This window comes from Bacillus cereus group sp. BfR-BA-01524 (genome assembly GCF_022662595.1).
Lineage (GTDB): Bacteria > Bacillota > Bacilli > Bacillales > Bacillaceae_G > Bacillus_A > Bacillus_A thuringiensis_S.
Genome location: NZ_JAKUDW010000048.1, coordinates 1 through 40,379 on the forward strand (window position 1 = coordinate 1; position 40,379 = coordinate 40,379).

The window sequence follows — 40,379 nt, forward strand, 5'->3', positions numbered from 1 at the left end:
TATATCAACGATTTTTTCATTATATCGACGCTTCGACACAAGATATCGATTTACCGACATTCTTCGACACTCAAAACGCACAACATACCCTAGCCCCCAAGCAACTTACTGCCGAACTCTACGATTAAAAAGATAATTAATAGGATCGCGAGTATCTTTAATGCTACATATGCTACTTTAAAAACAACATAAATGAGCAAGACTATCAAAATAATTGATAAAATTTCCATATTTACTTCCTCCAAGCTTTGCTCTTCTTATCTCATTTTACTCGCCCTAGGCTGTTTATGGAACGGCATAAGATGACATATAAAAAAGAGGATACCTCACCCATCGTAAGATACCCTCTCTTTCAGCTGCTTAAACCATTCTCTTTCTAATTGTAAATATCCCATCTCACTCTTCTCGGCGCTCTTTAATTCTTGATCAGCTTTCTTCATATAAGTACGGGACGCTTCCATATTGCCCTCTACATATTTAATAATTCCTTGTGTACGGTAATATCCACTTAGGTCCATTTTTGTAATAGCCTTTGCATGTTCCTTTGCTTCTTGCAAAGAAAGACTATCCATCTGATAAAGGGCTTTATATAAAAGATACCAACTATGAAAACTACTAACGAAAAACTTATTTTCTTTCGTTACAGGTAGTTGAACAATTCGTTCTATATACGGTATCGCTCTTTCCATTCCCTCTTGATCTGCACGAGCAAAAAAGACGAGCATAAGTCTACTCATTATCTCTCTTATCCCTTTATTCTCTTTTATTTTCTCCTCACTCAATTCTACTAATCTTTCATCCCAATCTTTCGGTCTTTTATAACTAAATAACTCACTCGATATTTGAATCTCATATAAGTGATTTCTAGCTCTTTCATCATCTTTAATTAAAATAAGAAATTGCATCCCATCACTCATAAGCATTCCTTTTATCGGCACAATTGTAACCGCAAAGATTGCAAAATGGAAAAAGGAAAAATATAAAAGATATTGATAATAACTCACCATGTATATGTAACCGGAAGTAATACCAAATAGTAAACTCGTAATCGGTCCACCTAAAGTGAGCCACGCCCACTTTTTCGAAAGATTCGGTGTCTCTATAGAAGGTGGTACTAGTGTTGCAACGCCTCCAAAGTACGCCCATAATTTATTTTCTCGAATGCGTAATTTCCCCTTTTCTTTTTGAATAGTAATGGGTCCTACTGTCATAAATTTAAATGTCAAACCACCTATTACACCAAATACTACATGTCCTAGCTCATGAATGGCTAACACTAACAATGAAATTCCAACTATTGTCCATAGGTTCAAAATTACTTCTAATTTCTCAGTTCGAATTACTACGTATAAAATGGACAAAACTAACGCCGCCGTCATGGAACCAGCTGGCCTTCTTAAAATATCCACCTTTTTCTCCCCTTAATAAATCATTTTTCTCTGCATTTCGTACATGAATTTTCCGAGATGCAATATCCAAATAAATGAGATTAAACCAATTAACACAAAATCGATATCACTAGCCGCTGTATATATAACGGCCGCCCACCATACATATGCCAATATTGTATTCGTAAATTCATACGCTTTATATCCAGCCTCATGCACAATGTGCTTTAATCCTTCATCTGCGTTTTTCGTCCACATTTTCATAGATTCCATATACGTTACACCTTGTTCAGGATATAGCTTGTTATAACGATTTTTTGTTATGAGTCCGATAATTACTACAGTAGTTAAACAAAGAATAGAAACTACTAAATTCCACACCGCAAATGAAACATTTGTATCCTGCAACAATGCACGTCTACATGTAATAACTGCATATACAAACCATGCCTGCGTAACTATATCACCTACACGTAAATATATACTTATAATGCCTAATTTCCTACCTTGTACGCTCTCTTCTTCATCGCGTGCCTCTGCTAACATACGTGTATTCTTCCAAGTATAGTACATCATTAAGATTCCAAAAATAGTACATATACCTATAAATGTATTAGATGATAATTTTCTCGGTTCATCCGAGAGTAAATTTAAAGCTATATAAGACGTTAAAAAGCCACCCATCATACTTACTGCTATTTTCCCCACAGAATCAAATTGTTTTTTTCGCTTACTCTTCATCGTCCTCTTCCCCCTCTACTAACGTAAATATTTCCTCCACTGGTACATTGAAAATTTGTGCGATTTTTAACGACAATACAATAGATGGTGCATAATCCCCACGCTCAATTAAACTAATCGTTTGCCGTGATGATCCAATCACTTTTCCTAAATCCCCTTGTGATAAACGATGCTTTGCTCGCAATTCCCTCACTCGATTTTGAAGCTTCATGTCTTCCCTCTTTTTCATTTATTTAATTAAAATTGTAAATAATATCCTTATACTTGTCAATTATAATTGTCATTTTGACGTTAATAATTGACAATTATAAAGATGTATTATGTTGGAAATAACCTATATAATGAATGTGAAATATTAAACAAAGGAAGTGACATATGAATAAAATATCTACTTTTCCCTATATTCTTACTAAGCTTACAGCGACTTTCTTGTTATTATTACTTATTAGTATGCTTCTCTTAACAACTAATCAACAGACATTATATAGTTTCTTAGCTGGATTACGAGAACTACTATATGTTCCCTTCGTTCCTATTCTTGCGGCATATGCAATTTTTTGTTCTATTTGCATCGATAAATTGAAATTAAAAACACATACAAGACTGAAGACATTATGCCTTTATATTTTTTGCGGCTATTTATTTTCTCTTCCATTCCTAATATTTAAAGAAGCTAGTCTAATACAGTTCTTGTTTCTCGGATCAATTGGAGCAGTGTGTTCTCTTTTTTTCTACCTATGTACAGTTATAGCAACAAAATTTAAGTGGATACAATATGTCGTGCCAGGCATTATGCTTATTATATTTATCACAATCAACTTTATCGATTTAGAAAAGGTTGGAACATCAAAAGAACAATGGATCGAAACAAAAACAGAAAACTCTTTCGAAGCATCTTTTCAACATTTTAGCGGTGAACATAGAGTCCCAATTGAGCTAAGACGAGGTGACATATTAGAATTTACCATTGAATCACGAGCTGAAAATCCGGATGGCTACATGGAAGAAGTAAAAATGACCAGTGAGTTTCAAGAGGAAGAAAATTATTTAGCCCCAACTGGCCCTAATACATATCATTTCGCAGCAATTAAGACAGGAACTTATTACATTATAGTTAGCGGAAATCAGCTAAAAGGAAAGTTAAAAATAAATTGGAACATAAAATAAAAAAGGCAGTGCTTTTGCACTGCTTTCCTAAATTCTGACATAGAATGGATTTCATATTAGCTTGCGTTTTGTAGTAATACTCGTTTTAACTGCTTACGGAAACGAATACCTAACGTAACCGCTACAATCACAATAACTCCAAAAATGATTTTACCGATATGACCTTCTAGCACTCCAAAGATATCATGTAAGTTTCCACCTAACCAGTAACCACCGATTAAGAAGAATGATACCCAAAATAGAGCGCCTGAATAAATTGTAATGGCAAAACGACGGAATGGTAAATTAATAATTCCTGCAAAGTATCCTGTGAAATGACGTACACCAGGAATAAAGAAACCAATAAAAATTAAGAAGTACCCATACTTATCAAACCACATTCTCGTTAAGTCAATTTTTCTTTGTGTTAAAAATACGTATTTCCCATACTTTTGAATGAAAGGCATACCTAATTTATTTCCTAAAAAGTATTGAATCGTCATTCCTACACTTGTCCCAATAAAGGATAGAATAATTAAAATCGGTAAACTTAAATCACCCTTATGTGCTAAAAATCCCGCATATGCTAACGTTGGCTCTCCCGGAAACGGAAGTGCAATATATTCTAACAGCAAACCTACAAGTACAACATAGTACCCGTATTGCTGAAATAATTCATGAATCCATTCCATGTCATCTCTCCTTTCAATCACGTACAACTTCTTACTATTATTGTATAAAAAAATTGTCGAAATAACTATCACAATAGCTTACATTTTTATTACATTTTTGTAAGGGTCACACTAATGATTTCAGTTCTTTATTAAGTAGCTAAAAGCATTTTTTAAGTCGAAATAACAAAAAGACGCAATAATAATATACAAATTTTATCCATTTTTTAACACTAAAAAACCCCTCTTATTTTGTTCTCAATAAAAAACCACCACAAACTCATGCTAACTTCATATTAGCTTCATATACGTATTGTAAGATTATATCGGAATTTGTTGAAAAATTTAACTAATATATGACTAAGCATTAATTTGAATAAATATAAGTCGTTTTTCGAAATTGAAAAAAGGGTGAATACGAAATGGAAGCATATAAAATGCACGATTTTATTAATACAAATGTTGAATCTCATCAAAATGAAACCGTTTTTAATTTACACATATGTGAAACAAGTGAATTTGACGTAAGTTTAACAAAATCTACAACACTATCTTTTATCGTTTCAAAAAAGAATATTAAAATTGTCACGAAAAAATGGACTAACTCAAACCAAGAAAGCATGATTGGCAAAAGCTACATCATTCCAACGAAAGCTTTTCACTATTTCTTACCAATTATTTCTGAAAATGAAGATGAGCTAAATATTCAAGTTCAAAGTTTTGGACTACGTGGTGAGCTTTTATTAAACGAAAGATTACTTATTGATAAAAACAACAAACACAACAGCAAAATCACTACATTCTTTGAAACATTAGATGAAAATGTAAATAAAGCATTACGAGGATTACAACTTCATTGTATGTAAGACTATTACGATAGTAAAAGGAGAATAACAATGAAAAAATTATTATTAAGCGCACTATTATCATTAGGATTTTTAACTCTTCCATTCGCTAGCGCAGAGGCTGCTACAACGAAAGATCAATTAATCGTAGACACTCAGTTAAATAAAATGGATTATTATCAGGATGGAAAATTTATAAAAAGTTTTACTGTCGCTACTGGAAAAGCTGCAACGCCTACACCTAAAGGCACTTTTCAAATCGTAAATAAAATTAAAAACCGCCCTTATTATACAGGCAAAATTAAAGGCGGCGATCCACGTAATCCACTTGGTGACCGTTGGCTTGGATTAAATATGGCAGGAACTTACGGAACAACTTATGCGATTCACGGAACTAACAATAATCAAGCAATCGGCAAATGGACAACACTTGGTTGTATTCGTATGTATAATAATGATATACACTGGTTATTTGAGCGCGTTCAGCAGCAAGCTACTGTCACTGTAAAATAGCCTAAAAACAAGATTTATGTGTAGCCAAGAATTTTATGTCTTGGCTTATTTTATTTATTCATTTACAGTAGCAAAACAACTGTATTTACATATATAATAGGAATAGATTTGATTAGCTAATATCTAAACATTGATAAACGTAGATATTAAAATTATACAGTTATAATATTTTATAAATTTTATAATACATACTATAATAGAACTACTGTAATTCTGAACTATTCAGTAACACTAAACTATTCCCCTTGCTACCTTCATGATTATTTTATAGCGGGGGCTTATTATATGTATAAACAATCTGAGTCACTCGAAAAATGATGAATTCGAATATTGCAGTAAAAAGCGTTATTTAGGAGGTGTTACTATGACGCATATACTGGTGATTGAAGACAACCCAGATATACAAGAACTTATTCGTGAATTTCTAATGGCACAAAACTTTACCGTTGATGTAGTTGGTGCTGGAACAGAAGGTATTCTTCTTTTCCAAAAAAATTCATATGATCTTGTCCTCCTCGATGTAATGTTACCAGATATAGATGGCTATAGTATTTGTAAAATTATGCGAGGACAATCTGATGTACCAATCATTATGTTAACAGGCTTACATAATGAAGAAAGTGAAATTAAAGGATTTGAGTTAGGTATTGATGACTATATTACGAAACCGTTCCATTACACTGTATTTATTAAGCGTGTAGAGGCTGTATTAAGAAGGGCAGCAACGAAGGAAGCAGAAGCTGCAACTATACTACAATTCCATGAATTGATGTTAAACTCTACAGCATATGCAGCTTATGTTCATGGTAATCAAATTGAATTGACAACAAAAGAATTTGAAATTATTTATACTTTACTGCAAAATCGAGGAAAAGTATTATCAAGAAGTGATTTGTTGAATAAGGTATGGGGCTATGAACATTATGGTGATGTAAGAGTTATAGATACACATATTAAAAACTTAAGAAAAAAATTAGGAATTACTTATATTAAAACGGTGAAAGGTATTGGCTACAAAATCGAATCGTAGTAAAGACAACATCACCAAAAATATTTTCATCAAAACCTTATTATTTTGTATTCTTTTATCACTTTGTCTTTATCAAATTATTTACTTTCTAGCTTCAAACTACGATAAAGAACGTTTTGCGAAAGAAAATGGAACGCCGACTACAGAACAGGCGGATTCAGATAAGCAAAACGATCAAAGTAAAACGAATCAAGATAAAGCTGTGTCAGAAGGGAACATTTCTAATTTCCAATCTTCTATTGTAGATTATAAATCTCTTTCTACAGCTATCAATCACCTTTTGCAGCCTAGCCAAACTGCAAAAGCAAAAGAACATACACAAAACCTTTCGGGGAAAAATAGCACTTCTAATCAGCTTACAGAAGCAGAAAAGAAAGCCGCTAATAATGATGCCTTACATACACAAAATGCAGCAAGTAAAACAAATGATACAAATGATAATCCAAAGTTAGCAGATGCGTTGCAGCAGTTAGCTCCACAGGTTGGCGCGACAATGCTTGCATTATCTCTACTCGGATCTTTAATGTACGCAAAACTAATTGCTAAACCTTTTCAATATATGAGCGATGCTTTAAAAGATATTATGAATCTTGATTTCTCAGATAAAAAGCTCCTTAACAAAAATTCAGATCAAACAGATTTTAATTTGTCAGTAGCCGCTTCACAAGTACCAAATATTGTGAAGAATTTACATGAAAGCAATCAAGATTTAAGAAATGAGCTCAAGAAGGAACAACAATTAGAACAATCTCGTAAAGAATTTATGTCTATGGTATCCCATGAATTAAAAACACCAATCGCAGCCGTTATGGGACAACTAGATGGCATGATTCACGGAATTGGAGCTTATAAAGATAGAGATAAGTATTTGAAACGTTCCTACGAGATGATGCAAGACATTAACATATTAACGGAAAAAATGTCGGAATTATCCAAAATACAAAACCCTCAATTTAAACCGAATTTAGAAGTCATTTCTTTATCTAATATTATTGAGGATGTTATGAAGAAAGTAGATTACTTTGTATCTGTAAAACAATTAAATGTACAATCTAATATTAAACACGACGTACAAATTTTAGCTGATCCTAAATTTATTCAAACTGCTATCTTTAACATTATTTCAAATGCAATTCATTATACAATTGACCATCAGCACGTATATATAAAGCTTTATGAAAAACCAAACGGTTACGCATTAGAAGTATTAAATACAGGTTCACAAATTGATGAAGATAAACTTGCTCATTTATTTGAGCCTTTCTATCGCGCAAACCCTGATAAACACGGTTTAGTACAAGGTAGTGGTCTTGGATTATATATCGTGAAACAAATATTAGATAAACATCAGTTTCCTTACGGGATACAAAACACAGCTCAAGGTGTAAAATGCTCTATTGTATTCCCAAAAGCAATGTAACATTCGCTATAATTACATACCCCAAACTCATACTTCATGTGTGAGTGGCGGAATTTTGTAGAGTGTCTTACTCTGTTTCGTTCGCCCGTTATCCTTATTTGGATAGCGGGCGTTTTTTATTACTTAAAAGGAGGATTTTTCATGGATAAGTTTAAATATTCATTGCTCGTTTTATTCGGTGCTTGCAGCTACGGCATACTTTCAACTATTTTCAAACTCGGATTCCTAAGTGGATTTTCAGCACATCAACTACTAGGGGGACAATATGTCTTCGGATGGATTGGACTATTTCTACTCGTTCTTTTCTTTTCACGTCATAAAGTAACAAAAAAACAATTCTTTTCATTACTAACCGTCGGAACAACAATGAGTATGACTGGGATTTTCTACGCTATTTCTGTAGAAGAACTACCCGCATCTATCGCTGTCGTCCTACTCTTTCAGTTCACTTGGATTGGTGTCATTATCGAAGCAATTGCAAATCGAACATTTCCAAGCCGCGATAAGATCATATCTATCCTTATTTTATTTGCTGGTACATTGTTTGCAGGTGGTGTATTTGAAGGCCTCGGACAAAGTTTTTCTACGAAAGGGATTATCTTTGGACTATTAGCTGCTGTCTCTTTTTCATTCTATGTTTTTGCAAGCGGACGCGTTGCTACAGATGTTCCCCCTTATACGAAAAGCTTTCTTATGACAACAAGTGCGACTCTTATCGTATGCCTATTCTTCCCGCCGACCTTTTTAACAGATGGTGCCCTGCAAGCCGGTTTATGGAAATATGCTTTCTTCCTCGGATTATTCGGCGTTGTTGTACCTGTCATTTGTTTTTCAATCGGTGTACCAAAGGTTGGAACAGGACTCGGTACAATATTAGGTGCAGCTGAATTACCAACTGCTATTATCGCTTCTATTACACTTGTACATGAAGTCGTAACATTCATGCAGTGGATTGGGATTGTTTTTATATTGATTGGGATTTTCACTCCTCAGCTGCTTACAGCTAGAAAAGAAAGGAAACATAATCGCGTGCATAGCGCTTGAAAAAAATGCAGAATTTATCTGGAGGTATAAATGACTATTTTAAGCATCATATTTTTTGCTATTATGTGCATCTTCTTCCTAATAAGATATATGAAAGAAAAGAAATTTTACGATTTACTTCTCATTCCCGTTTGTATATATGCAGTAGCAGTGAAAACTCCTTTCGTAGAGTACTTAAACTTTAATACTACATTTAAAATAACGTATGATATTGCAGCTATTATTCTTGTAATCCTTGCTGTACTTTTCTTTTTGAAAGATAAGAAAGAGAATCATACTGCATAACAAAAGACCTTTCATTTACTTGAAAGGTCTTTTGTTATCTCTCATTTTACCGCTCCATATAACTTCTCTATCTCATGCTCAATTTGTTTTACATCAATTCGTTCAAATAATGGCTGTACGCTATCAATTCTATTCGGCAACGTATTTTGAGGTTCCCAATTTCGTTTAACAATCGACAATGTATTTCGAACTCTTTCACTTGAAAATGGTAAAAATGGTTCAAGGAGATTTGCAAAATTAGCAATAAGATAAACACAGTTATAAATCGTTTCTTCACATGAAACTGGATCATCTTCTCTTTGTTTCCATGGCTGCTTTTCATCAAAATATTTATTTGCAAAACGTACTGCATCAAATATTGTCTCTAACGCCACCTTAAATTTAGTTTGCTCAATCGCCTCTCCTACATTTTTATATAATCCTTCTACTTTATCTTTCAGCTCTATATCAATAGTCCCCTTTGGTACAGTGCCATCATAATATTTTTCAATAAACTTTAATGTGCGGTTCACGAAGTTTCCATATACTCCTAACAATTCACTATTATGACTGTAAATAAATTCACGCCATGAAAAATCAGTGTCACGATTTTCTGGTGCATTTACTGTTAAAAAGTAACGGATAGAATCTGGATTGTAACGTTCTAATATGTCAGGTACCCATACTGCCCAATTTTTACTTGTAGATAACTTTCTTTTCTCTACTGTTAAATACTCATTCGAAACGATATGACGCGGGATTGCTTCCTCTCCTATTCCAAGTAAAACCGCTGGCCAAATGATGGAGTGAAATGGAATATTATCCTTGCCGTGTACATAATATGTTTGCGCATCACTATTCCAAAACTCATGATCATCTTTTCCTGTTTCTTCAGCCCAATGTTTACTCGCTGAATAATATCCTGCCACTGCTTCTATCCATACGTAAATTTTCTTATCTTCATACCCTTTCACTGGAATTGGTACCCCGATTGGTAAATCTCTTGATACAGCCCTATCTTGTAACCCTTCCTTTACATATCTTTCCGTTAATTGAATTGCATTATCACGCCATGTTCCTTTTTCTTTTGCGATTTCTACAACTTGTTTAATTTGCTCCTGAAATGTATGCAATGCAAAATAGAAATGCTCTGTTTCCTCTACAGATGGCGTACTACCACATAACTTACATTTCTTTTCTAACAAATCAAGAGGATCTAAAATAGCAGAACAAGCATCGCATTGATCTCCTCTTGCTGCTTCATGGCAATGTGGACATATTCCTTCTACATAACGATCCGGTAAAAACTGCGTACACGTTTCACAATACGCTTGTTCCACTGTTTTTTTATAAATATAGCCCTCTTCTAATAAACATAAAAAAACTTTTTGAACAGTTTCATGATGATGCTCGCTATCGGTACGTGTATAGCAATCATACGTAAAACCGAGATCACGAAAACATCGCTGAAATTCTTCATGATACTTATTAGCAATTTCTTTCGCTGTCACACCTTCTTGTTTTGCTCTAATTGCAATAGGTGTTCCATTGCAGTCACTCCCTGAAACATACAGCACATTCTCACCTTTTGCCCTGTAATAACGCGCTAAAATATCTCCAGGTAATAAACTCGCAATATGGCCAAGGTGTAACGAACCATTTGCATACGGCCAAGCGCCTCCAATAAAAATACTCATCTTACATTCCTCCTTTAAAATATAAAAAGCCCCACCCCTATCTTAAAAAAGATAAGGGCGGGGCTGTATAAACAGTCGCGGTACCACCTTATTTCGCCAATTACTCACATAATTAGCCTTAACAAGTACGGAGCTCTATGCTCTTATACTGTGGTTTTGATAACGAGTACCAACTCTCGTCGCCGCCTACTATTATCATTTGATAAGTTCAGGACGAAGCTCAAAGGCCATTGTTCAAATGAATATTCTTGCTTCTTTTCAGCTACCGAAGCTCTCTGTAAAGAATATTTTCATTCTACTTTTCCTTTTCAACGCTTTTACGTATAACACGTATTTTACGACTAACTAACAAAAAAATCCAACTTTAAATCAAAAAAACAGGAAATCCCATCCTCCCGCCGAATACCTATACGTTCACAAAAGGAGTGATAACATTGAACCAAAAACAACTAAGCACTATAAATGAAAAAAGCTGGAATACAGCTGCTTATGAAGCTTGGACGAATCGCCATGGGGCACCGGAGGATTATGCGAAAAAAATCATGGAAGATCCCACACGCGAAGTAGCACATTATTTATCTTACATACAATCTCCAAAAGGAAAATGTATTATTAATTTACTCGGCTCAAAAGGAAATAAAGCTGTTGCTCTCGCCATTTTAGGCTCTGACGTAACAGTTGTTGATATTTCAGCGAGTAATGCAAAATATGCAAATGAACTTGCAGATGCCGCAGGCGTTTCTATTCATTACATCGTTTCTGATGTACTAAATGTAAATCTCTCAAAATCATTTGATATCGTATTGCTGGAGCTTGGTGTACTTCATTACTTTCTAGATTTAAAACCACTTTTCACAAAAATCTCTCAACTACTAAAGCCTGGTGGTATACTTATCCTTCGCGATTACCATCCAATATACACAAAGCTATTAGGAGTAGATCACCCATCATTTCGAGCAAGCGGAAATTATTTCGATGAAGAATTGATTGAAGATGATGTTGCTTACAGTATTCTTCTTACAGAAGCGCAGAAAGAGTCTTTACCGAAAACAACCATCCGTCGCTGGACGTTAGGAGAAATTATTACAACGCTCGCGGAAGAACATTTTAAAATTGAAAAACTAGTTGAAGAACATGGATCTCATCAAAGATGGGTCTTCCCTTCTACTGCACCAGAAGGAATCGAAGAACGTATCCCTGGTCTATATACAATAATTGCGACAGCATGCAAAAAAGGATCCCTTCACGGATAGGATCCTTTTTGCATGCTCACGCATATAAGTTGAGGTTGGAGATTACCATAATTCTGTAGAATAGGACACAAGATATTTCAACATTTCGTCTCTGACTTACGTCGTCAAAAAGGGGTATGACCAACATAACGAAGAGTAATGTTTTAGTTGATATTGATAATCGTTATCAACTAATTAGAAGTATACATGATGTTATTTCAAATTTCAATAGCATTTCTAATATTTATTTATGAATTTTATGATATGCAAATGTATACATTTTAAGAACTTTTTCTAATACCAATCTGCCCCCTTCCATTATCTGCTATAATTTTCATTGAACAGATTAATAACTTCATAATAATGTTTTTATTAATTTTGTTTTTAATATCTATAAATCATAATAAATAGTTCAAACGAGGGTAGGGGTAACGATGAAATATGTTAGTATTCGAAAAAAACTACTGTTCACACTCTTAAGCATTTCTTCTTTATTTAGCATTGCTCTTATTGTTATTCTTTCATTCGCCATGAATCAAGCAAGTGAAATCGAAACGTTAAAAAATGATGTATCGAAAAGAGCGACGATTTTAAAAGAACGTGGCGATTGGTTCCAAGCACAAGTTGCTGGTTTACAAGAATATTTGCTATCACATGATCAAAAAGGATTAGATAAGTTCAACCGAGAAGGGAAAAAATTAGCTGATACTAGAGAGAAAGTAACAAGTGACAAAAAGCTCCCAGAAGGAATGAAAGAAGCCATTTTAATGGGAGGAAAATGGCGTAGCATCATAGATAATGAGGTACTACCTCTTGCGCGTGAAGGAAAATGGGACGAAGCATCTAAAATTGCGTTAGCACAAACAGATTATGTAAATGATCTTTTAGGTCGTTTTAATAAATATACAAATGAAGAAAATGAGAAACGTGACGCATTAATTGCTGATGTCGAGTCTTCTTCATCACTTATTCAATATATTATTTTCTTCTCACTCATTACATGTACATTAACGTCTATTTTATTAGCATGGTGGTTCTCTGGTAAACTTATTAAACCAATTCGACAAATTGATGAGAAGTTAAAAGAATTAGCTTCTCAAGATGGAGATTTAACGGCTAGATTACACGTAACGAGTAAAGATGAAATTGGTGACATTGCAAATTCCTTTAATCAAATGCTCACTAACTTACAGCATATAATAAAACAAGTTCAACAAACATCAACAAGTGTAAAAGAAGCTTCCGAAAATGTATTTATCGAAACAACCGCTTCTATGGAAAATACCGCAAGGACCCAAGAGACTATGAATGCTCTTGAACACAATATTCGTTCACAAGTGTCTAGCATTGAAGAAAGTTCAACCGCAATGGATGACATGGCAACGAGTGTTCAGCGTATCGCTGAGTCCGCCTCTTCTGTTACTAGTTTAGCTGTCACAACTTCAGAAAAAGCAGATGATGGGAATAAAGTCATTGAGAAATCTATTACACAAATGCATACAATTAACGAAGCCGTTAACGCTACATCACAAGTAGTTGAGCGACTCATTACACATACAAATCATATCGATACTGCACTTCAATCTATTTCGAATATCGCCGAGCAAACAAATTTACTCGCTTTAAATGCTTCTATTGAAGCAGCTCGTGCTGGTGAACACGGCAAAGGATTCGCTGTTGTTGCCGATGAAGTTAGAAAACTTGCTGAACAATCTCAACTAGCCGCAACTGACATTAACCATTTACTTCATCAAATTCAAGCCGATACAAAAATAGCAAATGACATGATGACACAAGGTCAAGCAGAGGCTTCTGAAGGAATTACGGTTATTCGTACCGCCGGATCTTCATTCTCAGAAATTGTTAACCACATTAACAAAGTCTCTACGCAAATGCAAGAAATGTCTGCAACTGCTGAAGAGATGGCTGCAAGCTCTGAAGAAATGAACGCAGCTTTAAATAATATCGCTTCTATTTCAAACGAAGTTGCTGCAGAAACATCACAAACAGCACATTCGGCTGGTGATCAAGTAAACAAAATGAGTATCGTGGCTAACAAATCATCTGAAATGAAAACAATCGTACAAGAACTTGAAGTTCTCGTTTCTCATTTCAAAACAAACGCTTAAAGTGAAAATGACACGAGCTCAAAGGTATAGGAAAGCAAGTTTTACAGTCTCTCTTTTTTCACTTTAAAATATCTCTTTCTATCTCTCATTCCGTCTGCTATAATTCCTAAAGGAAATAAGAAAGCTTTATTCCAACTGGAGTAAAGCTTTCTTTCAATTTTTTACATTTATTAATTCTAATACTAAGATTTCACAAAGGAGGCTTTTTATTATATGAATTTTGTAAGTATCAGAAAAAAACTTATGTTCATGATGGGAACGATTTGCGCTTTATTCGGTATCGCCTTAGCATTTATTTTATTTTTTGCTATTGACCAATCTCGTAAAGCTGAAACATTACAAAAAGAAATTTCTCCACTGGCAACAGAATTAAAAGAGCGTGGAGACGCCTATCAAGTACAGCTCTCTGCTTTAAGAGGTTATTTACTACAACATGATCAAGTCGAATTAGACAAGTTTAATGAGATGAGTAAACGTCTTGAGGATTCAAAAGATAAACTTCTTTCTAATCCAAATGCTTCTTCGTCCGTGAAAAGCACAATGGAATTAGGGTCTACTTGGAGAAAGTTCATTGAAGAAAAAGTATTCACTCTTGCAAAAGAGCAAAAATGGGAAGAAGCTTTACAAGTAGCTTCTTCAGAAAATGGCTCTGTTTATAAAGTAATTGGTGATTTCACAAATTACAGTAATGAGCAAGCTAAATTGCGTGATCAATCTATTGAAAAAATTGATCAATCTTCACTAGGAATTGAATATGCAGTCTTTCTATCACTTGTTATTTGTATCGTCGTTGCAATTATTCTTGCATGGTGGTTCTCTGGTAAACTTGTGAAACCAATTCAACAAATTGACACGAAACTAAAAGAATTAGCCTCTCAAGAAGGTGACTTAACGGCACGTCTACAAGTAAATAGCAACGATGAAATCGGTGCTATCGCAGCATCATTTAATAAAATGTTAGAAAACCTACAACATATCATTAATCGTGTTCAAAAAACATCAGTGGAAGTACAAACCGCTTCTGAAAATATGCTAGAAAAAACGAATACATCACGCGAGGCGACAATAAGAGTCCAAAGCTCGATGTCCAACTTAAATGCAAGTATTCAATCACAAACTTCTAGTATGGAAGAAAGTTCAACTGCAATGGATGATATGGCAGTAAGTGTTCAGCGTATTGCTGAATCTGCTTCATCTGTAGCGGAACTTGCTGTTGCCACATCTGAACATGCTAGCGATGGAAGTACCGTTATCCAAAAATCTGTTTCACAAATGACAACAATACACGAAGCTGTAAATGCTACGTCAGAAGTGGTTGAACGTCTAATCACTCATACGAAATATATTGATACTGCTGTACAATCTATTTCTAATATCGCTGAGCAAACAAACTTACTTGCTTTAAATGCTTCTATTGAGGCAGCTCGTGCTGGCGAGCAAGGAAAAGGTTTTGCTGTCGTAGCTGACGAAGTTCGAAAACTTGCTGAACAATCTAAAACAGCTGCAACAGACATTAATCAATTACTACATCAAATTCAAAATGATACAGAAACTGCTAGCTCTATGATGTCTCAAGGCCGTTCTGAAGCATTTGAAGGCATTAATGTTATTCGTGAAGCTGGTACTTCTTTCTCAACAATTGTAGAACAAGTAAATAAAGTATCTACTCAAATGCAAGATATATCAGCAACTGCTGAAGAGATGGCTGCAAGTGCTGAAGAAATGAACGCTTCACTTAATAACATCGCTTCTATCTCGACTGAAGTATCCAGCGAAACCGCCGCAACAGCACAATCTGCTGAACAGAAAGTTATCGTTATGAATGAAATGACAGTAACTGCTGGAAAAATGAAACAAACAGTTGCAGAGTTAGATCAACTCGTATCTCATTTTAAAACAGAATAGCTTTTCAAAAAATATCCCCCTTTCAAAGAGGGATATTTTTTTGAGCTCATTTCCTGCACATTATGCTCATTTCCGTTATAATGAGAATCGATATCATTAAATTGTAGGAGGGGCTGCTTATGTCACAAGAAGCATTTGAAAATAAATTATTTACCAATTTAGAAGCTGTTATTGACCCTGAACTAGGTGTTGATATCGTTAATCTTGGATTAGTGTATGATGTTACAGCAGATGAAAATAATAATGCTGTCATTACGATGACTATGACTTCTATCGGTTGTCCAATGGCTGGGCAAATCGTATCAGACGTTAAAAAAGTATTATCAACGAACGTACCTGAAGTTAATGAAATAGAAGTAAATGTCGTTTGGAACCCACCGTGGTCGAAAGAACGTATGTCACGTATGGCGAAAATCGCATTAGGTATTCGCGACTAGCGGGATAAAGAAAAAAAACCTGACACTTTAGTCAGGTTTTTTCTCTTATTATTTTACGCCTACTGCATCATAAGCTTTCGTTACAGCTTGTACAGCTTTAGAGTTTTTACCATATAAATCTTCAGCTGACTGAAGAGCAGCTTGACGCATCATTTTGAAGTCAGAGTTTGCAGTTAAATATTTCGTAAGAGCGCGGTAGTAAATTTTTTCTGTCGCTTCACGGCCCACTCCAGTTACTTTCACGCCGTAATGATCTCCGCCTTCAGATACTAAATAAGCAGCTTTATTATTAATACTACTGTTAATATGAACGCCGCCATTATCAGCTGTTCCAGTATAACGTTTATTATAGTGATCTGGGTAACCTTCACCTGGTTTTAATGGGTTTGGAATAGACGCTGGATCTTTTAATGAACGAAGTGCATCGCCTGGTTTACCAGGTGTATAAATGTCAGCACCTAAATCCCAGCTCTTCTTCTCAACCATAACACCCATAATATCAGATAACGATTCATTTAACGCCCCTGACTCATTTTTATAAACAAGGTTTGCTGTATGTTCAGTTACAGCATGCGTTAATTCGTGACCGATAACATCAAGTCCAGCAGATAATGGAATGAATGTTTTTCCATCGCCATCACCATACATCATTTGTACACCATTCCAAGCCGCGTTATTCCAGCTCTCCCCTACGTGAACAGTAGAAATAAGCTTCGCACCTTTATCATCGAAAGAGTTACGATTAAATGTCTTTTTGTAGTAATCATATACTTTTCCTGCATTTACATGCGCATCAACTGCAGCTTTATCCTCGAAGAACTTAGATTTACTTTCAACTTCTTCTCCTGTATATCCAAGAATTTGTGAGAATAAATTAAACCAGTTCTCGTCCATATTCTCTGCATCAAATGTATGGATACCTTGTCCTCGTTTACCATCAAACAAGTTGAATTGTCCTGTTTTCGTATCTTGAGCAATTTCAAATGATTGTCTAGCTCCTAATACTCCGTAACCAAATCCAGTAATGTTATCTACAGCGTTATATTTCTCAATAACATTTCCACTCGTTGCATCAACAAAATAATGCCAATACCCTGGAGCTGGTTTTGAAATCGATGCCTTAACTAAGTATGCAAGGTAGTAATTACCGTCCTTTTCATATACAAATAAATCTTTTTTCACACCGTCATAACTCTTTACTTTACCAATTTCTTTCTCAATATCTGCCTTTGCAATTGTTTCTGCTTGTTCCGCAGTAATACTTGCAGCTGCAGGAATATTTTTATCATCTAAATTCGGAATAACTTGTCCGAAGAATGCTTTTACATTATTTTCTTTATCAAGTGTAACAGTTTGATCAGAACCGTACACAGGAATGTTATTATGTTTCTCAACTAGCTTCACATGTGTCGTATCAGATTCAGCGTCTTTTTCTTCCCCAACGATATTAAAATGCTTTTCAATATTTCCTGCTAATTTAAACATATCTTTCTTACTCTCTAAGTATTGAAAGACCGTCTCTTTTTTATCTAGTCCTTCCGGTGCTTTCCATTCTTCACCTATGTATGCAGGTGTTTTAAATTCTTGATGATATTGAATTTTTTGTTCTTCCGCTTTCGTTGTCGTTGCCCCAAACGCTCCAAATCCCCCGGCGATAACAGTTAACGCTAATGCTGATGAAATGACTTGCTTTTTCACTATAACATTCCCCATTCCCATAAAGATTTTTGACACTTTTATAAAATTCTGATTTTTTCAGCCGATACCTCCACCGAAAATTTGAGAAACATTTTTCAGACAATTCCAATCAAAAAAGAGGACACCCTATTGGATATCCTCTTTTTTACATATTTTATTGTTTTTTCAATTCAATTGCTAAATAATGAGATTGCTCTTTTGCTTCAATATGAATATCTTCTTCTACCGCTTCTGCTGCATCACGCATAACAAGATTTTCACCATTGATTACACTGCTTCCTTCAATTTGTACAAGGTACAATTGACGGCCTTCTTTCACTGGAAAATGAATTTCTTTTCTAGCCTCTAATGATAAGGAGTATAAATTCGCATCTTGGTGAATTTGAATTGGTGCATTTCCTTCTACTGAAGATACCATATGAAACCATTCATTTTCGCGCTTGCTCCAATCAAATTTAAACTCACCATAGTTTGGTTTATGATCCGCACGGTCTGGTAAAATCCAAATTTGTAATAAACGCAGCGTTTCATCGCCTAAATTATGCTCGCTATGAAATACACCCGTGCCAGCACTCATATATTGAACATGTCCACGCTCAATCGTTCCGCGATTTCCCATGCTGTCTTCGTGTGTTAAAGCACCATCTACAACGTAAGAAATAATCTCCATATCACGGTGCGGATGCATATCAAAACCAGTTTGTGCTGCTACTAGATCATCATTAATAACACGTAACGCTCCGAAGTTCATGTTATTTGGGTTATAGTAATTAGCAAAAGAAAAATGAAAATGTGTATTTAACCAGCCATGATTTGCTCTGCCCATATTTTTATGATCAACTTTTCTAAACATATCCTTCACCTCATACTATCTCGAATTCGAGATTTATTTTAAAATTTCTTCTTACTGTAACTTTTTTAGTAATGTTAATAATTGCTTTTGTTCCTCTATATTTAAATTATGAAACTTCTCTGCTTGGAACGTTTCTTGAGGTGGGACGATTTCCTCATATAAAGCTCTTCCCTTTTCTGTTAAAGAAATATATTTCGTAGTACCCTCTTGTTCACGCGAAATCCACTCAAGCTGCTCCATTTTATTTAAAAGCTGCGTTACATTTCCTTTCGTAACAAATAGCTTATTTCCAAGTTCTTGCTGCGTTAAACGATCATGTCCTCCAACTTGAGCTAACACATCAAACTGGGCGGCAGATACATTCCATTTCTTCAAATGCTGATTCGTCTCACGAATACTCTTATTATAAAAACGTGATAAACGAAACCATAATAGTAGCCCTAATCTATCTCCTGTTTTCATTTCATCACCTCGCTCGTTTTATACCATTAGTTTAGAACTAAACTTTATAAAAGTCAAATACTTATTTTTAATAAGCACAAAGAAAGCACAGCGCTATTTCTCCACTATGCTTTACATTAACTTTCTATTCTTATATTCATCCAATTTCCTCTCCGCGAACTTCCTCGCATCTTTTTCAATCCACCGCTCTTCGTACCGTTCACTTCCCACATACAATATATCTCTCTTATGCTGCATCGCATGGCGAAATTCATGCAGTAGCGTTTTGAGAACTTGTTCATACTCTTCCCACATACAAACGAAAATTAATTGCTTTTCTTTATGATAAAAACCACCTACTGGAAATAAGAACTCTTCTTCCTCTTCCCCTAATGATAGAAGCACATCGTTTGCATCACACGTATCACAAAAAATAACGGGCGTTTTACATGCTTCAATAAGAGAAAACAAATCCTCTCTCAGCTTTTTGACATCCCAAGGAAGCTCCGAATCCAACACATACCAATTCTCTACCTGTTGATATACATTTTGAAACTGGAGTTCCATTTTTCTATAATCCCCTTTCCAAGCACCCTTTTTCTATATGTATGCCACAATATGGTAAATATTAAACGTATTCTTTCATCCTTGAAAAAATACCAATAAAAAAGGAACCTATGTCGACATAGATTCCTTTTCCGTAATCACTTTTTTTTCATCACTTTTTTTAATACAAAATAACCAATTGCACAAACAATAGCAGCAAGTGCAAAGTATTTCATATATGGCCCCGCAACTTTATTAATGCTTTCCCACTCTGTTCCTAATTTAAAACCTAAATATACAAACACAATCGACCACGGAATAACAGCTAATGTAGTTAGCGTAATAAACTTAGCATGTGACATTTTCGCAATACCCGCTGGTATCGAAATAGCATGACGCACAACCGGAATAAAACGTGCAGTAAAGATAACGCCAGTTCCATAACGATTAAACCAATCTTCAGCATAATCAATATGTTTCTTCTGAATTAAAATATATTTTCCATATCGTTCAAGAACAGGTCTTCCTCCATATCGACCAATCCAATAAATGAATAGTTGTGCGATTACACCACCAATTGTACCGAACGCGACAGCGCCCCAAAATGTAATGCTTCCTGTTGATACTAAATAACCTGCATAAGACAATACGATTTCACTTGGAATAACCTCTAGCATTAATCCCAGCATAATTCCCCAATAACCAAGTCCTTCTAAAAAAACTAAAACTGAATGAATCAACTCTCCTAGCATCATTTACCTCTCTTTACTGTTTTCATTGCAAAAATAAAAGTACAAGCAGGAAATATCTTGTACTTTTATTTTTTAAAATTTAGTTAGTCTTCGTATCCCACTTAAAGATTTTATTTAAGAATTTATATACATTCTTCGACTCTTTTGTCAGAAGTGGGCCTAAAATGGATAGTATAAGCACGTATAGTGCTGAGAATGGTTTTAAGACTGACATTAAACCACCGGCGATACCGATATTAGCCATAATGATGGAGAACTCTCCTCTTGAAACGATTGTTAATCCGATATTTGTTGATGCTTTATGAGATAATCCAGCTTGTCTTCCTGCAATCATTCCCGCTACAAAGTTACCGATTATCGTAAGAAGGACAGCACCTAACGTTAACCATATCGCTCCGCCTAATGAGAACGGATCAATACTTAACCCGAAGCTGAAGAAGAAAATAGCTCCGAAAAAGTCTCTAAATGGAACAACAAGATGTTCAATTCGGTCACTATGCTCCGTCTCAGAGAAAACTAATCCTAGAAGAAGTGCTCCAATTGCTTCTGCAACGTGAATTGTTTCTGAAAAACCAGCAATGAAGAATAAAGAAGCAAATACTACAATAATAAAGATTTCATCTGAGCTAATATTGAGCAATTTATTTAATAACGGTGTAGCCTTTCTAGCTACTATAAAGAATAGAAGCATATATCCTAAAGCAATTCCAATTGAAGTAAGGGCACCTAAGAAGGAAGCATGATCCCCAAGTACTAAACCAGAAACAACTGATAAATATACAGCAAGGAATATATCTTCAAACATAATAATTCCTAAAATTAATTCGGTTTCATTATTACCAGTTCTTCTTAAGTCCACTAACACTTTAGCAACGATAGCGCTAGAAGAAATCGTAATAATACCCGCAATAATTAAGATTTCTAGTAATGGGAATCCCATTATAAATCCGTATAACAAACCAAGTGAAAAGTTAATTAAAATATAAATCGTTCCGCCAATCGCAATAGAGCGTCCAGATTTAATTAGTTTTTTCATTGAAAATTCTAATCCTAGATAGAATAGAAGGAATAGAACCCCAATCCGTCCAAGGAAGGAAATTACACTTGCACTTTCAATAAATTTGAGATCGATAACACCTATTGTCGGTGCATGCGGTCCCACTAACATTCCAAGAACGATTAGAAAAGGAATTACTGAGAATTTAAATTTCCCTGCAATTACCGCTGCAATTGCCACTAAAACTAAAGCTGTACCAACTTCAAAAATTAACGTATCCATCTAGTCAGTCCCCCCTATTTGAAAGTAATTCATTAATGATTTTTTTAATTTCTTCTCTCTCACCTGAAACTACAAGCATATCTCCTTCTTCAATTACTGTTTCTGGTCCTGGATTAAATAGCTTCTTCATGTTCTTCTTCATAACTGCGATGATCGTTACGCTATATGTTTTTCTTATTTCAAGATCGCCAATTGTTTTTCCGATTGCTGGAGCTGAATTCTCCACTTTAAACCACTCAATCGCTAAACCTTCAAAAACCATCTCAACATTTTCTAACGCCCTAGGCTTATATACCATTCCACCTAATATTGCTGCGATTTGTCTTGCCTCTGAGTCACGTAGTGAAATACTTGAGATGCTTTCTTCATGGTCTGAATCAAAATGATACATTTCTCTACGTCCATCATCATGAATGACAATTACCATCTTTTCGTTACCTTTCGTAACGATTTGAAACTTATAACCAATACCCGGAAGTTCACTTTCTCTAATATTCATTTTTAGCTCCTCCACAACTTTTTTTATTTTAATTTTCTGTTTTTCTGTCTTTTATTCATGCAATCAACTTTAGAAATTCTAACCACTCAGGATATTTGTGGTTTGGAAATCTTTTATTGTAATAATAAGTGGCCCCTAAAAAGATACTTAAAGATGTAATGATAAAAAATATATTGCTTCTCATTTTCAAACTCTCAAGGCTTACTTTCAATAAAGATTCTTCTCTCAAATTATCCCCACTTTCTCGCTTTAAATTTAGTTTTTTAAAATGTAAATAATTCTAAAAATATTATGATGTAACATAATCATAACACAAAAATGATTTAAGTAACATAACTTTTTAGAAAAATTGATTCTCGTATATTTTTTGCATATAATTTTCTTATTACGAAAAAAAGGAAGTGTATTATATGGTTGATATCTTTAGCAGATTCCTTGAGGTAACGAATAATATTTTATGGTCATATATTCTTATTGCAATGCTAATCGGCTTCGGTCTTTATTTTTCTTTTAAATTAAAATTTGTCCAAATTACTCAATTCAGTGAGATGGTCAGTTTAATTAGTAAAGGATTCAATCGAAAAGAAAAGAAGAAAGATAGCATCTCTCCATTCCAAGCATTTTGCTTAAGTGCAGCAGCACGTATCGGTATCGGGAACTTAGCCGGTGTAGCACTAGCAATTTCAATGGGTGGACCTGGCGCAATATTTTGGATGTGGTTTATCGCGATTATCGGAGCAGCTACTAGTTTTGTAGAATGTACGCTTGCGCAAATCTATAAAGTAAAAGATGGAAGCAGGTTCCGTGGTGGCCCAGCATACTACATGGAAAAAGGGTTAAACAAACGCTGGATGGGTGTCTGGTTTTCACTTCTTATTACAGTTACGTACGGATTAATTTTCAATTCAGTTCAAGCCAATACAGTAACAATAGCGTTTGAAAATGCTTTTGGTCTAGAGCGAACGATCGTAGGAGCTCTATTAGCTGTATTAGTTGCAGTTATTATTTTTGGTGGTATTAAAAGTATTTCACGTATTACCGAAATGATTGTTCCTCCAATGGCAATCGTTTATATCGGTGTGGCTGTTTTTGTTGTTATAAAAAACTTCAATATGTTACCAAGCATTTTCATGGAAATATTTAATGGTGCATTCGGATTAGATCAAGCCATCGCTGGTGGTATTGGTGCAGCAATCAAATACGGAATTCAGCGCGGTTTATTTGCGACAGAAGCAGGTATGGGTAGCTCTCCTAATGCCGCTGCAACTTCAGATGTATCTCACCCCGCTAAACAAGGATTCGTTCAAGCATTAGGTGTTTTCGTAGATACATTCTTAGTATGTACATCAACAGCATTTATCGTATTATGTTCTGGACTTTACAAAGGATCGAATTTAGAAGGTATCGAATTAACACAAAACGCATTAAGTTCACAAATCGGACCGTGGGCAAGCACTTTCTTAGCGATTATTATTTTCCTATTCGCTTTCAGTTCTCTACTAGGAAACTACTATTATGGTGAAACAAATATTGCATTCATTAAAGAAAGTAAAACATGGTTAATGATTTATCGTGTTGCAGTTGTCGGAATGGTATTCTTCGGATCAATCGCTGCTCTTAAAACAGTTTGGAGTTTAGCTGATTTATTCATGGGACTAATGGTATTCACAAACTTAATTGCCATCTCATTCCTTAGCAAATTTGCTTACGCTGCATTAGTAGACTATTTGAAGCAGAAGAAACAAGGAAAAGATCCTGTCTTCGTTGCAAACTCTATCCCTGGCTTAAAGAATACAGAGTGCTGGGATGGACAGGATGTAGAAGAAAAACAAAAAGCTGTTTAACAAATAAAAGCGGAAGCGGCTCGTTCAGAATCGCAGGACACTTCAAGCTCTCGACCTTGAAGCGCTTTTTGCTTCGAGCGAGAGAGCGAAATGACCGGAGATTCTAGTCACCGGAGCTGGATATCATTTAAAGTACAAGCGGCTCGTTTAGAACAAGAGCCATATCTCAAACAAAGGCCCTATTACTTCACCGTAATAGGGCCTTTTATTTACAACAGTTCATAATTTGTTCAAATTAATTCCAGCAAAAGGGTTGATTTATAGAGATTACTAGATTATAATAATTATAAATTAGTAATTGATATCACATAACAACTCAAAAGGAGATTGATCATAATGAACAAACAAGTAATCGAAGTATTAAACAAACAAGTAGCAAACTGGAGCGTTTTATTCACAAAACTTCACAACTTCCATTGGTACGTAAAAGGACCTCAATTCTTCACATTACACGAGAAATTCGAAGAACTTTACACAGAATCAGCTACTCACATCGATGAAATTGCAGAACGTATTTTAGCAATTGGCGGCAAACCAGTAGCAACAATGAAAGAATACTTAGAACTATCTTCTATTCAAGAAGCAGCATACGGAGAAACTGCAGAAGGGATGGTCGAAGCAATCATGAAAGACTACGAAATGATGCTAGTCGAACTGAAAAAAGGCATGGAAATCGCTCAAGACTCTGACGACGAAATGACATCTGACCTACTACTAGGCATCTACACAGAACTAGAAAAACACGCTTGGATGCTACGTGCGTTCTTGAATCAATAATAGACTTTAAAGCGGAAGCGGCTCGTTTAGAGTCGCTTTTTTATGTAATGGTCGCACTTAACGGTACACGAAATTATATCAACGATTTTTCAAACATATCGATCATAACTCGCAATATATCAACGATTTTTTCATTATATCGATCATTACCCGCAATATATCAACGATTTGACAAAGGATATCAATTTGCCGACAAATCACGACAATATCAGCGCCCCTCTCCCCTACTTTTATCAATATATTACAATCTCATCTATGTTAAAATATAGGAAACACCCTTTAGTATCATAGATCCAAAAAGCTTTTCCAAATTCATCATTTACTACTTAAATGACGGGAGTGGTTCAGTTGAAAGACTACTTAATTAGAGCATTTTTTGCGTTAATAACAGTTGGGGTTCTCTTACTTATAGCTAATATTTTCAATATACGTGTCGAGGTTAAAGACTATGCTTTCCTCGTTGTCGTAGCAATTGGTGGCGGATGGGGTGGCTGGTACCTGTATAAAAAACAAAATAAAAATAACAATAAAGGCATTCCGAAATAATATGGAATGCCTTTATTCTATATTACATAATTAAACTTAAACCAATAATAAAAGTAGTCCCCAAAAAATATTATAAAAACCCATATTCTATGGTAAATAAAAAGAATTCATTTTGAATATAGAAACAGTCCAAAATCTTGCATAACAGAGGTATAACCCATTTGCCGCAACATTGTGGCTATATTCCCACGGTGATATGCTCCGTGGGTGACGACGTGTAGTATTGTTTCAGAAACCGTCGTATCTAGGTGCCCAGCATATGGATTATCAACCTCAACCACTTTTTCATAATCTTGTTGACTACTTAAAAGTACTTTATATCGTTTAGATAATTCATAAAAACTAGTTTTCATTTCCTCAATATTTTTTGTTTCCAGCTGCTCTCTCAATTGGTCTGTGTTTACCATTGCATCACTCATGCTTTTACCAGAAATAATCTCAAACCAGGCTAAATCTGTGAGGTATATGTGAGACATTACTTTTGCCACCGAAGAAAAACCACTCTTAACTTCCTTATGGAAAATGTCTTGCGGTAGTTCTTTTAAGCGATTTAAAATAACTTCATTTGCCCATAAGTGGTAATTATACATTTTTAATACAGAACGCCCCATGCTCATCTCTCCTCCAATTTTCACTTTAATGATTAGATTATGATACATAGCTGATTAAAAATTTCCAAAGGATTACATCTATAAAATTTATTCTGATTTCGATTAAAAAAACCTCTACTAACTTCATAAAAACATTCGGTATCTTCCAAAATCTGACCCTTTAACGGAACAATTATATATCACTCAATAATTCCTTACTCACCCTTTATTTAGATGTTCTTTTTTAATTCATCAAAACATCTCTCCATCTACTTCCCCTCTTCAAACGCTTCCACATCTCACTATCAATATATTGAACCAAATTAAAAACACATGCTTTTTTAAAATAAACTTACATGTGTTTCCAAAGACATCTATAAAAAACAAAGCAATCAAAATGATAAAGGCATTCCAAAGTAATATGGAATGCCTCTTTTATTGCCTTCTGTAATAAATAATGAAATTCAGACCACTAATACAACCAATCGCAATAAACATACAAAACGATTGTGGATCTCCACCTAGATTATACTCATCAACGATAAAACCAATCATAAAAAGCGTTATCGCCGAAACACCGATACACAATATCGAAATAAACCAAAGCGAAAATTCATTAATTAGCTCTTTCTTCTGTGTTGAAACAATTAGCATAACAAGAATAGACGCTGCTAAAATACTTTTAAAAACCGGACGTAAATACACAAACTCCTCCATCTATTTCTCCTTTCCCAAAAACATTACATCTAAACATTAACATATTTAACCAAATTAAAAACACATGCCTTTTTCAATTAAAACGACATGTGTTTCCGTATTTGCTATGATAGTTGCTTCCACTTCGTTCCCAAAACAGGACGCTCATAATTTTGGATTGCATGAATTAGTTTATCTGCCGTCTCAGCTGAAACAATCAATTCTTTATTTGATGGATTCATAAATCCTTCTTCTGCTGCACGTTCAACCATTTGCAGAATTGGTCCATAAAAACCTTTTATGTTTAATAAACCAACCGGCTTATTGTGTATACCAATTTGTGACCAACATACAACTTCAAATAGTTCTTCAAACGTTCCGTATCCGCCTGGAAGCGCAATAAAAGCATCTGCAAGCTCTGCCATTTTCGCTTTACGTTCGTGCATTGTTTCTACTTCAATTAATTCTGTTAATCCTGTATGCACAATTTCTCCTCGGAATAGACCGCGCGGCATAACACCTGTTACACGTCCACCTAAACGAAGAACTTCGTTTGCTACTTCTCCCATTAATCCAACGCATGAACCACCGTATACGAGCTCATAGTCGTTCTCAACAAACATTTTACCTAACTGAATTGCCTGCTCTTTAAACTCTGGTCTCTCCCCTAAATTAGAACCTGCAAACACACAAATCTTTCTCATTCCTACACCCCGAAACTATATATTGTTATGATACAATTGACATTGTACAACATATTGAGGAGATGAGGAAGAAATGGATATCGTTGCATTCCAAAGATGGGTTGAGGAATTTTACGAAAAACGAAGCTGGTCACAGTATAATGCCTTTATTCGCTTAAATTTCTTAACTGAGGAAGTTGGGGAAGTTTCACGAGTCGTTCGCGCTATTGAAATCGGCCGTGATCGCCCTGATGAAGATGCGAAAACAGAAGAAGAGCTAAAACAAGAACTAAAAGAAGAACTTGGCGATGTACTATCTAACCTTATTATTCTTTCGCAAAAATATGATTTAGATTTACAAGACATTATGGACGCACACGTCACAAAGCTTTCGAAAAGATTCGAAGCATCTAAATGAGAATATTATCAATTATGGTATAATATTCTTGTCACAATACTAAGGGGGATTTTATGTTATCAAAAAAATTGCACGACGCATTAAATGAACAAATGAACTTTGAATTTTACTCTGCCCATGCTTATATGGCAATGGCTGCTTACTGTACAGCTGAGAGCTATGATGGATTCGCTAACTTTTTCCTTGTACAAGCTGAAGAAGAACGTTTCCACGCAATGAAGCTTTACAACTATATTAATGACCGCGGAGAGCGCGCTATTATTACTGGATTTGATAATCCGAATAACGAATACGAATCTGTATTAAACGCTTTTGAAGTCGCACTTGAGCACGAGCGTGAAGTAACGAAACGTATTTACAACTTATCTGATATCGCTTGGGATGAGCGTGAACATGCAACAATTACATTTTTAAAATGGTTCGTCGATGAGCAAGTAGAAGAAGAAGCTTCATTCGATAGCATCATCCAAAAACTAAAACGTATTACAAGCGATTCAAACGCACTGTTTATGCTAGATGCTGAATTAGAGAAACGTACATTTACGCCTCCAACTGAGTAATATTTCAATCACCTTAATACATGTATTAAGGTGATTTTTTTGTTTGCTCTCTATCTTAAAATCACCTTAAATTTCCTCATATTTGACATAGTGCCAGATATAAAATGGTATTATTTTCAATATAAAAACGAATATACGAGGAGAGGAAAAATGAATCAACGTGTAGAATCTGTTGATGCAATTCGTGGTTTCGCTTTGTTTGGCATTTTACTAGTCAATATGACATTAATTCAATTTGGGTTCTTCACCAGTGAAAAACCCACTTATCTATTTGGCGATCTTGATAAAGGTGCTAATTGGTTTATTCAATTTTTCGGCACACATAACTTTATATCCCTATTTTCTTTTCTATTTGGACTTAGCATTATTTTGTTACAAAAAAGTATTATCGCAAAAGGAAAAAAATTCTTCCCCACATACATAAGACGTATTATCATTCTTTTACTACTCGGCTACATTCATGGCACTTTTGTTTGGGAGGGAGATATTTTATTTGCATACGGAATAATCGGGATTTTTTTAATGATATTCATCAATCGAAAACCGAAAACTTTGCTCATTTGGGCGATTATTCTACTCGCACTTATTACACTTATGTCTTATCAAACTGATCCATCTACAAATATAAATGATTTCGCACCTTATACTGAAAAAGAACATAAAGTCCATCAAACTGGAAGCTATATGGATCACGTCAACTTTAGATTGACTGAAAATCCTTTTGATTACATGGGAATTGACGGTGCATTCGGATTATTTTTTATATCAGTTTTCGCAATAATTTTTATGTCTCCACTGTTCCTACTCGGAATGTATGTAGGGAAAAAAGGCTGGCTATTTGAGGTCAGTAAACATATACCTGCTGTCAAAAAAATATGGTTTGCCACCGGTCTCTTCTCTTTTACAATTAAAATCTTAGCTATGTTCGTAAAGCACCCGCTTTTAATTATGTTACAAGATGGCCTTACACCAGTAACTATGACCTTCTTTTACGGAAGCACAATCATTTTATTATTCCATTACAAAAAAGCAACCCGTCTACTAACATACATGGCGAACATGGGGAAAATGTCCGTTAGTAATTACTTAGCACAATCTATTATCGCAACAACCATTTTTTACGCATATGGATTTGGCTTATACGGGAAAATCGGATATTTCTTCGGTATTCTTTTAACCATCGGAATTTATACAATTCAATTATTCGTTAGCACCTATTGGCTCCAGAAATACCGAATGGGGCCAGTGGAATATGTGTGGAGACTGGGAACTTATTTAGAGAAACCACGTTTTAAAAGAAACTTGGATAAAGCAAGTTAAACAAAAAAAGCAATGAGCCTACGCTCATTGCTTTTCTTAATTTATTAAAGCATAACCCCAACGATAATCGCTGATAATATACTTACTAACGTTGCACCGTATACAAGTTTTAAACCGAATGATGAGACAACGTTTGCTTGTTTGCCATCAATACTCTTCGTTGCACCTGCGATAATTCCGATAGATGAGAAGTTCGCAAATGATACAAGGAAGATAGATAAAATACCTACTGTACGAGCTGATAAATCGCCAGCTACTTTTCCAAGGTCAAGCATTGCAACGAATTCGTTCGTTACTAATTTTGTTGCCATAATTTGTCCTGCTTGTAACATCTCTGATGTTGGAATACCCATTACGAATGCTAATGGTGAGAAGATATATCCTAAAATGCTTTGGAATGTGATTCCGAAAATTGAATCGAATACACCATTAATTGCTGTAATTAATGCTACGAAACCGATTAACATCGCCGCTACTGTTACAGCGATAGAGAAACCAAGCATAATATATTCGCCTAACATTTCAAAGAATGTTTGTTTCTTGTCTTCTTGTAATTCTAAAATATCGTCTTCTTCTTTTACTTCATATGGATTAATGATATGAACGATAATGAATCCACTGAATAAGTTTAATACAAGTGCTGTTACTACATATTTTGGATCAATCATTTTCATATAAGAACCGACGATTGACATCGATACTGTAGACATTGAAGATGCACAAAGTGTGTATAAACGATTTTTCGGTAATTTGCTTAGTTGATCTTTTACTGTAATGAATACTTCCCCTTGACCAACGATTGCAGCTGCTACCGCATTATATGATTCTAGTTTTCCTAAACCGTTAACTTTACTTAATAAGAAACCGACTGCACGAATGATAATCGGTAAAACTTTAATATGTTGCAGGATCCCGATTAATACTGCTAAGAAAATAATCGGTAATAATACTGTTAAGAAGAATGGTGCTTGTCCATCGTTTGCTAGACCACCAAATACGAAATTAACCCCAGCTTCCGCAAATTTTAAAATAGAACCAAATCCATCTGCGATTCCTTTTACTAATACAAATCCGACCTTTGTATTTAGTAAGAAATACGCAAGTACCAATTGAATGACAAGCATAAGTGCAATTGGTTTATATTTAATCTTCTTACGATCTGAACTGATAAGGAAACCTAGTACAAACACTACAAGTAAACCGACTAGAAACATTACTATTTTCATATGTGAATCCCCCACTTCTCCCACGAATTGTTGGTCGTATAACGTATAACGAATGACGTCTGACCATTGTTGTTAAAAAAATTTAAAACCCCTAAAACTATTCAACTGTCATCTAAAATCAGTAAGCGTTTACATAAATTACAATTTATAAAAGGTAGCTTCTTCTCTCCTACCATACTTGAAAGTCTGAAATTGATACCACCTACAAATCAAATTGTAAGCGTTATCTAGGTGAAATGCAATATAAATTTTAAAAGATTTTTATATGTTAATATATTCCTAATTAATTGGTTTTTTCATGCAAATTTACCATAAAAAAATAGCCCTAGCTATGAGCTAGAGCCATCCTTTTTTATAACATAACACCAACGATAATCGCTGATAGAATACTTACTAATGTCGCACCGTACACAAGGCGTAGACCGAATGATGATACAACATTTGATTGGTTTTCATCGATACCTTTCGTTGCACCTGCGATAATTCCGATAGATGAGAAGTTCGCAAATGATACAAGGAATACAGAAAGAATACCAACTGTACGAGCCGATAAATCACCAGCTACTTTTCCAAGATCAAGCATCGCAACAAACTCGTTTGATACTAATTTTGTTGCCATAATTTGTCCCGCTGTTACCATCTCCGCTTGCGGGATACCCATTACGAATGCTAATGGTGAGAAAATATATCCTAAAATAGCTTGGAATGTAATACCGAACATTGAATCAAACAAGCTATTGATTGCTGTAATTAATGCTACGAAACCAAGTAACATAGCTGCTACTGTAATCGCGATTGTGAAACCAAGCATAATGTACTCGCTTAGCATTTCAAAGAATGATTGTTTTTTCTTATTTTCTAATTTCAGTGTATCTTCTTCTTCTGTAATATCGTACGGGTTAATAATATGAATGATAATGAAACCACTAAATAAATTTAATACAAGTGCTGTTACTACATATTTCGGTTCAATCATTTTCATATAAGAACCAACAATTGACATCGACACTGTAGACATTGAAGATGCACATAATGTATATAAACGATGTTTTGGGATTTTACTTAATTGATCTTTTACTGTAATAAATACTTCTGCTTGTCCAACAATGGCAGCTGCTACTGCGTTATATGATTCTAGTTTTCCTAGACCATTTACTTTACTTAACAACGTACCAATAGAACGAATAAATATCGGTAAAATTTTAAAGTGTTGCAGAATTCCGATTAAAACCGCAAAGAATACGATTGGTAATAACGCTGTTAAGAAGAATGAAACCTCTCCTTTATTAACAAGACCACCAAATACGAAAATGATTCCAGCTTCCGCATATCCAAGAAGTGCGCCAAATCCATCTGAAATTCCTTTTACTAAAATATAACCAACTTGTGTATTTAATAAGAAATAAGATAATACTAGCTGAATAATAAGCATAATTGCGATTGGTTTATACTTAATCTTCTTTCGATCGGCACTTATAAGAAAACCGAGTACAAATACAACGAGTAATCCTACAAGGAACATAACAAACTTCATTAATAAAATCCTCCATTTAACTCTTCATTAACGTTGAACGTCTGACCATTCGAAACAAGAAATAATCCGAACTTTCCATTTCTCCTCCAAAATCTTCAATCGGATAGGAAAGATCATAAAACCTCTTATTTCAAAGGCATTTTCCATTCTAACATAAATCACAACTCATATCCGCACTTTTCTTAAAAAAATACATTTTATTATGAAACATTCATGAATGTTCGTCTTTTTCATTATAAAGCGAAACTTTAATGAGCAGAAGTTTCACTTCATACAAATAGCTGAACCAACAAAAAATGAGCATCAAGTTTCACTCGATGCTCACCTCATTATACCGCTTTTTCTTTATCAGCTACCGCTGGCTTATCCCAACACTCTGTATTGTTCAAACCTGGAATAGACTCCGCATAAAAGACTGGATCTTTCCCTTGTTTCTTTTGCTTAATATAATCTGATAACGCTGCGAAAGCGTACTTAGAAAGGAATACAATTGCTACTAAGTTAATAACAGCCATAATTCCCATAAATAAATCTGCTAAATCCCAAACGATTTGAATTGTCGCTACAGACCCTAGCATAACCATACCAAGTACAGCAATGCGGTATGCATTTAATAACACTTTACTTCCATTTAAGAACTCAATATTTGTTTCACCATAGTAGTAGTTACCTACTAATGAACTGAATGCAAACAAGAAGATTGCCACTGCCACAAATATAGAAGCCCATGGACCGATATGTTGACTTAACGCCTGCTGCGTTAATTGAATTCCATTTAAATCAGCTGCATTATGCACGTCTGATAAAAGAATGATAAATGCTGTACAACTACAAATTAATAATGTATCTGTAAATACCCCTAAAGTTTGAATGAAACCTTGTTTAACTGGGTGCGTTACGTTCGCAGTCGCTGCTGCGTTTGGCGCACTACCCATACCTGCTTCATTTGAGAATAATCCACGTTTTACCCCTAATAAAATCGCAGCTCCTAATCCTCCGCCTACTACTTCTTTAATTCCGAAAGCATGTAAGAAAATTTCTTTAAATACATATGGAATTGCCGTAATGTTTGTTACAACAACGAATAATGCCACTGCTACATAAATAATTGCCATTACTGGAACAATCATTTCAACCGCGCGAGCAATTCGTTTTACTCCGCCGAAAATAATAATTGCAAGTAAACCAGCCATAACAAGACCTACTAATCTGCTATCTGTTTTAAATGCACCATCAAAGGCAGCTGCTACAGTATTAGACTGTACAGCGTTAAAAATCAATCCGAAACTTACTGTTATTAGAACAGAGAACACAACACCTAACCAGCGTTTCTTTAAACCCTTTTCCATATAATACGCTGGGCCCCCACGGAATGCATTCCCATCTTTTACTTTATAAATTTGCGCTAATGTGCTCTCTACAAATGCAGAAGCACCCCCAATTACCGCGATTAACCACATCCAAAATACTGCTCCTGGACCACCTGCTGAGATCGCAATAGCTACACCAGCTAAGTTACCAGTACCTACACGAGAAGCTGTACTCATACAAAACGCTTGGAATGATGATACACCGCTCTTCTCTTTTTGCGCTTTTCTCGTTTTCGAGCTTGCCCCATCCCCAAGCAAACGAATCATTTCACCGAAGTAACGAACTTGGACAAATTTCACACGAAATGAAAAATAGAGTCCTAACCCAATTAACATCGCAATAATGACATATGACCAAAGGACATTATTTACATCCCCAATTACCTTAGTTAAAAAATCCATATTTGCATTGCCCCCTCTTCCTAACAATAAGAAAATTATATTCTAAAAACTTTAAGTAATCAAGAACTTTATGTTAGGTTTTGTGACATGAGTATGTCACTTACATTAACATACGTGTTTTTTTACATAAAAATCTAGCCATTACATGCATTTATCCCGCATTAACGGGCAGTAAGACCCCCACCTCAAAATTCAACTAATAATCAATCACTTATCCTCTTCGACCAGTCATACTTTTAAAACAGTACATTCCCCACAAATAACGAGAGAGAAATAAACAAAAAAGTTATATTAATAATTACCTCTCATCCTTTTCATCATTTACTACAACAAAAAAGGCGAGCATCGAATTTACCTCGATGCTCGCCTTTTCAATTACACTGCTTTTTCTTTATCTGTTACCGCTGACTTATCCCAACACTCTGTATTCGTTAAACCAGGAATAGAATCTGCACTGAAGACTGGATCTTTCCCTTGTTTCTTTTGCCTTACATAGTCTGCCAATGCAGCATACGCAAATCGACCAAGAAGTGTAATCGCAATTAAGTTCGTGATTACCATTAGACCCATAAATAAGTCTGCCATATTCCATACAACTTGAAGCGTCGCAACAGAACCGAATAATACCATTCCAACTACCGCAATACGGTAAATCGTTAACCACGTTTTGCTTTGCTTAATGAATTCAATATTTGTTTCACCATAATAGTAGTTTCCTAGAAGTGAACTAAATGCAAATAAGAAAATAATAATCGCTAAGAAACTGCTCGCCCATGGGCCAATTTGTGAACTTAATGCATTTTGTGTTAATTCAATACCTTCTAAATTCGTTGCTTTATATGCACCAGAACATAGTACGATAAATGCTGTCGATGTACATACTAAGAATGTATCTACTAATACTCCAATCGTTTGAATAAAACCTTGTTTTGCTGGATGCGTTACATCAGCTGTTGCTGCCGCGTTCGGCGCACTACCCATACCTGCTTCGTTCGCAAATAATCCGCGCTGAATACCATATTTCATCGCAGCACCGATACCGCCACCTACAGCTGAATCTAATCCGAATGCACCTTTAAAGATTTCCGTAAACACATCTGGTATTAAATAGAAGTTTTTAATAACAACAAAAATAGCTACCGCAATATAAATAAGCGCCATTGGCGGAACAATCATTTCCGACATACGTGCAATACTTTTTACACCACCAAAAATAATAACCCCAACTAATGCAGCTAATACAATACCAACAATATAACGCTCTAAGCCAAATGCATTTTCAAACGCTAATGTTACTGTATTTGCTTGTACTGAGTTGAAAATTAAACCGTAACTAATTGTAATCAGAATAGAGAACCAAATCCCCATCCAACGTTTATTTAAACCTTTTTCCATATAGTAAGCAGGACCACCACGGAAGCCACTGCCATCTTTTATTTTATAAATTTGTGCAAGCGTACTTTCTACGAAACTTGAAGACGCACCGATAATCGCAATAACCCACATCCAAAATACAGCTCCGGGTCCTCCCATAGAAATAGCTAACGCTACACCAGCTAAGTTCCCGATACCAATACGAGCTGCAGAACTCATACAGAACGCTTGGAACGATGATACGCTGCCCTTTTTACGTGTCTTGCCAGTTAGTCCATCACTCATTAAACGAATCATTTCCCCTAAATGAGTAAGTTGTACGAATTTTAATTTAATAGAAAAATAAAGCCCTAAACCAATTAACATTGCAATAAGAATATATGACCAAAGAATCGTATTCGTCGACGAAACGAATTGTTCCAAAATATTCATACAATTAACCCCTCCTTTTCTCCATAAATCGAATTATATTCAAAAAATATTCAAAAATCAACATTTTTCGACAGTTTGCGACTTCCAAATATTAGGCCCCTTCCAATGGATGCATTGTTCTTTTGTGATTTTACTTTCACAAGCTGTGCATACTAAACAAAAAATAATTTCATAAACAACACCATTGACAAAAATACATAACTGTAACTATAATGGTTACAACAGGTTGTAACAAACCTAATTACAATACATTCATTCATTTTCAGATATACACTTTAACAAAACACTTTGGAGGGATTTATTATGAAAATTGGAATTATCGGAGCAACTGGTAAAGCTGGAAGTCGTATTTTAAAAGAGGCATTAGATCGCGGACATGAAGTAACTGCAATCGTAAGAAATGCTGCAAAAATTACAGAAGAAAACGTAAAAGTTTTAGAGAAAGATGTATTTTCTCTTACATCTAACGATCTACAAGCATTCGATGTAGTTGTAAATGCATTCGGTGCTCCAGCAGGACAAGAACACCTTCACGTAGATGCAGGAAACGTACTTATTGAAGCTGTGAAAGGTGCACCAAATACAAAATTACTTATAGTTGGCGGAGCAGGAAGCTTATTTGTAGACGAAGAAAAAACAACACGTGTATTTGATACACCAGGTTTCCCGGGCGAATACCTTGCAACAGCTCAAAACCAAGGTAAAAACTTAGAACTCTTGCAACAAACAAATGATATCACTTGGACATTCATTAGCCCTTCTGCACTATTTGCATTAGGAAAACGCACTGGTTCTTACAAAGCTGGCAAAGACAATCTTCTTGTTAACTCAAAAGGTGATAGCTACGTAAGTTACGAAGACTTCGCAGTTGCAACACTTGATGAAATCGAAAACCCAAAACATGTAAACGAACGCTTCACAGTAGTTTCTGAAGCTGAATAATAAGAAAAAGCTCGTAAAACATTATGTTTTACGAGCTTTTTCTTATTATTGCACTTGCTCTAATCCATTTCGAGTAATCTTAAAGGATATTTCTTGCCCCTTCATCGCATCCTCTTTTTTAACTAACTCATTCTTTTTGTACCAATTCAACCGACTCGGTTCCGCATGGTATACTTTCAGCACATCTCCATACTCAAATGCCGTTCCATTTACTTGCCCAGCAAAATTCTTTGAAGTCTCTTGTCCTTCTGCCGTTACATGCTTTTTCTCATTTCCATTTTGATCATAAATCGTAAGGCCTATATACTGCTCATTTACAAAGCGATAATGAATCTCATCATTTGTAAATGTTGCATGTAATTTCTTTTCAGCGTAGTTTAACGTAATAATTGAACGTGTTACATTCGACACACCTTGATATACTATGCTATCTCCATATGTAACTTCCACAGATACTTCTGTCACTTTCTTATTCCCAAAGCGATCTTTCGTTTCTACTTTGGCTTTTTGTTCACCGATTTTTGTTGTATCCGGTTTTTCTACAAATGCGAGTACTTCTCCATCTTTCACTTGAACAAAGTCTTTCGCATCTAATTTTTCAGCGTCCGTTCCGATTACTACTTTTTGTGGGACTGCTGTTACTTCTTGCTGCGCTTCCATTCTCTCGAAACCGTTTTCCGTTACTTTAAAGTACAACTCTTGTTTCCCTTTACCATTACTTACAAACTCATTCTTTTGATACCACTTCAATCGATCTGATTCTGCGTGATATACCTTAATAACATCACCATATGCGAAGTCTACACCATTTAACTGTTCTGCAAAGTTTTTCGAACTCTCTTGCCCTTCTGCCGAAATAACTTTCTTTTCATTTCCATTTCGATCATATAGCGTGATTCCCATATATTTTTCATTCTCAAAACGATAATGAACTTTAGCATCCGTAAATGTTGCCTGTAGCTTTTTCGTATTATGATCCGCAGTTACGATAGAACGCGTATTATTACCATCACCTTGGAAGACTAAGCTATCGCCATAAATTACTTCCAATGGCACTTCCGTCACTTTCTTATTTCCAAAACGATCTTTCGTTTCTATTTTCACTTTTTGTTCACCGATTTTTGTTGTATCCGGTTTTTCTACAAATCCAACTACTTCTCCATCCTTCACTTGAACAAAGTTTTTTACATCTAATTTTTCAGCGTCTGTTCCGATTACTACTTTTTGTGGGACTGCTGTCACTTCTTGTTGAGCTTCCATTCTTTCGAAACCATGCTCTGTCACTTTAAAGATTACTTCATGAACACCGTACTCTGTATTCACTAGTTCATTCTTGTTATACACTTTAAATCTATCAAACTCTTTTTGGTATACCTTTACCATATCCCCATATTCAAACGCCATTCCGTTGAATTGTTCTGCAAATCCTTTTGTATTCTCAGATGCTTTTACTGATAGAGCTTTCTTCTCTTTTCCATCTTTATCGTATACAGTCATCCCCATATACTTCTCATCTGCAAATGACGTATGCATTGGACTTTCTGAATCTGTTGTACTGAATTTCTTTTCTTCATGTTTTAACGTGACAACTGACTTAATATTACTTTCATCATCCCATGTACCGAAGAACATAATGCTGTCTCCGTAAATGACTTCTAACGGTACTTCCGTCACTTTCTTGTGCCCAAAACGATCTTTCGTTTCTACTTTTACTTTTTGTTCACCGATTTTTGTTGTATTCGGTTTTTCTACAAATCCAACCACTTCTCCATCTTTCACTTGAACAAAGTTTTTTGCATCTAATTTTGCAACATCAGTTCCGATTGTCACTTTTTGTGGAATTACTGTTACTGTTTGCTCAGATTCCAATCTTTCAAATCCGTTTTCAGTAATTTTGAAAAGCAGTTCCTTTATCTCTTTATTTTTCCCTTCTCCCCCATATACACCTTTTTGATACCAATGTAAGCGAGAAGATTCTGCATGATACACTTTCAACACATCTCCATACTCAAATGCTAATCCATTTACTTCTTTGGCAAAAGCTTTTGTATTCTCCAAGCCTTTTACCTCTATATTTTTCTTCTCTTTTCCCTCTTTATTGTACATTGTGAATTCAAAATACTTCTCATCTCCAAAGTAATCATGGATCAAATGACTCGTATCTGTCGCACTCATTTTCTTTGTATCATGATGTAACGTTATAATTGATTTCATATCGTCAGTGCCATAGCTTAATCCGTATACAAGTAGGCTATCTCCATACGTTACTGTTAGAGGTACTTCCGTCACTTTCTTATTCCCAAAACGATCTTTCGTTTCTACTTTTACTTTTTGTTCACCGATTTTTATTGTATCTGGTTTTTCTACAAATCCGAGCACTTCTCCATCTTTCACCTGAACAAAGTCTTTCGCTTCTAATTTTTCAGCGTCTGTTCCGATTATTACTTTTTGCGGTACTGCTGTTACTTCTTGCTGGGCTTCCATTCTCTCAAAGCCCTTTTCTGTTACTTTAAATAATAATTCTTTCTCTACCTTCGCCTTACCTTGTCCGATAAAGTCATTATTTTGATACCAATTAAAGCGATCTGATTCTGCATGATATACTTTAACAACATCACCGTACTCGAATTCTAGCCCATTAATTGCATTCGCAAATTCTTTTGCCTTTTCAATACCTTTTACAGTTACTTTCTTTTTCTCAATCCCATTTTGATTTAGTAATGTAAATTCAAAATACGTCTCTTCTTTAAAATAGTGGTGCACTTGATTTAAATCAGCTGTCGCACTAAATTTTTTCTCATTATGTTGCAATGTTACAATTGATTTAATATCTGTATTATATTTAAGCCCTTTAAATACTAAACTGTCTCCATATGTCACTTCTAATGGAACTTCCGTCACTTTCTTATTTCCAAAACGATCTTTCGTTTCCACTTTTACTTTTTGTTCACCGATTTTCATTGTATTCGGTTTTTCTACAAAACCAATTACTTCTCCACCTTTTACTTGAACAAAGTTTTTCACTTCTAATTTTTCAGCGTCTGCCCCGATTACCACTTTTTGTGGTACTGCTTCTACTTCCTGTATACCGTCTATTAGTTCATATCCTTGTGGAGTAATCTTAAAGAACTTTTC

39 protein-coding genes and 1 other annotated feature are annotated in these 40,379 nt (G+C 35.1%); of the genes, 18 read left to right on the forward strand and 21 right to left on the reverse strand.

The genetic code is table 11. The annotated features are described in order from the left end of the window. Positions 1 to 89 precede the first annotated feature (89 nt). The 4 genes from MR170_RS17710 to MR170_RS17725 form a co-directional block, all read right to left on the reverse strand. Positions 90 to 230 (reverse strand): DUF3985 family protein, encoded by a 141-nt coding sequence (locus tag MR170_RS17710; protein ID WP_000404758.1) that lies wholly within the window; start codon positions 228 to 230, stop codon positions 90 to 92. A gap of 96 nt (positions 231 to 326) precedes the next feature. Further along, a complete protein-coding gene (locus tag MR170_RS17715) occupies positions 327 to 1,379 on the reverse strand; it encodes a zinc metalloprotease (protein ID WP_242308814.1) in 1,053 nt (350 codons plus the stop codon). A gap of 42 nt (positions 1,380 to 1,421) precedes the next feature. Further along, a complete protein-coding gene (locus MR170_RS17720; protein ID WP_000837722.1) occupies positions 1,422 to 2,129 on the reverse strand; it encodes a DUF3169 family protein in 708 nt (235 codons plus the stop codon). Next, on the reverse strand, positions 2,119 to 2,340 hold the full coding sequence (locus MR170_RS17725) for a helix-turn-helix transcriptional regulator (protein WP_000776173.1): 222 nt from the start codon (positions 2,338 to 2,340) through the stop codon (positions 2,119 to 2,121). The genes MR170_RS17720 and MR170_RS17725 overlap by 11 nt, the downstream gene beginning before the upstream one ends. A gap of 164 nt (positions 2,341 to 2,504) precedes the next feature. On the opposite strand from MR170_RS17725, the gene MR170_RS17730 reads away from it, so the two are divergent. Then, positions 2,505 to 3,296 (forward strand): hypothetical protein, encoded by a 792-nt coding sequence (locus tag MR170_RS17730; RefSeq protein WP_242308796.1) that lies wholly within the window; start codon positions 2,505 to 2,507, stop codon positions 3,294 to 3,296. Positions 3,297 to 3,352: 56 nt separating this feature from the next. Here the strand turns inward: MR170_RS17730 and MR170_RS17735 are convergent, their stop codons facing one another. Next, positions 3,353 to 3,967, reverse strand: a complete 615-nt coding sequence (locus MR170_RS17735; protein WP_000454754.1) for a DedA family protein — start codon at positions 3,965 to 3,967, stop codon at positions 3,353 to 3,355. 401 nt (positions 3,968 to 4,368) lie between these two features. Between MR170_RS17735 and MR170_RS17740 the strand changes: the two genes are divergently transcribed. From MR170_RS17740 to MR170_RS17765, 6 genes are all read left to right on the forward strand, one after another. After that, a complete protein-coding gene (locus MR170_RS17740) occupies positions 4,369 to 4,812 on the forward strand; it encodes a DUF3978 family protein (RefSeq protein WP_000388762.1) in 444 nt (147 codons plus the stop codon). Positions 4,813 to 4,842: 30 nt separating this feature from the next. Next, positions 4,843 to 5,304 (forward strand): L,D-transpeptidase, encoded by a 462-nt coding sequence (locus MR170_RS17745; RefSeq protein ID WP_000735058.1) that lies wholly within the window; start codon positions 4,843 to 4,845, stop codon positions 5,302 to 5,304. A 364-nt stretch (positions 5,305 to 5,668) separates the two neighbouring features. Then, the gene (locus MR170_RS17750; protein ID WP_000148834.1) at positions 5,669 to 6,334 is read left to right on the forward strand and encodes a response regulator transcription factor; all 666 of its coding nucleotides are present in this window, start codon (positions 5,669 to 5,671) and stop codon (positions 6,332 to 6,334) included. After that, a complete protein-coding gene (locus MR170_RS17755) occupies positions 6,312 to 7,754 on the forward strand; it encodes a sensor histidine kinase (RefSeq protein ID WP_029443545.1) in 1,443 nt (480 codons plus the stop codon). The genes MR170_RS17750 and MR170_RS17755 overlap by 23 nt, the downstream gene beginning before the upstream one ends. Positions 7,755 to 7,895: 141 nt before the next feature. After that, positions 7,896 to 8,798, forward strand: coding sequence for an EamA family transporter (locus MR170_RS17760; protein WP_048563735.1), 903 nt, complete (start codon positions 7,896 to 7,898; stop codon positions 8,796 to 8,798). Positions 8,799 to 8,828: 30 nt separating this feature from the next. Continuing rightward, entirely contained in the window at positions 8,829 to 9,083 is a 255-nt protein-coding gene (locus tag MR170_RS17765; protein ID WP_242308797.1) for a hypothetical protein, read from the forward strand. Positions 9,084 to 9,124: 41 nt separating this feature from the next. Here the strand turns inward: MR170_RS17765 and metG are convergent, their stop codons facing one another. Further along, positions 9,125 to 10,759: a methionine--tRNA ligase gene (metG, locus tag MR170_RS17770; protein WP_242308798.1), complete on the reverse strand. Its 1,635-nt coding sequence runs from the start codon at positions 10,757 to 10,759 to the stop codon at positions 9,125 to 9,127. Positions 10,760 to 10,809: 50 nt separating this feature from the next. Beyond that, positions 10,810 to 11,080, reverse strand: a binding site (T-box leader). 113 nt (positions 11,081 to 11,193) lie between these two features. Between metG and MR170_RS17775 the strand changes: the two genes are divergently transcribed. The 4 genes from MR170_RS17775 (at position 11,194) to MR170_RS17790 (ending at position 16,462) form a co-directional block, all read left to right on the forward strand. Continuing rightward, the gene (locus tag MR170_RS17775; RefSeq protein ID WP_242308799.1) at positions 11,194 to 12,012 is read left to right on the forward strand and encodes a class I SAM-dependent methyltransferase; all 819 of its coding nucleotides are present in this window, start codon (positions 11,194 to 11,196) and stop codon (positions 12,010 to 12,012) included. Positions 12,013 to 12,425: 413 nt separating this feature from the next. Beyond that, positions 12,426 to 14,120, forward strand: coding sequence for a methyl-accepting chemotaxis protein (locus MR170_RS17780; protein WP_242308800.1), 1,695 nt, complete (start codon positions 12,426 to 12,428; stop codon positions 14,118 to 14,120). Between the two features lie 213 nt (positions 14,121 to 14,333). Beyond that, complete coding sequence (locus MR170_RS17785; RefSeq protein WP_016079805.1) at positions 14,334 to 16,025, forward strand: methyl-accepting chemotaxis protein; 1,692 nt, start codon at positions 14,334 to 14,336, stop codon at positions 16,023 to 16,025. Positions 16,026 to 16,144: 119 nt separating this feature from the next. After that, positions 16,145 to 16,462, forward strand: a complete 318-nt coding sequence (locus MR170_RS17790; RefSeq protein ID WP_000076420.1) for a metal-sulfur cluster assembly factor — start codon at positions 16,145 to 16,147, stop codon at positions 16,460 to 16,462. A 48-nt stretch (positions 16,463 to 16,510) separates the two neighbouring features. Here MR170_RS17790 and nprB read toward each other — a convergent pair whose 3' ends face one another. The 7 genes from nprB to MR170_RS17825 all read right to left on the reverse strand — a co-directional run bounded on the left by nprB (position 16,511) and on the right by MR170_RS17825 (position 22,530). Then, complete coding sequence (gene nprB / locus MR170_RS17795) at positions 16,511 to 18,160, reverse strand: neutral protease NprB (protein ID WP_242308801.1); 1,650 nt, start codon at positions 18,158 to 18,160, stop codon at positions 16,511 to 16,513. Positions 18,161 to 18,314: 154 nt separating this feature from the next. After that, complete coding sequence (locus tag MR170_RS17800) at positions 18,315 to 19,013, reverse strand: pirin family protein (protein ID WP_242308803.1); 699 nt, start codon at positions 19,011 to 19,013, stop codon at positions 18,315 to 18,317. Positions 19,014 to 19,064: 51 nt separating this feature from the next. Continuing rightward, complete coding sequence (locus MR170_RS17805) at positions 19,065 to 19,475, reverse strand: MarR family winged helix-turn-helix transcriptional regulator (RefSeq protein WP_016079803.1); 411 nt, start codon at positions 19,473 to 19,475, stop codon at positions 19,065 to 19,067. 111 nt (positions 19,476 to 19,586) lie between these two features. Beyond that, positions 19,587 to 20,021: a DUF3920 family protein gene (locus tag MR170_RS17810; RefSeq protein WP_043935782.1), complete on the reverse strand. Its 435-nt coding sequence runs from the start codon at positions 20,019 to 20,021 to the stop codon at positions 19,587 to 19,589. 137 nt (positions 20,022 to 20,158) lie between these two features. Then, positions 20,159 to 20,752 carry an undecaprenyl phosphate transporter UptA gene (gene uptA / locus MR170_RS17815; protein WP_242308805.1) on the reverse strand — a complete coding sequence of 198 codons (594 nt, stop codon included), beginning with the start codon at positions 20,750 to 20,752 and terminating at the stop codon, positions 20,159 to 20,161. A gap of 79 nt (positions 20,753 to 20,831) precedes the next feature. Continuing rightward, on the reverse strand, positions 20,832 to 22,031 hold the full coding sequence (locus MR170_RS17820; RefSeq protein WP_000380223.1) for a cation:proton antiporter: 1,200 nt from the start codon (positions 22,029 to 22,031) through the stop codon (positions 20,832 to 20,834). 4 nt (positions 22,032 to 22,035) lie between these two features. Next, positions 22,036 to 22,530: a cation:proton antiporter regulatory subunit gene (locus MR170_RS17825; RefSeq protein ID WP_016079800.1), complete on the reverse strand. Its 495-nt coding sequence runs from the start codon at positions 22,528 to 22,530 to the stop codon at positions 22,036 to 22,038. A 410-nt stretch (positions 22,531 to 22,940) separates the two neighbouring features. Between MR170_RS17825 and MR170_RS17830 the strand changes: the two genes are divergently transcribed. The 3 genes from MR170_RS17830 (at position 22,941) to MR170_RS17840 (ending at position 25,697) form a co-directional block, all read left to right on the forward strand. Continuing rightward, positions 22,941 to 24,374 (forward strand): alanine/glycine:cation symporter family protein, encoded by a 1,434-nt coding sequence (locus tag MR170_RS17830; RefSeq protein ID WP_016079799.1) that lies wholly within the window; start codon positions 22,941 to 22,943, stop codon positions 24,372 to 24,374. Positions 24,375 to 24,710: 336 nt separating this feature from the next. Further along, entirely contained in the window at positions 24,711 to 25,151 is a 441-nt protein-coding gene (locus MR170_RS17835) for a Dps family protein (protein ID WP_016079798.1), read from the forward strand. Between the two features lie 348 nt (positions 25,152 to 25,499). Beyond that, on the forward strand, positions 25,500 to 25,697 hold the full coding sequence (locus MR170_RS17840) for a hypothetical protein (protein ID WP_016079797.1): 198 nt from the start codon (positions 25,500 to 25,502) through the stop codon (positions 25,695 to 25,697). Positions 25,698 to 25,804: 107 nt separating this feature from the next. Here MR170_RS17840 and MR170_RS17845 read toward each other — a convergent pair whose 3' ends face one another. The 3 genes from MR170_RS17845 to MR170_RS17855 form a co-directional block, all read right to left on the reverse strand. After that, on the reverse strand, positions 25,805 to 26,308 hold the full coding sequence (locus MR170_RS17845) for a DinB family protein (RefSeq protein WP_242308807.1): 504 nt from the start codon (positions 26,306 to 26,308) through the stop codon (positions 25,805 to 25,807). A 414-nt stretch (positions 26,309 to 26,722) separates the two neighbouring features. Beyond that, a complete protein-coding gene (locus tag MR170_RS17850; protein ID WP_016079795.1) occupies positions 26,723 to 27,004 on the reverse strand; it encodes a hypothetical protein in 282 nt (93 codons plus the stop codon). A gap of 104 nt (positions 27,005 to 27,108) precedes the next feature. Then, positions 27,109 to 27,687: an LOG family protein gene (locus MR170_RS17855; protein ID WP_001225751.1), complete on the reverse strand. Its 579-nt coding sequence runs from the start codon at positions 27,685 to 27,687 to the stop codon at positions 27,109 to 27,111. A gap of 73 nt (positions 27,688 to 27,760) precedes the next feature. On the opposite strand from MR170_RS17855, the gene MR170_RS17860 reads away from it, so the two are divergent. From MR170_RS17860 to MR170_RS17870, 3 genes are all read left to right on the forward strand, one after another. Beyond that, positions 27,761 to 28,084, forward strand: coding sequence for a MazG nucleotide pyrophosphohydrolase domain-containing protein (locus MR170_RS17860; RefSeq protein ID WP_000355746.1), 324 nt, complete (start codon positions 27,761 to 27,763; stop codon positions 28,082 to 28,084). A gap of 53 nt (positions 28,085 to 28,137) precedes the next feature. Next, positions 28,138 to 28,644, forward strand: a complete 507-nt coding sequence (locus tag MR170_RS17865; RefSeq protein ID WP_029443553.1) for a ferritin — start codon at positions 28,138 to 28,140, stop codon at positions 28,642 to 28,644. A gap of 150 nt (positions 28,645 to 28,794) precedes the next feature. Continuing rightward, positions 28,795 to 29,964, forward strand: coding sequence for a DUF418 domain-containing protein (locus MR170_RS17870; RefSeq protein WP_242308809.1), 1,170 nt, complete (start codon positions 28,795 to 28,797; stop codon positions 29,962 to 29,964). Between the two features lie 44 nt (positions 29,965 to 30,008). Here MR170_RS17870 and MR170_RS17875 read toward each other — a convergent pair whose 3' ends face one another. The 4 genes from MR170_RS17875 to MR170_RS17890 form a co-directional block, all read right to left on the reverse strand. Further along, positions 30,009 to 31,190, reverse strand: coding sequence for a NupC/NupG family nucleoside CNT transporter (locus MR170_RS17875; RefSeq protein ID WP_000706853.1), 1,182 nt, complete (start codon positions 31,188 to 31,190; stop codon positions 30,009 to 30,011). A 352-nt stretch (positions 31,191 to 31,542) separates the two neighbouring features. Further along, positions 31,543 to 32,724: a NupC/NupG family nucleoside CNT transporter gene (locus MR170_RS17880; RefSeq protein ID WP_242308811.1), complete on the reverse strand. Its 1,182-nt coding sequence runs from the start codon at positions 32,722 to 32,724 to the stop codon at positions 31,543 to 31,545. A 329-nt stretch (positions 32,725 to 33,053) separates the two neighbouring features. Next, positions 33,054 to 34,496 (reverse strand): alanine/glycine:cation symporter family protein, encoded by a 1,443-nt coding sequence (locus MR170_RS17885; protein WP_016079793.1) that lies wholly within the window; start codon positions 34,494 to 34,496, stop codon positions 33,054 to 33,056. Between the two features lie 375 nt (positions 34,497 to 34,871). Then, positions 34,872 to 36,302 carry an alanine/glycine:cation symporter family protein gene (locus MR170_RS17890; protein ID WP_016079792.1) on the reverse strand — a complete coding sequence of 477 codons (1,431 nt, stop codon included), beginning with the start codon at positions 36,300 to 36,302 and terminating at the stop codon, positions 34,872 to 34,874. Positions 36,303 to 36,605: 303 nt separating this feature from the next. On the opposite strand from MR170_RS17890, the gene MR170_RS17895 reads away from it, so the two are divergent. Further along, the gene (locus MR170_RS17895; protein ID WP_242308813.1) at positions 36,606 to 37,244 is read left to right on the forward strand and encodes an NAD(P)-dependent oxidoreductase; all 639 of its coding nucleotides are present in this window, start codon (positions 36,606 to 36,608) and stop codon (positions 37,242 to 37,244) included. Between the two features lie 45 nt (positions 37,245 to 37,289). Here MR170_RS17895 and MR170_RS17900 read toward each other — a convergent pair. Further along, a partial coding sequence (locus MR170_RS17900) for a putative mucin/carbohydrate-binding domain-containing protein (RefSeq protein WP_276575622.1) occupies positions 37,290 to 40,379 on the reverse strand: 3,090 nt, incomplete at its 5' end.

Coding starts and splice junctions, on each gene's coding strand:
- MR170_RS17825 (WP_016079800.1), bottom strand. CDS start 22,530: ATGAATATTAGAGAAAGTGAACTTCCGGGTATTGGTTATAAGTTTCAA.
- MR170_RS17865 (WP_029443553.1), top strand. CDS start 28,138: ATGTTATCAAAAAAATTGCACGACGCATTAAATGAACAAATGAACTTT.
- MR170_RS17780 (WP_242308800.1), top strand. CDS start 12,426: ATGAAATATGTTAGTATTCGAAAAAAACTACTGTTCACACTCTTAAGC.
- MR170_RS17725 (WP_000776173.1), bottom strand. CDS start 2,340: ATGAAGCTTCAAAATCGAGTGAGGGAATTGCGAGCAAAGCATCGTTTA.
- MR170_RS17765 (WP_242308797.1), top strand. CDS start 8,829: ATGACTATTTTAAGCATCATATTTTTTGCTATTATGTGCATCTTCTTC.
- MR170_RS17810 (WP_043935782.1), bottom strand. CDS start 20,021: ATGGAACTCCAGTTTCAAAATGTATATCAACAGGTAGAGAATTGGTAT.
- MR170_RS17855 (WP_001225751.1), bottom strand. CDS start 27,687: ATGAGAAAGATTTGTGTGTTTGCAGGTTCTAATTTAGGGGAGAGACCA.
- MR170_RS17835 (WP_016079798.1), top strand. CDS start 24,711: ATGAACAAACAAGTAATCGAAGTATTAAACAAACAAGTAGCAAACTGG.
- MR170_RS17730 (WP_242308796.1), top strand. CDS start 2,505: ATGAATAAAATATCTACTTTTCCCTATATTCTTACTAAGCTTACAGCG.
- MR170_RS17830 (WP_016079799.1), top strand. CDS start 22,941: ATGGTTGATATCTTTAGCAGATTCCTTGAGGTAACGAATAATATTTTA.
- MR170_RS17740 (WP_000388762.1), top strand. CDS start 4,369: ATGGAAGCATATAAAATGCACGATTTTATTAATACAAATGTTGAATCT.
- MR170_RS17895 (WP_242308813.1), top strand. CDS start 36,606: ATGAAAATTGGAATTATCGGAGCAACTGGTAAAGCTGGAAGTCGTATT.
- MR170_RS17750 (WP_000148834.1), top strand. CDS start 5,669: ATGACGCATATACTGGTGATTGAAGACAACCCAGATATACAAGAACTT.
- MR170_RS17800 (WP_242308803.1), bottom strand. CDS start 19,013: ATGTTTAGAAAAGTTGATCATAAAAATATGGGCAGAGCAAATCATGGC.
- MR170_RS17860 (WP_000355746.1), top strand. CDS start 27,761: ATGGATATCGTTGCATTCCAAAGATGGGTTGAGGAATTTTACGAAAAA.
- MR170_RS17745 (WP_000735058.1), top strand. CDS start 4,843: ATGAAAAAATTATTATTAAGCGCACTATTATCATTAGGATTTTTAACT.
- MR170_RS17720 (WP_000837722.1), bottom strand. CDS start 2,129: ATGAAGAGTAAGCGAAAAAAACAATTTGATTCTGTGGGGAAAATAGCA.
- MR170_RS17885 (WP_016079793.1), bottom strand. CDS start 34,496: ATGGATTTTTTAACTAAGGTAATTGGGGATGTAAATAATGTCCTTTGG.
- MR170_RS17785 (WP_016079805.1), top strand. CDS start 14,334: ATGAATTTTGTAAGTATCAGAAAAAAACTTATGTTCATGATGGGAACG.
- MR170_RS17875 (WP_000706853.1), bottom strand. CDS start 31,190: ATGAAAATAGTAATGTTTCTAGTCGGTTTACTTGTAGTGTTTGTACTA.
- MR170_RS17805 (WP_016079803.1), bottom strand. CDS start 19,475: ATGAAAACAGGAGATAGATTAGGGCTACTATTATGGTTTCGTTTATCA.
- MR170_RS17850 (WP_016079795.1), bottom strand. CDS start 27,004: ATGGAGGAGTTTGTGTATTTACGTCCGGTTTTTAAAAGTATTTTAGCA.
- MR170_RS17820 (WP_000380223.1), bottom strand. CDS start 22,031: ATGGATACGTTAATTTTTGAAGTTGGTACAGCTTTAGTTTTAGTGGCA.
- uptA (WP_242308805.1), bottom strand. CDS start 20,752: ATGCTAGGAGAGTTGATTCATTCAGTTTTAGTTTTTTTAGAAGGACTT.
- MR170_RS17845 (WP_242308807.1), bottom strand. CDS start 26,308: ATGGGGCGTTCTGTATTAAAAATGTATAATTACCACTTATGGGCAAAT.
- MR170_RS17790 (WP_000076420.1), top strand. CDS start 16,145: ATGTCACAAGAAGCATTTGAAAATAAATTATTTACCAATTTAGAAGCT.
- MR170_RS17710 (WP_000404758.1), bottom strand. CDS start 230: ATGGAAATTTTATCAATTATTTTGATAGTCTTGCTCATTTATGTTGTT.
- MR170_RS17880 (WP_242308811.1), bottom strand. CDS start 32,724: ATGAAGTTTGTTATGTTCCTTGTAGGATTACTCGTTGTATTTGTACTC.
- MR170_RS17735 (WP_000454754.1), bottom strand. CDS start 3,967: ATGGAATGGATTCATGAATTATTTCAGCAATACGGGTACTATGTTGTA.
- MR170_RS17715 (WP_242308814.1), bottom strand. CDS start 1,379: ATGACGGCGGCGTTAGTTTTGTCCATTTTATACGTAGTAATTCGAACT.
- MR170_RS17870 (WP_242308809.1), top strand. CDS start 28,795: ATGAATCAACGTGTAGAATCTGTTGATGCAATTCGTGGTTTCGCTTTG.
- MR170_RS17760 (WP_048563735.1), top strand. CDS start 7,896: ATGGATAAGTTTAAATATTCATTGCTCGTTTTATTCGGTGCTTGCAGC.
- MR170_RS17890 (WP_016079792.1), bottom strand. CDS start 36,302: ATGAATATTTTGGAACAATTCGTTTCGTCGACGAATACGATTCTTTGG.
- metG (WP_242308798.1), bottom strand. CDS start 10,759: ATGAGTATTTTTATTGGAGGCGCTTGGCCGTATGCAAATGGTTCGTTA.